This window comes from Streptomyces sp. NPDC055632, assembly GCF_053618675.1.
Genome location: NZ_JBSHHY010000004.1, coordinates 303,332 through 358,019 on the forward strand (window position 1 = coordinate 303,332; position 54,688 = coordinate 358,019).

At 74.6% G+C, this 54,688-nt stretch carries 52 protein-coding genes and 1 pseudogene (1 of these 53 only partly in view); 25 read left to right on the forward strand and 28 right to left on the reverse strand.

Translation table 11 applies throughout. The annotated features are described in order from the left end of the window. Positions 1-220 precede the first annotated feature (220 nt). From ACWGSR_RS08845 to ACWGSR_RS08855, 3 genes are all read right to left on the reverse strand, one after another. The gene (locus tag ACWGSR_RS08845) at positions 221-595 is read right to left on the reverse strand and encodes a hypothetical protein (protein ID WP_376231122.1); all 375 of its coding nucleotides are present in this window, start codon (positions 593-595) and stop codon (positions 221-223) included. A gap of 129 nt (positions 596-724) precedes the next feature. Beyond that, the gene (locus ACWGSR_RS08850; RefSeq protein WP_366377935.1) at positions 725-1,060 is read right to left on the reverse strand and encodes an ArsR/SmtB family transcription factor; all 336 of its coding nucleotides are present in this window, start codon (positions 1,058-1,060) and stop codon (positions 725-727) included. 239 nt (positions 1,061-1,299) lie between these two features. Continuing rightward, the gene (locus tag ACWGSR_RS08855) at positions 1,300-1,845 is read right to left on the reverse strand and encodes an EF-hand domain-containing protein (RefSeq protein ID WP_453564778.1); all 546 of its coding nucleotides are present in this window, start codon (positions 1,843-1,845) and stop codon (positions 1,300-1,302) included. A 312-nt stretch (positions 1,846-2,157) separates the two neighbouring features. On the opposite strand from ACWGSR_RS08855, the gene ACWGSR_RS08860 reads away from it, so the two are divergent. The 4 genes from ACWGSR_RS08860 (at position 2,158) to ACWGSR_RS08875 (ending at position 7,113) form a co-directional block, all read left to right on the forward strand. Continuing rightward, the gene (locus ACWGSR_RS08860) at positions 2,158-3,660 is read left to right on the forward strand and encodes a hypothetical protein (protein WP_453564781.1); all 1,503 of its coding nucleotides are present in this window, start codon (positions 2,158-2,160) and stop codon (positions 3,658-3,660) included. 246 nt (positions 3,661-3,906) lie between these two features. Next, positions 3,907-5,181 (forward strand): AAA family ATPase, encoded by a 1,275-nt coding sequence (locus ACWGSR_RS08865; protein ID WP_453564784.1) that lies wholly within the window; start codon positions 3,907-3,909, stop codon positions 5,179-5,181. Between the two features lie 212 nt (positions 5,182-5,393). Beyond that, positions 5,394-6,596, forward strand: a complete 1,203-nt coding sequence (locus tag ACWGSR_RS08870) for a vWA domain-containing protein (RefSeq protein ID WP_376231306.1) — start codon at positions 5,394-5,396, stop codon at positions 6,594-6,596. 145 nt (positions 6,597-6,741) lie between these two features. After that, the gene (locus ACWGSR_RS08875; RefSeq protein ID WP_376231118.1) at positions 6,742-7,113 is read left to right on the forward strand and encodes a ClpX C4-type zinc finger protein; all 372 of its coding nucleotides are present in this window, start codon (positions 6,742-6,744) and stop codon (positions 7,111-7,113) included. Positions 7,114-7,149: 36 nt separating this feature from the next. On the opposite strand, the gene ACWGSR_RS08880 is transcribed toward ACWGSR_RS08875, so the two are convergent. From ACWGSR_RS08880 to ACWGSR_RS08910, 7 genes are all read right to left on the reverse strand, one after another. Next, complete coding sequence (locus ACWGSR_RS08880) at positions 7,150-7,758, reverse strand: hypothetical protein (protein WP_453564787.1); 609 nt, start codon at positions 7,756-7,758, stop codon at positions 7,150-7,152. 75 nt (positions 7,759-7,833) lie between these two features. Beyond that, the gene (locus ACWGSR_RS08885; protein WP_453564790.1) at positions 7,834-8,595 is read right to left on the reverse strand and encodes a bestrophin-like domain; all 762 of its coding nucleotides are present in this window, start codon (positions 8,593-8,595) and stop codon (positions 7,834-7,836) included. 67 nt (positions 8,596-8,662) lie between these two features. After that, positions 8,663-9,076 carry a hypothetical protein gene (locus ACWGSR_RS08890; protein WP_453564792.1) on the reverse strand — a complete coding sequence of 138 codons (414 nt, stop codon included), beginning with the start codon at positions 9,074-9,076 and terminating at the stop codon, positions 8,663-8,665. Positions 9,077-9,645: 569 nt separating this feature from the next. After that, the gene (locus tag ACWGSR_RS08895) at positions 9,646-10,458 is read right to left on the reverse strand and encodes a universal stress protein (protein WP_453564795.1); all 813 of its coding nucleotides are present in this window, start codon (positions 10,456-10,458) and stop codon (positions 9,646-9,648) included. 102 nt (positions 10,459-10,560) lie between these two features. Next, positions 10,561-12,222: a ribosomal protection-like ABC-F family protein gene (gene abc-f / locus ACWGSR_RS08900; RefSeq protein ID WP_453564797.1), complete on the reverse strand. Its 1,662-nt coding sequence runs from the start codon at positions 12,220-12,222 to the stop codon at positions 10,561-10,563. 159 nt (positions 12,223-12,381) lie between these two features. After that, complete coding sequence (locus ACWGSR_RS08905) at positions 12,382-13,578, reverse strand: serine hydrolase domain-containing protein (protein WP_453564800.1); 1,197 nt, start codon at positions 13,576-13,578, stop codon at positions 12,382-12,384. Between the two features lie 233 nt (positions 13,579-13,811). Continuing rightward, a complete protein-coding gene (locus tag ACWGSR_RS08910) occupies positions 13,812-14,243 on the reverse strand; it encodes a subtilase-type protease inhibitor (RefSeq protein WP_453564803.1) in 432 nt (143 codons plus the stop codon). Between the two features lie 391 nt (positions 14,244-14,634). Here ACWGSR_RS08910 and ACWGSR_RS08915 point away from each other — a divergent pair. From ACWGSR_RS08915 to ACWGSR_RS08940, 6 genes and pseudogenes are all read left to right on the forward strand, one after another. Further along, positions 14,635-14,707: pseudogene (locus tag ACWGSR_RS08915) on the forward strand. A 75-nt stretch (positions 14,708-14,782) separates the two neighbouring features. After that, positions 14,783-15,919 (forward strand): gala protein, encoded by a 1,137-nt coding sequence (locus ACWGSR_RS08920; protein WP_453564805.1) that lies wholly within the window; start codon positions 14,783-14,785, stop codon positions 15,917-15,919. Beyond that, complete coding sequence (locus tag ACWGSR_RS08925) at positions 15,916-17,592, forward strand: ankyrin repeat domain-containing protein (protein WP_453564807.1); 1,677 nt, start codon at positions 15,916-15,918, stop codon at positions 17,590-17,592. The genes ACWGSR_RS08920 and ACWGSR_RS08925 overlap by 4 nt, the downstream gene beginning before the upstream one ends. Further along, positions 17,589-18,788: an AAA family ATPase gene (locus ACWGSR_RS08930; protein ID WP_376231108.1), complete on the forward strand. Its 1,200-nt coding sequence runs from the start codon at positions 17,589-17,591 to the stop codon at positions 18,786-18,788. The genes ACWGSR_RS08925 and ACWGSR_RS08930 overlap by 4 nt, the downstream gene beginning before the upstream one ends. A 12-nt stretch (positions 18,789-18,800) precedes the next feature. Then, on the forward strand, positions 18,801-19,985 hold the full coding sequence (locus ACWGSR_RS08935) for a vWA domain-containing protein (protein ID WP_376231107.1): 1,185 nt from the start codon (positions 18,801-18,803) through the stop codon (positions 19,983-19,985). Between the two features lie 148 nt (positions 19,986-20,133). Then, positions 20,134-21,342, forward strand: a complete 1,209-nt coding sequence (locus tag ACWGSR_RS08940; protein ID WP_453564915.1) for a glycosyltransferase — start codon at positions 20,134-20,136, stop codon at positions 21,340-21,342. A gap of 172 nt (positions 21,343-21,514) precedes the next feature. On the opposite strand, the gene ACWGSR_RS08945 is transcribed toward ACWGSR_RS08940, so the two are convergent. The 4 genes from ACWGSR_RS08945 to ACWGSR_RS08960 form a co-directional block, all read right to left on the reverse strand. Beyond that, a complete protein-coding gene (locus ACWGSR_RS08945; protein ID WP_453564810.1) occupies positions 21,515-23,374 on the reverse strand; it encodes a glycosyl hydrolase family 18 protein in 1,860 nt (619 codons plus the stop codon). Positions 23,375-23,571: 197 nt separating this feature from the next. Next, the gene (locus ACWGSR_RS08950) at positions 23,572-24,402 is read right to left on the reverse strand and encodes a response regulator transcription factor (RefSeq protein ID WP_453564812.1); all 831 of its coding nucleotides are present in this window, start codon (positions 24,400-24,402) and stop codon (positions 23,572-23,574) included. A gap of 468 nt (positions 24,403-24,870) precedes the next feature. Further along, positions 24,871-25,323 (reverse strand): SRPBCC family protein, encoded by a 453-nt coding sequence (locus ACWGSR_RS08955; protein WP_383324640.1) that lies wholly within the window; start codon positions 25,321-25,323, stop codon positions 24,871-24,873. 96 nt (positions 25,324-25,419) lie between these two features. After that, positions 25,420-26,007, reverse strand: coding sequence for a lytic transglycosylase domain-containing protein (locus ACWGSR_RS08960; RefSeq protein ID WP_453564815.1), 588 nt, complete (start codon positions 26,005-26,007; stop codon positions 25,420-25,422). Between the two features lie 218 nt (positions 26,008-26,225). Between ACWGSR_RS08960 and ACWGSR_RS08965 the strand changes: the two genes are divergently transcribed. Beyond that, positions 26,226-26,753, forward strand: a complete 528-nt coding sequence (locus tag ACWGSR_RS08965) for a TspO/MBR family protein (RefSeq protein ID WP_453564817.1) — start codon at positions 26,226-26,228, stop codon at positions 26,751-26,753. Between the two features lie 36 nt (positions 26,754-26,789). Here ACWGSR_RS08965 and ACWGSR_RS08970 read toward each other — a convergent pair whose 3' ends face one another. Next, positions 26,790-27,623: a class I SAM-dependent methyltransferase gene (locus ACWGSR_RS08970; protein ID WP_453564820.1), complete on the reverse strand. Its 834-nt coding sequence runs from the start codon at positions 27,621-27,623 to the stop codon at positions 26,790-26,792. Between the two features lie 255 nt (positions 27,624-27,878). Between ACWGSR_RS08970 and ACWGSR_RS08975 the strand changes: the two genes are divergently transcribed. Beyond that, positions 27,879-28,103 (forward strand): EF-hand domain-containing protein, encoded by a 225-nt coding sequence (locus ACWGSR_RS08975; protein ID WP_376231101.1) that lies wholly within the window; start codon positions 27,879-27,881, stop codon positions 28,101-28,103. A gap of 60 nt (positions 28,104-28,163) precedes the next feature. On the opposite strand, the gene ACWGSR_RS08980 is transcribed toward ACWGSR_RS08975, so the two are convergent. Together ACWGSR_RS08980 and ACWGSR_RS08985 are read right to left on the reverse strand one after the other, a co-directional pair. Next, positions 28,164-28,472 carry a hypothetical protein gene (locus ACWGSR_RS08980; RefSeq protein WP_376231100.1) on the reverse strand — a complete coding sequence of 103 codons (309 nt, stop codon included), beginning with the start codon at positions 28,470-28,472 and terminating at the stop codon, positions 28,164-28,166. Positions 28,473-28,597: 125 nt separating this feature from the next. After that, positions 28,598-28,891 (reverse strand): hypothetical protein, encoded by a 294-nt coding sequence (locus tag ACWGSR_RS08985; RefSeq protein WP_453564824.1) that lies wholly within the window; start codon positions 28,889-28,891, stop codon positions 28,598-28,600. 208 nt (positions 28,892-29,099) lie between these two features. Between ACWGSR_RS08985 and ACWGSR_RS08990 the strand changes: the two genes are divergently transcribed. The 3 genes from ACWGSR_RS08990 (at position 29,100) to ACWGSR_RS09000 (ending at position 32,011) form a co-directional block, all read left to right on the forward strand. Beyond that, positions 29,100-29,411, forward strand: a complete 312-nt coding sequence (locus ACWGSR_RS08990; protein ID WP_376231098.1) for a hypothetical protein — start codon at positions 29,100-29,102, stop codon at positions 29,409-29,411. A gap of 111 nt (positions 29,412-29,522) precedes the next feature. Continuing rightward, the gene (locus ACWGSR_RS08995) at positions 29,523-30,563 is read left to right on the forward strand and encodes a vWA domain-containing protein (RefSeq protein ID WP_453564827.1); all 1,041 of its coding nucleotides are present in this window, start codon (positions 29,523-29,525) and stop codon (positions 30,561-30,563) included. Positions 30,564-30,823: 260 nt separating this feature from the next. Then, positions 30,824-32,011, forward strand: a complete 1,188-nt coding sequence (locus tag ACWGSR_RS09000; RefSeq protein ID WP_376231096.1) for a phospholipase D-like domain-containing protein — start codon at positions 30,824-30,826, stop codon at positions 32,009-32,011. Positions 32,012-32,132: 121 nt separating this feature from the next. Here the strand turns inward: ACWGSR_RS09000 and ACWGSR_RS09005 are convergent, their stop codons facing one another. From ACWGSR_RS09005 to ACWGSR_RS09015, 3 genes are all read right to left on the reverse strand, one after another. Then, a complete protein-coding gene (locus ACWGSR_RS09005) occupies positions 32,133-32,690 on the reverse strand; it encodes an ATP-binding protein (protein WP_453564829.1) in 558 nt (185 codons plus the stop codon). A 208-nt stretch (positions 32,691-32,898) separates the two neighbouring features. Next, positions 32,899-33,894 carry a polyphosphate kinase 2 gene (gene ppk2 / locus ACWGSR_RS09010; protein WP_453564832.1) on the reverse strand — a complete coding sequence of 332 codons (996 nt, stop codon included), beginning with the start codon at positions 33,892-33,894 and terminating at the stop codon, positions 32,899-32,901. Between the two features lie 141 nt (positions 33,895-34,035). Beyond that, positions 34,036-34,890, reverse strand: a complete 855-nt coding sequence (locus ACWGSR_RS09015) for a DMT family transporter (protein WP_376231093.1) — start codon at positions 34,888-34,890, stop codon at positions 34,036-34,038. A 166-nt stretch (positions 34,891-35,056) separates the two neighbouring features. Here ACWGSR_RS09015 and ACWGSR_RS09020 point away from each other — a divergent pair, with 166 nt between their 5' ends. The 5 genes from ACWGSR_RS09020 (at position 35,057) to ACWGSR_RS09040 (ending at position 40,973) form a co-directional block, all read left to right on the forward strand. Further along, positions 35,057-36,280, forward strand: coding sequence for an AI-2E family transporter (locus ACWGSR_RS09020; protein WP_453564834.1), 1,224 nt, complete (start codon positions 35,057-35,059; stop codon positions 36,278-36,280). Between the two features lie 198 nt (positions 36,281-36,478). Further along, positions 36,479-37,231 (forward strand): D-Ala-D-Ala carboxypeptidase family metallohydrolase, encoded by a 753-nt coding sequence (locus ACWGSR_RS09025; RefSeq protein ID WP_376231091.1) that lies wholly within the window; start codon positions 36,479-36,481, stop codon positions 37,229-37,231. Positions 37,232-37,347: 116 nt separating this feature from the next. Next, positions 37,348-39,180, forward strand: coding sequence for a phosphatase PAP2 family protein (locus ACWGSR_RS09030; RefSeq protein ID WP_453564838.1), 1,833 nt, complete (start codon positions 37,348-37,350; stop codon positions 39,178-39,180). After that, positions 39,146-40,123, forward strand: a complete 978-nt coding sequence (locus ACWGSR_RS09035; protein WP_376231089.1) for a YihY/virulence factor BrkB family protein — start codon at positions 39,146-39,148, stop codon at positions 40,121-40,123. Before ACWGSR_RS09030 ends, ACWGSR_RS09035 begins: the two co-directional genes overlap by 35 nt. A 43-nt stretch (positions 40,124-40,166) precedes the next feature. Further along, positions 40,167-40,973: a phosphatase PAP2 family protein gene (locus ACWGSR_RS09040; RefSeq protein WP_453564840.1), complete on the forward strand. Its 807-nt coding sequence runs from the start codon at positions 40,167-40,169 to the stop codon at positions 40,971-40,973. Between the two features lie 11 nt (positions 40,974-40,984). Here ACWGSR_RS09040 and ACWGSR_RS09045 read toward each other — a convergent pair whose 3' ends face one another. Next, the gene (locus ACWGSR_RS09045) at positions 40,985-41,386 is read right to left on the reverse strand and encodes a hypothetical protein (protein WP_376231087.1); all 402 of its coding nucleotides are present in this window, start codon (positions 41,384-41,386) and stop codon (positions 40,985-40,987) included. A gap of 99 nt (positions 41,387-41,485) precedes the next feature. On the opposite strand from ACWGSR_RS09045, the gene ACWGSR_RS09050 reads away from it, so the two are divergent. After that, on the forward strand, positions 41,486-42,472 hold the full coding sequence (locus ACWGSR_RS09050) for a GlxA family transcriptional regulator (protein WP_453564842.1): 987 nt from the start codon (positions 41,486-41,488) through the stop codon (positions 42,470-42,472). Between the two features lie 347 nt (positions 42,473-42,819). Here the strand turns inward: ACWGSR_RS09050 and ACWGSR_RS09055 are convergent, their stop codons facing one another. From ACWGSR_RS09055 to ACWGSR_RS09065, 3 genes are all read right to left on the reverse strand, one after another. Then, a complete protein-coding gene (locus ACWGSR_RS09055) occupies positions 42,820-43,008 on the reverse strand; it encodes a hypothetical protein (protein WP_453564844.1) in 189 nt (62 codons plus the stop codon). Positions 43,009-43,078: 70 nt separating this feature from the next. Beyond that, on the reverse strand, positions 43,079-43,846 hold the full coding sequence (locus ACWGSR_RS09060; protein ID WP_453564846.1) for an SDR family NAD(P)-dependent oxidoreductase: 768 nt from the start codon (positions 43,844-43,846) through the stop codon (positions 43,079-43,081). A gap of 92 nt (positions 43,847-43,938) precedes the next feature. Then, a complete protein-coding gene (locus ACWGSR_RS09065) occupies positions 43,939-44,862 on the reverse strand; it encodes an NADP-dependent oxidoreductase (protein WP_453564848.1) in 924 nt (307 codons plus the stop codon). 125 nt (positions 44,863-44,987) lie between these two features. Between ACWGSR_RS09065 and ACWGSR_RS09070 the strand changes: the two genes are divergently transcribed. The 3 genes from ACWGSR_RS09070 to ACWGSR_RS09080 all read left to right on the forward strand — a co-directional run bounded on the left by ACWGSR_RS09070 (position 44,988) and on the right by ACWGSR_RS09080 (position 47,425). Beyond that, complete coding sequence (locus ACWGSR_RS09070) at positions 44,988-46,037, forward strand: GlxA family transcriptional regulator (protein ID WP_453564851.1); 1,050 nt, start codon at positions 44,988-44,990, stop codon at positions 46,035-46,037. Positions 46,038-46,113: 76 nt separating this feature from the next. Next, entirely contained in the window at positions 46,114-46,671 is a 558-nt protein-coding gene (locus ACWGSR_RS09075; RefSeq protein ID WP_376242821.1) for a hypothetical protein, read from the forward strand. Positions 46,672-46,687: 16 nt separating this feature from the next. Beyond that, positions 46,688-47,425, forward strand: coding sequence for a hypothetical protein (locus ACWGSR_RS09080; protein WP_453564854.1), 738 nt, complete (start codon positions 46,688-46,690; stop codon positions 47,423-47,425). 43 nt (positions 47,426-47,468) lie between these two features. Here the strand turns inward: ACWGSR_RS09080 and ACWGSR_RS09085 are convergent, their stop codons facing one another. The 3 genes from ACWGSR_RS09085 to ACWGSR_RS09095 are packed head-to-tail and all read right to left on the reverse strand — an operon-like array spanning position 47,469 to position 49,335. Further along, entirely contained in the window at positions 47,469-48,641 is a 1,173-nt protein-coding gene (locus ACWGSR_RS09085) for an ABC transporter permease (RefSeq protein WP_453564857.1), read from the reverse strand. A gap of 10 nt (positions 48,642-48,651) precedes the next feature. Continuing rightward, positions 48,652-49,065 (reverse strand): SRPBCC family protein, encoded by a 414-nt coding sequence (locus ACWGSR_RS09090; protein ID WP_453564858.1) that lies wholly within the window; start codon positions 49,063-49,065, stop codon positions 48,652-48,654. Between the two features lie 15 nt (positions 49,066-49,080). Continuing rightward, complete coding sequence (locus ACWGSR_RS09095; RefSeq protein ID WP_376242829.1) at positions 49,081-49,335, reverse strand: HU family DNA-binding protein; 255 nt, start codon at positions 49,333-49,335, stop codon at positions 49,081-49,083. A 137-nt stretch (positions 49,336-49,472) separates the two neighbouring features. Between ACWGSR_RS09095 and ACWGSR_RS09100 the strand changes: the two genes are divergently transcribed. After that, the gene (locus ACWGSR_RS09100) at positions 49,473-50,015 is read left to right on the forward strand and encodes a 2'-5' RNA ligase family protein (protein ID WP_453564860.1); all 543 of its coding nucleotides are present in this window, start codon (positions 49,473-49,475) and stop codon (positions 50,013-50,015) included. Here ACWGSR_RS09100 and ACWGSR_RS09105 read toward each other — a convergent pair. After that, a protein-coding gene (locus tag ACWGSR_RS09105) for an amino acid adenylation domain-containing protein (RefSeq protein ID WP_453564862.1) crosses the window boundary here: on the reverse strand, positions 50,012-54,688 show its 3' portion. It continues 2,871 nt past the right edge of the window; the window shows 4,677 of its 7,548 coding nt (coding positions 2,872-7,548); its start codon lies off the right edge, out of view; the stop codon is at positions 50,012-50,014. The genes ACWGSR_RS09100 and ACWGSR_RS09105 overlap by 4 nt on opposite strands.

Sequence of the window (54,688 nt, forward strand, 5' to 3'; positions counted from 1 at the left end):
ACCACCCCCCCCGCCATCGGCTTCTCACTACCCGGCGCCCACCGCGCTCATAACCTGACTCTGCGTCGGCTGCGACTGAAGCGTATAAGAGAGTTGGACGCGCCCTTCCCACCGGCCGCCGTGGGCGGGCCCGTGCGAGCCGGGCCTTCAGACTTCAGGAAATCCCTTCGTAGAGAATTTCAAATTTTTGCAAGTCTTGGGCATGCGAAGGACGGAGGGGTCAGACCTCCATCTCCTCTTCGACTCGGCGCAGTTGATGCCGGGCCATGGCGAGGTTGGCCTTGTGCTTGTCGAGGACGAGGTAGAGGAAGAGGCTGGTCTTGCCCCGCCCCTTCCCGAGGGTGATGAGGTGGTACTGGTTGCCCAGGGTGATGAGGATGTCGTCGATCTGCTCCTGGAGGCCGAGGAGTTCCATGGTGTGGACCTTGGCCCGGATCACGTCGGTGTTCCCCGCGACCGCGACGTGGACGTCGAAGTCGCGTCCGCCGCCGAGGGATCCCAGGGTCATGCCGCTGGTGTAGTCGCCCACCGCGGCGGCGAGACTGCCTTCCACCCGGGTCATGATCTCCTTGAGAGAGACTTCCACGTTCGCCATGGGCTGCCGCCTTCCGTAGTGGATATGCCGGGCGTCTTTGCGCGCCCGGTCGATGCGACGCTACCCATCCCGCCCGTTCCCCGGGGGCGTTTCGCCCGAACACGTGGGCAGGGCGACTCCGTCGGGCGGTCAGCGGCGGGCCGAGGCGTCCAGGTCCGCGAGGAGCGCGGCCTGACCCTGGAGCACTCCGGTGAGGATGCCGCGGGCGACCCGGAGGAGCTCCGCGACCTCGTCGTTGACCAGGCGGTAGTACACGCTGACGCCCTCGCGGCGCGTCAGGACGAGGTTCGACCTGCGCAGCACGGCCAGTTGCTGGGACAGCGCCGCCGGCTCCACGCCCACTTCGAGGAGCAGTTCGGAGACGGCGTGCTCCCGGACGCTGAGCAGCTCCAGGACCCGGATGCGGACCGGGTGGCCGAGGGTCTTGAAGAACTCGGCCTTCAGCTGGTAGAGCGGCGTGCTCACCTCGGTGGCCGGTTCGCCGCCCGCCGCCCTGGGTGCGCGTGTTGGCACAGTGGGCCCCTCCCTGGCTACGGGCGGCCGTCGTCGATCCGCCGATGCTGTCGCCCCCACGATCCCAGACTCCCGCACCGCGGCACACCGTCTTCGCACATCGGAGCCGCCCCGTCTCCTCGGAGCCGGCGTCGTGTCCTTCGGCGTTCCGTGCCGGGCGCGGCCGTCGAGCGGGGTGCCGGGCGGACCCGTCAGGTGCGGGTCGGCACGGGGCCGCACAGTTGGTTGCCCGGTTCGGCCGGGTCGTCGCTGATCCAGAACTGGACCCACAGCTCGGTGAACTCGGGGCGGCTGAGGTAGCCGTCCCCGTCCTGGTCGAGGAGGTCGAAGACGTCGGCGACGTCGACGCTCCCGCCGTGCCAGGTGTCGACCAGCCGCCGGTGCTCGGCGGGAGAGATCCGGCCGTCGCCGTTCTCGTCGACGGCGTCGAAGACGGTCTCGGCGGTCGCGGCGACGACCTCGCGCATCGTGGGCAGCAGGTCCACCATGGCGAGGAGTTCGTCCAGGTCGATCCTGCCGTCCCCGTCCGTGTCCACGTGGGCCGCGAGGTGGTCCCACCAGCCCAGCATGAGCGCGTCCACGCGTGCGGCCAGTTCGGAATCCGGTCGCACACGGGGCAGGGCCCTCCAGCGTTCCGCGAGGGCCCGGAAGTCGCCCTGGTCGAGGTAGCCGTTGTCGTCGGCGTCGAACGCGCGGAACATGCCGACGAGCTTGTCGCGCTGGAACTCACTTGCCACGGTGGGCCTTTCTGTCGCTGTCCCCGGCGATCCTGCCCGTGGAGGGCCGCGCCCCAACGGCGCCCGGTGGCGCGAGGGGGCGTGCCCGCGGCCCCGCTCGTACGCCCGGTGCCCCGCGCGCCCCGTTTGACCGCCCGGGATCACCCGCGGGAGTGGGAGCCGTCCGCCGGATGTCGTCCGACCTCCGGAAAGCCGCCTTTCGTCCTCCGAAAAAACCGGCTGTGGAATCGAACGGCAGCGGGTTACGATGCGGGGGATGAAGAACTTCTCCTCGTACCGATTGGGGGACTCGTTCACGCAAGGTGAGTGCTGATGGCACACCACCTCGCGAACGAGATTCCGACCCGCCTCCTGATGTGGCAGCGCGTGCGCCGGTACGCCGTGCCACCGTCCATGATCGAGACCACGACCGCACGCCGTGCGGTCGGTGACTGGGCGGGGGCCTGTGCCGCCGCCCGGATCGACGTCGACTTCGATCTGCGCGCCGTGGCGAACCGCCACGGCACTGTTCACACCGCCCGGCTCCGTGCCGATCTGCGGCGCCTGGCACCGGACCTGCTCCGCTGGCACATGCCCCGCATCGCCCCCGACGGACGGCTCCGGCCCGGTCTCACCACGGTTCTGGCCCGTTACGGGGACCCGGGTGCCGTGCCGCTGAGCCTGGTGGTCCGCACCCCGCCGGCCTGGGCGGACGCCGGGCAGCGGATGTCGCTCGCCGTGTGGGAGGGGTCCGGGAACGACGTTCCCGGCCGCACTCCGTACGTCCACCCGCACCCGCATCCCGACCGGCGCTTCCGGCTCGACCTGCACCGGCACCTCTGGGACGCGGAGAGGTCCGGCGACCTGGCGCGGCGGTCCGGCGCGGCCGGACCGCCGTCCACGGCGCCGCCGCCCGCGTGGCTCGACGCCTCCTTCGCCCGGGACGGCTCCTGGGCGGTCGCCCGGTGGGCGGCCGAAGCGGAGTCGCTGTCGCGAGCCGAGGGGCTCGGCCCGCGCGGGGCCTTCACCGTACGGTCCGGTGCGGGGCGGCGGGCAGTGTTCCGGCTCGTCGCTCCCGACGACGGCCACGTCCCGGTCCTCGCACCGCTGAGGGAGCCGTTGCCGCCGCAGGAGGTGGCGGCGCTTCCCGTACTGCCGGAAGCGGCGGCCCGGACCCTTCCCGACCTGGAGCTGCTGCGCGGGGGGCTGATCACGTCCGAGCGACTGCACCCCCTGGTCGCCGGGGCCCTGGCGGCGTGCGTCCCCGCCGTCCCTCCGGTGGCGTCCGGTCTCTTCCACGAGCCCGACGATCCGCACCGGGTGGAGTGCCGGGGCGAGGTCCACCGGATCGCGCTGAGGAACGGGGTGCTGGCCGCGATCGACCACGATCCGGTGACTCTGCGCCGGGAGGAGCTGCTTGTGGCCCTCGGCGGCCCGGCGCTGCCCTGTCTGCGGGCGATCGACGGGGTGCACCGCAGCCCGGAGGCCCTGCCCGCGGTCCGGGAACGGCTCGGGCACGGCGACGTCTCCGGGGCGCTGGCCGTCGTGACGGGGCTCCTCGGTCCCGACGCGGTCCTGCGTGACGGCCCGCTCCGGGAGGAGCTGGTGTCCGCCGCGGCCCGGCGCGTCGACCACGGCCTCTTCCGCGCGGGCCTCGTGCCCGAACACCCCGCCGCCGGTGTGCGCGCCGACGCGGCGGGCGGCGGGAACGCGAACGCCTCGGGCGCGGGGTCCGCGGACGTGGGCCGGCGTCCCCGGCTCGACCGCCGTACGCCCTCCGCGATGCGCCTCAAACGGAACGGCCTGTCCCGGCCCCGGACCGGGCTGCTCCGGTGACCGGCTCGCCCGCCCTCCGAACCCTCTGATCTGCTCCGATCCCCCTTCGAGGTCCTTCCGGGCTCTTACAAGTTTCTCCGGGCTCCTAGGAGTTCCTCCGGACCCTTCCGTCCTCTTGAGTTCTTCCGGCTTCCGGGCTCCTCCGCTCTCCGGACTCCTCCGCCCGTACCGCGCTTCGAGCGCTTCCACGTCCCCCACCGTCCGGGACGGGTCGTCCCGTTCCCTCGATCCCCTCAGGTGATGCCCATGACGTTCAGTACCCTCGCCCCCGCCCCCGCCCCCTCTCCGGCGGTCGGCACCCGCCTCGCCCTGGCCGACGACCTCCTCGGACTCCTGCGGACGACGACGACCGAGCCCCGTTCCGACGAGCAGCTCGAAGCGCTCACCCTGGCCGTCGCCGCCGACCTGCCCGTACTGCTCTGGGGCGAACCCGGCATCGGCAAGACCGCGGCCCTGACCCAGCTCGCCGACTCCCTCGGCCTGCCGCTGACCACCGTCATCGCCAGCGTCCACGAGCCGTCCGACTTCTCCGGGCTGCCGATCGTGGGCGACGACCCGGAGGTACGGGGAGTGCCGATGGCACCACCGCAGTGGGCCGTGGAACTCGTGCGCGCCGGGCGGGGACTGCTCTTCCTCGACGAGCTCTCCACCGCCACCCCCGCCGTGCAGGCCGCGCTGCTCCGGGTCGTCCTGGAGCGGCGGGTCGGCACGCTGCGGCTGCCGCCGGACGTGCGGATCGTGGCCGCCGCCAACCCCCGGGCGTCGGCGGCGGACGGATGGGAGCTGAGCCCGCCGCTGGCCAACCGGTTCGTGCACCTGTACTGGGTGCACGACCAGGAGGTGGTGGTGCGCGGTCTCGGCGGGGTCTGGCCGCGGGCGGAGCTGCCCCGGCTGGCTCCGGAGAGGCTGCCGGAGGCGGTGGCCTTCGCCCGTCGCGCGGTCTGCGGCTTCCTGAAGGCCCGGCCGACGCTGATCCACCGGCTGCCGGGCACCGAGACGCAGCGCGGGGGCGCCTGGCCCTCGCCCCGGAGCTGGGAGGCCGCGCTGACCCTCCTCGCCTTCGGAACGGCGGCCTCCGTGTCGCGGGAGGTGCTGGCGCTGTTGGTGCGGGGAGCGGTGGGGGACGGCCCGGGGCTCGAACTCATGGCCCATCTGGACCGGATGGACCTGCCGGACCCCGAGTCGCTGCTGGCCGATCCGGCCTCCGCCGAACTGCCGGGACGCGGCGACCTGCGCCAGGCGGCGCTCGAGGCGGTGGTGGCCGCCGTCGGCGCGCGCCCGGAGCGGGAGCGGTGGGAGGCCGGCTGGGCCGTGCTGGTCCGGGCCCTGGAGACCGGCGCGCCGGACCTGCTCGTCGCCCCGGCGACGATGCTGGCCGCGCTGCGTCGCGACGACTGGGAGATCCCCGCGTCGGTGGAACGGCTGGCCAGAGTGGTCGGACTCGCCCGGCGCGCGGACCGGTCCGTGGGACGGGCCACCGCCGCGGCCGGCGCCGGGCGTACGGCGGGGGCGCGCCGGTGACGGGGACCGCGCGGCCCCGGGCGCCGCACCGGAAGCTCCCGCCCCCGCTCCCCCGCCCGATGGCCCCTCTCCCGCCGCCGCGCCCGGTGCGGGCCACCGTGGCGATACGGCCGGGCGATTACGGCGGGCAGGGCGGTCACGGCGAGTCGGCCGGGCCCGGCGGCTCGTCCCGTTCCGGCGGGCCGGCCGGTGCGACCGGACCCGCCCTGGACATGGACAAGTTGCTGGCCGCCCGGCTGCACGCCGTCAAGGTGCGGCCCTATCTGGCGGGCGCGCTCTTCGCGTTGCACGTGGTGGAGGACCGTTCGGTGCCGACGATGGCGGTGGACGCGTACTGGCGCTGCTACGTCTCCCCGCGCTTCGTGGCGTCCACTCCGGTGGAGGAGCTGGCGGGCGTCTGGGTGCACGAGGTCTCCCACCTGCTCCGGGACCACCACGGCCGGGGCGAGCGGTACGCGAAGGAGCACGGCGAGTACGGACCGGGAGAGCGGCTGCGGCGCAACATCGCCGCCGACTTCGAGATCAACGACGACATCTACGGCGACGGTCTGCTCCGGCCGGCCGGAGCGGTGCTGCCGTCGCTGCTGCGGCTGCCCGAGGACCTGCTGATGGAGGAGTACCTGCGGACGGCCTCGCTGTCCGGGCTCGCCGGTCTGGCCTGGCTGGACTGCGGCAGCGGCGCCGACGGCCACGGGCGGCCGTGGGAGCTGGGGCCCGACGGGGCCCACGGGCTGAGCAGGCAGCAGCGGGACGCGGTGCGCTTCCGGGTCGCGGAGGGCATCAAGGGCCGGCCGGGCGACGCGCCGGAGGGATGGCGCCGGTGGGCGGAGGAGGCGTTCCACACGCCGCAGCCGTGGCGGCGCCTGCTCGGGGCCGCGATCCGTTCGGCGGCGGGGGCGCCCGGGACGGGTGAGAACCACAGCTACCGGCGTCCGTCCCGGCGTTCGGCCGGCGTCCCGGACGTGGTGCTGCCGAGCCTGCACCGCATGCCGCCCAAGGTCTGCGTGGTCATCGACACCTCGGGGTCGGTGAGCGACGCCGAACTGGGCAGCGCGCTCCTGGAAGTGGCGGCGATCTCGCGGGCGGTGGGCGGGCGGCGCGACCTGGTCTCGGTGATCTCCTGCGACGCGGCGGCCGGTGTCGCCGTGCCGCTCTGCCGTGCGGAGAACATCGAGCTGATCGGTGGCGGCGGCACGGATCTGCGCTCCGGTTTCGCCCGGGCGCTCCGTGCCCGGCCCCGCCCGGACGTCATCGTCGCCCTGACGGACGGCCAGACGCCGTGGCCCTCCGCGCAGCCGCCCTGCCGCACCGTCGTCGGCCTCTTCCCTCGGCCCACCGGCGCCGTGAACGAGGAGGACCCCGACTACGTCCCCGACACGCCCCCCGCCTGGGCACGCGTCGTCACCATCGGCTGACACCGGGCCACTTGGCACCTGGCATCCGGTACCCGGCACCCGGAGGGCCCCGCACCCACTCCGCTTGTCAGGCCGTCCCTGACGTCCTTAAGCTGACCGTCAGGGACGGCCTGACAAGCAGGTCGTCGGTGGAGGAGGTTGCGCCGTGCTCGCCGAAACGACGGACCGGGACGGCCGGGCGTGCTCGTTCTGCGCCAAGCCCGAGGCGGAGGTGACCAAGCTGGTCGCCGGGCCCGGGGTGAACATCTGCACCGAGTGCGTGGACCTGGCCGCCTCGATCGTGGCCGAGTACCGGCCGGGCCCGACCGAGCTGCGGATGCCGATGTGGGGCGAACTGACCGACGCCGAGATGCTGGAACGGCTGCCGCGGGTCGCGGCCGTCGCCGACCAGATCGAGGCCGATCTGCGCATGTGGGTCACGGAACTCCGGCGGCGCGGCGTGACCTGGGCCAGGATCGGCCAGGCGCTGGGCGTCACCCGCCAGTCGGCCTGGGAACGGTTCTCCGGGGAGGAGTGACCCGGGAACGCCATCCGCCCGCCGCGGGTTCCACGGTCAGTTTTCCCGGCCCGCCGGCCGTACAAGGCCGCGGAACGGCCGGAACCGGAGACCGTCGGCCGGTTCGTCCTCGAACCCGGTGAGCACGAGGAGCTGTCGTCCGTCCTCGGCGACGTAGAAGCGCTCCGTCACCGCGTTCGAGGCGACGGGGTCGCGCCCGGCCCGTGCGTCGGCGAGCGAGCGGGCCGCCCCGGCGTCCTCGGTGTCGTACCACGTCGCGGTGAAGCACCGGGCGGTCCCGTCGTTCCGGCGGGTGAGGCGGTGGGGGACGTAACGGCCCGGCGGACCGGCCGAGTAGAGCGCCTGGACGGCGCTGCCGAGGGTCTGCTGGTTGCGGGGGTCGGCGGCGAAGGCCCGGTGGGCTCCGGAACTCGTCCACTGGGCGAAGTTGAGAACGGTCCGGCCGTCGGACCCCGCCAGGCAGTGTCGCGCTAGGTACGCGGTCGGCAGCCGGGTCTCCTCCCAGGCGTCCATGACGCCGGACATGACCTTCCGCTGTTGTTCGGGCCCTTCGGTGTGCCACAGGGACGCCAGGACGAGGCCCGCGTCCGGACGGGTGGGATCGGGCCGTGCGATCGGCCGGAGGCCGGTGACGATGTCGGTCATGCCACCAGCCTCCGACCTCGACCGCGGTTGAGGTCAAGTCCCTTGACTTTTCGGGGCTTTTGCCCCGGGCAGGGGTCAGGCGGTCGGGGTGATCAGGTCGCTCAGCGGCTGGGCGGAGTCGGTGCCGGAGTGGCCGAAGGGAGCGTCGAAGCTCCAGACGAGGAAGAGCAGGAAGACCACCAGGGAGCTGAAGGTGGTGGCCAGCAGCAGTTCGCGGGCGGAGCGGCGGATCTGCAGGGTGTAGAGCAGGCCGAGGGTGACCACGGCACCGGCGACGAGACCGAACCAGACCGCGCCGGGCAGGGTGGTGCCGGCGCTGTCCAGGCGCTGGTGGCGGGCGCTGTCCGCGGCGGCGACCTGGTCGAGCAGCGGCTGGTAGGCCTGGGCCTGCAGCTCGTCGGCCGGGGTGTGGTGGGCGATGTCGCCGCGGATGCGGCCGAGCAGGCCTGCGCCGGTGGCGTCGACGGGCACGCCGTCCTTCATGGCGGGCCATTCGTTGGTGACGGCGTGCTGGGCGTAGGCGTCGATGTGCTCCTTGACCTGGACGCGGAAGGCCGCCGGGTAGACGTCGAGCCGCTGGTCGATCTCGTACAGGGCCTGGGCCTCGCGCTGGACGGTGTCCTCGGCCGCGCCACGGGCCTCCCACACGCCGGCGATCGCCAGGCCGAGCACGATGGCGTAGACGACACCGACCATCATGACCATGTACTCCAGGACGTCCGGGGTCTCGGAGGTGTCCTCGTCCACGTCCACCCGGCGGTGCCGCATGACGGTCGTCGCGATGACGAGCAAGCAGACCAGGACTGAGGCGAGGGTGTAGACGAGCCATTCCGGCACAGCGCAACTCCAGGACGGATGAAGGGAGAAGGAGGGAAGGGGAAGAGGAAAGGAAGGGTGCGGGGCGTCAGGCGCGGCCGCGGCGGCGGGAACCGGGGCGCAGGGCGGCCGCGGCCAGAACGCCCGGGAGGGTGACGACGACCGTGGTCATGGTCGTGGACATCCCGGCCGGGGCCGGACGGGTGGGGCCGCCGGTGTAGTGCAGGCGCGGTACCCAGCGGAAGGCCTGCCGGACCTTCGCCGGAACCGGAACCGAAGCCGAGTCCGGAGTCGAGGCCGCGGTCGGGGCCGGGGTGGTGTCGGGCGCCGGGCCGGCCGGGGGCGCGAACTCCTCGACGTACTCGACGGACTCGATGGGCTCGATGGGCTCGACGTACTCGACGGACTCGATGGGCTCGGCGGACTCGGCGGGCCTCGGCGCGGCGGCCCGGGGTGCCGCGTGGCGGGCGGCCGACGGGGCCGGCCGGGGCGGGGACGTCACGATCGGCTCGACCGCCGGCGCGGGCGAGGACGGTGCCGAGGGCCGCGGCGCGGGTGAAGGTGCGGGCGATGGCGGTACCGAGGGCCGCGGTGCGGGCGGAGGTGCGGGCGTCTGCGGCGCCGAGGGGTGGCACGCGGGCGGGAGGGCGGACGCCGGCCGGGGCGGTTCCGGGTGGCCGTGGCCCATGTCGACCCGTACGTCAGGAGCGCACACCACCAGGTGGTCGGTGGTCGGGGTGTGCTCCATGACGACCGTGGCACCTCCGTGCTGAGGCAGCGGGCACAGGGCCGCCGCGGCTCCCAGACCGACACTGATCCAGCTGCCCACCGGCAGTCCTTTCCCCGCTACGACCCGTTCCCGTACGCCACCGGCCGTCCGAAAGGGGCGGAGGCGTCGTCGCCGTGAGGTGGCGACACAGCGGGTAACGATCATGGACGGGGCAGGTCACGGGCCGTGTTTCATGAAGAGGACCGAAGGCGGGGTCTTTCACCGGAGTGGAGGAATCATCCAGGTGTTCGGCCCTCGTCCTGTCGCCCGAGAGGGTGACTCGCCGTCGTGCCGCGGGCGGTTCACGCCGCCCGGCGGACGGTGACGACGGGGCAGTGCGCGTACGTCATCGCGGCCTGGCTCACCGAGCCCAGGAGCAGGCCGGCGATGCCGCTGCGGCCGCGGGCGCCGACGACCAGCAGGTGGGCCGTCCTGCTCGCCTCGATCAGGACCTCGTGCGGCTTGCCGTCCACCAGGTCGCGTCGGACGGTGACGTCCGGATGGGTGTCCGCGCGGCCGGCGAGCGCGCGGGCCAGCGAGCGCGCCGCGGACTCGGGGGTCGTGCCGGGCGGGGCCTTGTCCGGCTGCCAGGCGTGCACCGCCACGAGCCCGGTCCGGCGCCGCGCCGCCTCGGCGAAGGCGACGTCGACGGCCTCCTCGCTGTCCGGAGAGCCGTCGACCCCCAGAAGGACCGGCCCCGTGCCGTCGGACGCCCCGTGCTCCTCGCGGACGGTCATCACGGGGCAGTGGCTGCGGGCGGCCAGGGACACCGGGGTGGAGCCGAGGAGCACGCCCGTGATGCCGCCCAGTCCCCTGGAGCCGACGACCATCAGGTCGGCGGCCTGCGACTCGGCCTCCAGCACGTGGATCACGTCGCCCGTCACCACGGCCTTGGTCACCGCGAGGCCGGGCGCCGCGCCGAGGGCGTGGACCGCCGCTTCCTGGACCAGGGTCGCGGAAGCGGGGTCCGGCACCACGTACCTGGGCTTGATCGGGACCTCGACGTGGACCACGCGCAGCTTCGCACCGCGCAGCGCCGCCTCCTCGGCGGCCGCCTCCACGGCGGTGAGGCTCATCGCCGAGCCGTCCACCCCGACCACGACCAGATTGCTCATAGCTGGCTGCTCCACTTCAAGCTGCGGGTTCCCAGCCTCGCCCCGTCGGGATGCCGCTGCAATTCCTGCGCCCCCGCGCAGGAGGGGCCGGGCCCGTCCGGGTCAGCTCCTGCGCCCCGCGCGCAGCTCCAGCCGCTCCCCTCCGAAGCGTGCGCGGAAGCCGCCGTCGTGCGAGACCGCGACCACCGCCCCCGGGTACGCCGCGAGCGCGTCCTGAAGGTCCTCGACCAGGTCGAGGGCGAGGTGGTTGGTCGGCTCGTCGAGGACGAGGAGGTCGGCGGGCCGGGTCACCAGGGTCGCGATCCGCAGCCTCCGCCGCTGTCCCACGGACAGGGCGGCGACCGGGACGTGCAGGTCCTCCTCGCGGAACAGGCCCAGGGACAGGAGCCGTTCGGCGTGCTCGTCCGGCGCTCCGGGCCGTCCGGCGGCGAACGCGGCGAGCAGCGGGAGGTGTGTGGAACGCGCGGGCAGTTCCTGCGCGAGGTAGCCGATCCGGGCGGGGCGGCGTGCCGTGCCCGCGTCCGGCTCCAGGTCGCCCGCCAGGACGCGCAGCAGCGTCGTCTTGCCCGCGCCGTTCTCGCCCGTGACCAGCAGCCGCTGCCCGGGCGCGATCGCCAGGAGTCCGTCCAGGCGCAGCCGCTCCCCGACCCGTACGCCGTCGAGCTCGGCGAGGGGGCCCGGGGCCGGGCCGTCCGCCGTCGGGAGCACCGTCGAGAGCGCCGTCGTGAAGCGGAGCGGCGCCGGGGGCTTCGGCACCGGGTGGCGGCGCAGCCGGGCCAGGTGCTCCCGGGCGGAGCGCACCTGCCCGCCGAGCTTGGCCTCGCTGGACCGGCGGTGCTTGCCGAAACCCTGTTTCGGGTCGCGGCCGGCGGTGGAGAGCCGCCTCGCCGCGGCATCGAGCAGTTCCTCCGTGCGGGCCACCTCCTCGACCCACTCCGCGTACCGCTGCTCCGCGCCGCGCCGGGCGGCGGCCTTCGCGGAGCGGTAGCTGGCCCAGCCGTCGCCGTACCGGCGCACGGTGCGCTCGTCCCGGTCGACCTCCAGGATCGTGGTGGCGACGCGCTCCAGGAAGCCTCGGTCGTGGGTGACCGCGACGACGGTGCCGCGGTGGGCGCGCAGTCGTTCCGCCAGCCAGTGCGCGGCCGCCGCGTCGAGGTGGTTGGTCGGTTCGTCCAGGAGCAGCAGTTCGGGGGCCGCGGCCAGGACGCAGGCGAGCGCGAGCCGTGCCTGCTCGCCGCCGGACAGGGAGCCGAGCGGGCGGTCGCGGGTGATCCGGGCGAGGCCGAGGGCGTGTGCCGCGGCGTCCACCCGGGCGTCCGCCTCGTATCCGCCGCGCTCCTCGTAGGCGATGAGCAGCTCGCCGTAGGCGGCGAGCTGCTCGTCCGACGCGTCCGCGAGGGTCTCCTCCGCGGCGCGGAGCCTCCGTTCCATGGCGCGCAGTTCGGTCAGGGCGAGGTCGACGGCGTCCTGCACGGTGCGGGTCGGGTCGAGGTCGAGGGTCTGGGCGAGGTGGCCGACGCCGCCGGGGAAGTGGACGGTGACCTCCCCGGCGTCCGGCGTCTCGGCTCCGGCGAGCAGCCGCAGCAGGGTGGACTTCCCGGAGCCGTTCTCTCCGACGACGGCGGCCTTCTCGCCCGGTCGGACGGTGAGGGAGACCTGGTCGAGGACGGTCCGGGTGCCGTAGGACTTGGTGGCGTTCTTGACGGACAGCTGCGCCACGGCGGGAGCGGTGGCGGACAGGACGGTGGGGGCGCGGTGGCGCATGTGGCTTTCCTCGGGCGTACGGAGGGTCTGCGGGCGGCGGAGACGGCGGCGTCGGCCGTGCCCGGACTCAGACGAAGAAGAAAGCCATGCCCCCACCGTAACAAGGCGTGTCGTACCGCCTCCAGCCGTTTGTTGCGCGCCCCGGACGGGAGGCGGGGCTCAGCGCCGCAGCAGGGCGCAGACGAAGTTCTCCTGGACGGTGCGGACCTTGGCCAGCAGGTCCGGCTTGAGGCTCTTGCTGGTCTGGGTGTTGATGGAGAAGGTCAGGGACCGCCTGCCGTCCGCCGTCGCGACGGCGAGCTGGGTGTAGCCGGGGAAGTTGCCGGTGTGGCCGTAGACGGTGCCGCACCGGGTCTCGTACCGGAAGATCGCCAGTCCGCCCGCGTTGGTGCCGGGTCCGGCGGGCTCCGAGGCGGCGCCGGGGATGAAGCGGCGCTGCTGGTTCCGTACCTCCTCGGAGAGGTAGCCGCGGCCGCCCGCCCAGGCCCGGACGAAGGCGTTCAGGTCCTTGGGCGTGGCCACGATGCCGCCGGAGGCCCACACGCCGGAGGCGCCGAGGGCCTCGCTGATGTCCTCGGGCGGGGCGGGCGGCGTGACGTCGTAGCCGTGCAGGTACGGCCTCGGCATCCGGTAGCCCTGCGGGAGGAGGGTCTGCCGCAGGTCGAGGGGCCGGTACACGAGCTGTTCGAGCAGTTGCTCGTACGGCCGGCCGGTCACCGCCTCCGCCATCAGCGCGACGGCGATGTTGTCGGAGTTCGAGTACGCGTACCGCGACCCCGGCGGGAAGAGCAGACTCCGGTCGGCGACGAAGTCGAGCAGCCGGCGCGAGTCGAAGCGGTGCCTCGGGTCCGCGATCAGGATCTCCAGGAACGCCGGGGCGGTCGAGAAGTCGGGCAGCCCGCTGGTGTGGCTGAGGAGCTGCCGGAGGGTCACCTTGTGCCAGGCCTTCGGCAGGGCGGGGAGGCGACGGCCGATCGTGTCGTCCAGGCCGAGGCGGTGCCGGTCGACCAGGCGCAGGGCGACCGCCCCGCTGTAGGCCTTGGAGACGCTCGCGAGGCGCATGTACTCGTCCGCCCGGGGCGGCCTGCCGGTCCTCGTGTCGGCCACGCCGGCCCGGTGGACCGTCGTCCGGTCGCCCGTCTGCATCAGGGCGATCACGCCGGGCGGCCCGCCGGCCGTCCGGACGAGGTCGTCGAGCTGTCGCTGCAGGGCCTTGTCCGGGGACGGGGGCGGGGGCGTGCCGGTCGCCTGCGCGGCCTGGCCGGCGCCGGCCAGCGCCAGGGCGCCGACGAGGGCGGCGACGGGCAGGCGCAGCCGTGCGCGCGGGCGGGAACGGGCTCCGGGGCGTGCCGACACGGGGGCTCCTTCTCGGTGGGGCGCCGGGCGGACGGGCGTCCGGCGCATGGGATCCGGCCCCAGCATCGGACGCCCCGTCATCCCGCGCCTTCCCGCTGCTCCATCCGGCCGAGGTCCCGGCTCCGGCTCCGGTCCCGTCCCGTATCGCCTCACGAACCGTCCCGCCCCACGAACCGTCCCCGTCACGGGCCCCCCGTCACGCCCCGCCTCCCCCGCCGTCGGCCGACGCGTGCTCAGAACGCGAAGGTCTCCCCGCCGTTCAGGGTGACGCCCATGACGCAGGCGTTGGAGAAGGTGTGCTGCCAGGACGTACGGGTCCCCTCCCAGACGCCGTCCACGGTGACGGTGACGGGGTCGAAGTGCTGCGGGCACGCCCGGTCGGGGTTCGGGGAGGCCAGCAGGCCGTCGAACCCGCCGCCCGCGAACCGGGTCCTGAGTTCGGCGCAGGCGGCCTCCGGGTCGGGGTGCGTGCCGCCGGGGCCGGGCATGCAGCTGAGCGTGACGGCGCGGAGGACGGTGACCGGGCCGGAGCCGGCGCCCTTGCCGACCGAGAGGACGACGGCGGAGGGCGCGTACAGGCTGGTGGAGCCGGCTTCCGCGGCACCGGCGGTGCCGGCGAGACAGAGGAGGGCGGCCGCGAAAATTGCGGCGGAACGACGAAGCACGGGAAGATTCTCTTTCTCATCGAAGGAAGTGAGCGGTGTTTCTCCTGCGATTCCCGCTCATCTTGCGCTTCGGAGTGTGTCTGACACGCAGAGCTACCGCACCTTCACGACCGTTATTCGGACATGCGGGCTCGGTTATCGGTGATCGAGAGGGCGTCGCGGCAGTTCAGGCGCGGTGCGGGGAGTCGTCGGCACGGCCCCGTACGCGCTCCGCGCCGGACGGTTCCCCCTCGTCGGCGGTCGCCGACCTGCTCGCATACGCGTCCGGTTTACCGAACGGCCATTCAGTACGGCCGATTACCGACGCTCCGGACGGCGACCCCGGAGGCGGAAGCGGCTGTCAAACTGGTGATCGATTACCGGTCGCCGGGCGCGTATGATCACCGGCAGCAAGGCCGTAGCGCAGAGGTCGTCGCGCCCACGCATCGAGCTGGAGGACGTCGGTTCGAATCCGACCGGTCTTGCGTCTGCTTCCGCAGTTCTCGTCTTCAGGCCGTGACGGACGCCGGGCACCGGCGCAGGAAACCGGTGGAGTGGTGATGACCCAGCCGACACCCGTGCGGTGCCCCGCGATCGAGCACCCCGACCTGCCTCCCGCCGATCCGGCCCGTCTCGATCCGCTGCTCGCCCGGCTCGCGTCGGACCGGCCCGTCGAGACCGACGAGGCCTTCCCGCTGGGCACCCTGCGCGCCGACGGCCGCGTCGACCTCTGCAAGCAGGGACTCGGCCCGGCCGGCGCGGCCCGGCTCCTTCCGGCCGCCACCGCCTCCGCGCACGCCGCCCACCTGCTGCTCGGCACCAACGCCATCGGCGACACGGGGGCCGCCTCCCTGGCCGGGGCCCTCGCCGGCGGGCACGGGCTGCGCACTCTCTACCTCGGCTGCAACCGGATCGGCCCCGAGGGGGTCGGCGCACTCGCCGCCGCCCTGGCGGACGACACCACCGTCCGCGCCCTCTGGCTCAAGCGCAACCCGCTCTTCGAGGACGGCGCCCGGACCCTGGCCGCGCTCCTCCGCCGCAACACCGCCCTGCGCACCCTCGACCTGGTCAACACCGGGATCGGCACCGGCGGCGTACGCCTGCTGCTCGACGCGCTCCTGGAGCGCGAACGACCCCTGGAGCGGCTCTTCCTCGGTGGCAACGGCCTCGGCCCCGACGCCGCCCCGCTCCTCGCCGCCCTGATCCGGGAGGCGGGGGTGCGCGAGCTGTACGTCTCCGCCAACCACCTCGGGGACGAGGGCGCCGCGGCCCTCGCCTCCGCCGCGGGCGCCTCCGCGCACCCGGTCCGCCTTGGCCTCGGCGGCAACGGCGTCGGCGCCGCCGGAGTACGCGCCCTGGCCGCCTCCCTGGGCGGCGTCGAAGCGCTCGACCTCGGGCGGACCATGTCGGAGCGCAGCCTCGGCGCCCCCGGCAACGAGCCGGGCGACGAAGGGGCGTACGCCCTGGCCGCCGCCCTCCCCGGCAGCCCGCTGCGCCGCTTGGAACTGCGCCACACCGGCCTCACCGGACGCGGCGCGAAGAGCCTGCTCGCGGCGGTGCCCGCGGACGGTCCTCTGGAGTACGTCGGCCTGGGCCCCGGCCTGCCCCGCCGCGTGAAGCGCTCCTTCTCCGCGCGGCTCCGCCCGTCCCGGCCCGCCCACCCGGACCTGCGCGCCATCGGCAGCGTGTACCGGTGAGCGCGGAGGACGCCGGACCGCACGGCGGTTTCGGGCCGGAGGACGGTCCGGTGTGGCAGCGGATCCGGCGCCACGCCGTGCCCGGCTGGATGATCGAGCGGGCCACCGGGCACCGGCTGGCCGGTGACTGGCGGGCGGCCTGCGCGGCCGCCGCCGTGGACGTCCGCTTCGAGCTGCCCGAGGTGGCGGCCCGCCACGGCGCCGACGTGGCCGCCGCCGTGGCCGAGGACCTGCGGCACCTGGCCCCGGACCTGCTGCGCTGGCACCTGCCGCGGCTCCTGGGCGGCCGCACCACCCTCGCCACCGGCCTGAGGATCCTGCTCGCCTCCTACGGCGGCCCCGGAGGGCCGGTCCTCTCGGTCACCACGCCCGCCACGACCGAGGGCCCGCAGCGGCTGCGCCTGCACTGCGCGCCGCTCGTCCCCGAGAAGCGGAACCGGTACGCGGGGCTCGCCCTCGTCCGGGAGGACTGGACCGTGATGCGGCCGTTCTGGGACGCCCGGCACGCGTCCGAGCTGGGCGAGCGGTTCGCCGTCCCGGACGGCCTCGCCGAGCGGATCGCCCGGCTGCGCGCCGAGGGGAGGACGGTCGAGGCCTACGCGGCGGCGGGCGTCGAGTGCGACCTGACCGTCCCCACCACGCGGCCGTACCAGCGCCCGACGGACCCCGAGGCGGTCTTCGCGCGACTGCCCGCCGACCTCACCCGGCTCGTGCCGGAGGTGGCGCGGCTCGCGGCGGCCGGCGCGGGAGGCCCCTACCGCATCGAGAGCGGCTGGTGGTCCCCCGTCGTCCTCGAACGCACCGTGACCGGTGGGCTGCGGGCCCGGACCGTCGAGCGGCGTGTGGCGTCGACCGTCCCGGTCCTGGCCCGGTACGCCTGGCAGCGGCTCCCCGACCTCGAACTGGTGCGGACCGGCCGGATCTCCCCGCCCGCCCTGCACCCGCTGGTCTCCGCCGCGCTGTTCCCCGGCGCCGGACCGGCGGTGGGTCCGCCCGGCCCCGACGCGGGCGGGCCGGTACGGGTGCGCTGCCGCGGCGAGTGGCACGAGGTTCGCTCGCGGGGCGGTGCGCTCGACGTGCCCCACACCCCCGAGGAGCAGCGGCGGGAGCGTGCCCTGCGGGCGTTCGGCGGCGCGGTGTCGGGGTGCTTCGCCGCGCAGCGGTCCTGGACCACGGGCGAGGGACGGCTGCCGCGCGCCCTCGGGGAGCAGCGGCGCGAGCTCTTCCTGCGGGCCCAGCACGGCGACACGCCGGGCGTGGTGGCGCTCCTCGACGCGGGGATGGACCCCCGGGTCCGGGACGCCCGCGGCCGCGGGCTGCTGCACTCGCTCCACCTGCTCGACCACGACGCGCTGCTGCCCCGGCTGCTGGCGGCCGGACTCGACCTGGAGGCGCGGGACAAGGAGGGGCGCACCCCGCTGCTGTCCGCCGTGCACTGGGGCAGTTCGGCGGAGCTGGTCGGGGCCCTGCTCGCGGCCGGCTCCCGGATCGACGTCGTCGACGGGACGGACCTGTCGCTGTCCCAGGAGATCCGCCGCTACAAGCGCGCCGACCTGGCCTTCCTGCGGGACCGCGTCGACGAGGAGTTCCCCGAGCTCGGCTCCAGGGGGTTCGAACGGCACCTGGAGTACCGCGCGACGCACGAGCACGACGAGGACGAGGACGACGCATGAGTACGCTCCGGTCACGGCCCGACCGGGCCCTGGCGGCCGCCGACGCCCTGGGAGCCCTCCTTGGCGCCACCCGCACCGAGCCGGCCACCGATCCCCAGGTGGAGGCGCTGGCGGTGGCGGTGACGGCCAATCAGCCGGTCCTGCTGTGGGGCGAGCCGGGCATCGGCAAGTCCGCCGGCATGGAGCGGCTCGCCGCCGCGCTCGGCGTGCGGCTCGAAACCGTCATCGCCAGCGTCCACGAGCCCTCCGACTTCGCCGGGCTGCCCGTCGTGGGCGAGGACCCGGCCGCCACCGGCGTCCCCATGGCCCCGCCGGACTGGGCGGTGCGCCTCGCCCGGACCGGTCACGGACTGCTGTTCTTCGACGAGTTGTCCTCCGCCCCGCCGGCCGTGCAGGCGGCCCTGCTGCGGGTGGTCCTGGAGCGCCGGGTCGGCAGCCTCGAACTCCCGGCGGCCGTACGGATCGTCGCCGCGGCCAATCCGCCCGCCAGCGCCGCGGACGGCTGGCACCTGAGCCCGCCGCTCGCCAACCGCTTCGTGCACCTGGAATGGAGGCACGACCCGCGCACCGTCGCCCGCGGCATGGCCGGCACCTGGCCGGAGGTGGCGATCCCGGCCGTCGATCCCGCCAGGGTCCCCGGAGCGGTCGCCCGGGCCCGCGGCGCCGTCTCCGGTTTCCTCACCGCCCGTCCGGGCCTGGTCCACCACATGCCGGCCGAGGCCGCCGGACGGGGCCGCGGCTGGCCCTCCCCGCGCACCTGGGAGATGGCCCTGCGGCTGCTGGCCACGGCGTACGCGGCCTCGACGGGCCGGGAGGCGCTGGCCGCCGCGCTCACCGGCGCCGTGGGCGAGGCGGCGGGGATCGAACTGCTCTCGTACCTCGAACACCTCGACCTGCCCGACCCGGACCGGGTCCTGGCCGACCCGGACGCCTTCGCCCTGCCCGAGCGCGGCGACCGGCAGCTGGCCTTCCTCATCGCCGTGGTGGCGGCCGTGCAGGGCGACCTCACCCGGTCCCGGTGGGAGGCGGCCTGGGCGGTCCTCGCCAAGGCCGTGGACGCGGGCGTGCCCGACGTCGCCGCCCGCGCCGCCGCCGACCTCGCCGCGATGCGCGACCTCGACTGGCCGGTGCCCGCCGGCATCGACGCCTTCGTCGAACTGCTCCGGCTGTCCGGCTCGCTGCCGGGCGGCGAGTGAGCGGGGACCGCCGTGCGCCCGGCCCTGGACCGCGCGAAACTGCTGGCGGCCCGTTACCGGGCCGCCGAGGCCCGTCCGTACCTCGCCTCCGCGCTGTACGCCCTGACGGTGGTCCCCTCGGCCGGGGTGCGCACCATGGGCGTCGATCGGCACTGGCGCTGCTACGTCTCCCCCGCCTTCGTCGAGGCGACCCCGGTGGTCGAGCTGGCCGGGGTGTGGGTCCACGAGGTGGCCCACCTGCTGCGCGACCACCACGGCCGGGCCGGGCGCCTGCCCGCCGCCGACCAGCGCGATCCGGTCCGGCTCAACATCGCGCAGGACTGCGAGATCAACGACGACCTGCTCGCCGACGGCCTCGTCCTGCCCGAGGGCCGGATGGAGCCCCGGCTCTACGGGCTGCCCGAGGGCGGACTCTTCGAGAGCTATCTGCCGGCGATCCCTCCGACGCCCCACGGGCCGGACTGCGGTTCCGGCGCGCACGGCGTCCCCGCGCCCTGGGAGCAGGGCGGGGACGGAGGTCCCGCCCGGGTCGGTCCGGTGGAGGCGGAGGCGCTGCGCCGGCAGACCGCCGAGGCCGTACGGGCCCACCGGCGCGCCCGGGGCCGGGTCCCCGGGGGCTGGGCCCGGTGGGCCGAGGAGCTGCTGGAGCCCACCGTCGACTGGCGCCGGGTCCTGGCGGGGACGGTCCGCGAGGCCGCCGCCTGGGCGGTCGGCGCGGTGGACTACACGTACCGCCGTCCCTCGCGCCGCACGCCCGCGCTCGGCGGCCGGGTGGTGCTGCCCAGTCTGCGCAGGCCGCTGCCGCGGGTGGCCGTCGTCATCGACACCTCGGGGTCGATGGGTCCTGACGACCTCGCGGCCGCGCTCGCCGAGGTCACCGGTGTCCTGCGGGAGGTGGGCGTCGGCGGCGACCGGGTCGCCGTCCTCGTGTGCGACGCCGACGTGCACGCCGTGACCCGGGTGCGCAGTGCCGGCGAGGTGTCCCTGACCGGCGGCGGGGGCACGGACATGCGGGTCGGCATCGGTGCGGCGCTGGCCCTGCCCGACCGGCCGAACATCGTGGTCGTGCTCACCGACGGGTACACGCCGTGGCCGGACGAGACACCGTCCTGCCGGCTGATCGCCGCACTGGTCGGGGACGCCCCGCCCGCGCCCCCGCCCTGGGTGGAGACCGTGCGCGTCACTCCCGCCACCTGAGCGGGCGGGGGACGGCCGGCGGCCGCGGGTCGTGATGTCCGTCCTGCCCGTGCGTCCCGAGGAGGCCCCGGGCGCGGTGGCGCCGTGGGCAGGTCTTCTGCCGCGCTTCTCCCCGGTGGGCCACACTGGCGGGGTGCGTATCGTGATGATGACGGCGGGATCGCGGGGCGATGTCGCGCCGTACACGGGTCTGGGGGCCGGTCTCGTACGGGCGGGGCACGAGGTGACGCTGGCCGCGCACGCGGTGTTCGAGCCGCTGGTGGCCGGTTCGGGGGTGCGGTTCCGTCCGCTGCCGGTGGACCCCAGGGCCGAGCTGCACTCCGCGCGGGGGCGGCGGCTGCACGACGCGAGGACCGGCGCGGGGAAGCTCGTACGGCTGGTCTCCCTGGCCCGCAGGGCGGCCGACGAGATGACGGCCGCCCTGGTGGAGGCGGCGCGGGAGGGTGACGTCCTGCTGGTCGGCGGGGCGCTGGGGCCGCTCGGGTACGCGATCGCCGAGCGCCTGTCGGTGCCCGCCGTGGGGCTGCACCTCCAACCGCTGCACCCCACCGCGGAGTTTCCCGCCCCGGTGCTCGGGACGCGGTCGCTGGGCGCGGTGGGGAACAGGCTGAGCGGGCGGGCCGTCATGACGTCGATGGAACTGGTGCTCGCCGGTTCCGTCCGGTCGCTGCGGCGGCACGGGCTCGGGCCGGCGGGCCGGCCCGGGGACCGTCGGGCGCGGACCGTGCTGCACGGCTACAGCGAGCTCGTCGTCCCCCGCCCCCGGGACTGGCCGGCGGGGCTGGAGACGGCCGGGTACTGGTGGCCGCACGTGACCGGGCGGCTCTCCCCGGAGGTCGAGGACTTCCTCGCCGCCGGACCGCCTCCGGTCTTCGTCGGTCTGGGCAGCGCCACCGTCCCCGATCCCGGGCGGGTGAGCCGTGCGGTCGTCACCGCGCTGCGCGCGGCGGGGGTGCGCGGCATCGTCCAGCGGGGCTGGGCGGGGCTTGACGCCGGGGGCGACGACGTCCTGGCCGTCGACGAGGTGCCGCACTCGCTGCTGTTCCCCCGGACCGCCGCCGTCGTCCATCACGCGGGGGCCGGTACGACCGGTGCCGTCCTGCGGGCCGGGGTGCCCGCCGTGCCGGTGCCGGTGCAGTTCGACGCGGCCTTCTGGGCCTCCCGGCTGACCGCGCTGGGCACCGCCCCGGGGGTGGTGCCGCTGCGTCGTCTCACCTCGGGCTCCCTGACCGCCGCCCTGCGCAGAGTGACGGAGGACGCCTCCTACCGCACGCGGGCGCACGCGCTGGCCGACCGGCTGGCCCGGGAGGACGGCGTCGCGCCGGTGCTCGCCGCGCTCGACCGGCTGGCGCGCTGAGGCGGGGACTCCACGGTCGTTCGCCCCGGGGAACGCGACGAAACCCCGGAAGGCGGCGAGACCCGGGGGCGCGACCAAACCCGGGGGTGCGACGAAAGCGTCCCGCCCGCTCCCTGGTCGGGGCGGGCGGGACGGACGTGCGGGTGCGGGCCGTCGGGTCCCGCTTCCCTTACTACTTCAGGCCGTTGCTGATCGCCTTCACCAGTTCGCCGTCGACGGTGTCGCCGTTGAACTCCCAGAAGAAGGCGCCGCCCAGGCCCTGGCTCTTGGCCCAGGCCATCTTGGTGGTGACGGTGGCCGGGGTGTCGTAGCTCCACCAGTCGCTGCCGCAGTGGGCGTACGCGGTGCCGGCGATCGTGCCGGTGGCCGGGCAGGTGGTCTTCAGGACCTTGTAGTACTGGTTGCCCGGCTCGACGCCGGCCGCCGGGCCGGTCGCGGTGCCGCCCGGGGCGGACTGGGTGACGCCGGTCCAGCCGCGGCCGTAGAAGCCGATGCCGAGCAGCAGCTTGGAGCCGGGGACGCCCTTGGCCTTCAGCTTGGCGATCGCGTCCGCGGAGTTGAAGCCCTGCGCGGGGATGCCGGGGTACGAGGTGAGCGGGGAGTGCGGGGCGGTCGGGCCCTGCGCGGCCCAGGTGCCGAAGTAGTCGTACGTCATCACGTCGTACCAGTCGATGTACTGGGCGGCGCCGCCGTAGTCGGCCGCGTCGAGCTTGCCGCCGTTGGAGCCGTCGGCGGTGATGGCCGCGGTGATCAGGTTGTTGGCGCCGAACTTGGCGCGCATGGCCTGCATCATGTTCTTGATCGAGGCCGGGCCGCTGGTGTCGCAGGTCAGGCCGCAGGCGTTGGGGTACTCCCAGTCCAGGTCGATGCCGTCGAAGACGTCGGCCCAGCGCGGGTCCTCGACCAGGTCGTAGCAGGACTGGGCGAAGGCGGACGGGTTCTGCACGGCCTGGCCGAAGCCGCCGGACCAGGTCCAGCCGCCGAAGGACCACAGGACCTTGATGTGCGGGTACTGGGCCTTGAGCTTGCGGAGCTGGTTGAAGTGGCCGCGCAGCGGCTGGTCCCAGACGTCGGCCTTGCCGTCGACCGACTGGTCGGCGGTGAAGGACTTCTCGTAGTCGGCATAGGCGTCGCCGACCGTGCACTTGCCGTTCTGCACGTTGCCGAAGGCGTAGTTGATGTGGGTGATCTTCGACGCGGAGCCGGAGGTGACCAGGTTCTTCACCGTGTAGGGGCCCCAGTTGGTGAAGTAGCCCAGGTTGATCTTGCCGCCGCCGGGGTTCTCGCCGCCACCGCCGCCGGTGGTGCGGACCGCGGTGGAGGCGGAGGCCGGGCCGGTCTGGTCGGCGGTGTCGCGGGCGACGACCGTGTAGGTGTAGTCGGTGCCGGCGGTCAGGCCCGTGTTGGTGTAGGTGGTGCCGGTGACCGTGGCGACGGTGGCGCCGTCGCGCTTGACGTCGTAGTTCTTGACGCCCTTGTCGTCGGTGGCGGCCGCCCAGGTGAGCTTCACCGAGGTGTTGGTGATGTCGCTCGCGGTGGGCTTGCCGGGCGCGGAGGGGGCGCTGTCGCCGGGCTGGGTGGAGCCGTCGCAGGCGGCGCCGTTGAGCTTGCAGCCGCTGGGGGCGCCGGTGCCGGCGCCGTTGAACCCGAAGGAGATGGACGCGCCGGGGGCGAGGGTGCCGTTCCAGCCGAGGTTCTTGGCGGTCCAGTGGTTCGCCGAGTTGGTGACGGTGGCGTCCCAGGCGGAGGTGACCTTGGTGCCGGTGGGGAAGTCCCATTCGACGGTCCAGGAGGAGAGCGTGGTGGTGCCGGTGTTCTTCACCGTCCACTGGCCCTCGAAGCCCGAGCCCCAGTCGGACTTCTTGGTGTAGGTCGCGGTGGCCGAGGCGGCCGCCTCCGCGGGGGCGGCGAGTCCGACCATGGCGGCCAGGGGGAGGAACAGTGCGGTGACGCCCGCGACGGCTCTGGCCCGTCCGCTCCGGGTGACGCTCCGCGGCAGCCGGGTTCGGCGGCTGGGTGTTTCGGTGCTCAACGATGCTCCTCGGATGGGATCCGGGACACAGGCGGCGATCCGTGACCCGCACGCCCTGCGTCGCCCTGAGTACGTGGTGCCCCGCCCTGCGCTCACCGCAGTGCGTCCCGGCGACACTAAGAAGGTCTGGACCAATCGTCAAGAGGTCTGGACCAGATTCCCCGATCGGTCGGAGGGCGCCAAGTCCCGGACCCGGGTCACGCCTTGGCGCTCGGCGGAATCCCGCTTCCGGGAGGTGCGACGGCACCGTCGGGCACGGTGAGCAGACCGGCGTTCTGGGCACGGAGCACCGCGCTGAGCCGGTCCGCGGCTCCCAGCTTCCGGTAGAGCGCGTGCAGGTGCTTGTGCACGGTGCGCGGCGAGATGCCGAGGCGGCGCGCCATGGCGTCGGCCGGTAGCCCGGTGGCGAGCAGGTGCAGGACGTTCAACTCACGGGGCGTCAGCGGCGCCTCCAGGGACCGGTTGGCCCGCTGCCTCCGGTCGCCGTCCGGCGTCTCCCGCAGCGCGTTCAGGAGGGTCCGGTGGTTCGTCGCCGCCCTGAGCAGCGGCTGCACCCGCGCGGCGTACCGCAGGTCGTACGGGGAGAAGTCCCTCCCCGGGCGGTGCACCACGAACCCGCTGACGTACGGGCCGGCGCCGGGGAACGGTATGCCGAGCATGTGCCGCGTCCCGAAGGCCCGGTGCAGGGCGTCGGCCGTCGCGCTGCCCCGCCAGACCCGTGCTCCGGTGATGCGCGCGGCGCTCTGCGGGGTCATGTCCCCGCCGGGTCCGTAGTGGCCGGCGAAGGGATAGCCCTCCCGGATGTGGCGCCGGACCGACTCGTCGTCGTGGTCCTCAGGGCGCGGCAGGGGCGGCCAGAGCGCGACGCTGCCCCGCTCGCGCGTCCAGGGCTCCTCCTTGACCACGACCAGGGCCGCGTCGAGCGCCGTGAGCAGCTCCTCGGCGAGCAGGTGCCAGACGTGCTCGGGGTCTTCGGCGCTCATCACCTCGACCGCCAGATCCAGCATCCGCGCATGCCGTTCCCGCATGACCGCTTCCCCCGAAACCCCTGGTGGACCGTGCCGTGCCACGGTAACCGACCGCCGTCCATACGCACTTGTGCCCATGGCCCGGCCGTCCGGTCCACGTCATGATCGGACACCGGCGCACTCGCCGCCACCGCCCCGGAGGGGCTCGAAGCGCTTCGGAGCGGCTCGGTGGCGCGACGCGCTGCGTCAGCGTGCTGAACGGGGTGGAGCACGGTGAGCAGGGGTCGACGCCCCGCTCGCGTACCCGCTCCGCCGGACGGTACGCGGGCGGCCGCGCCGGGCACCACCACACCGACCGCCGCCGGTGCCCGGTGGAGGTGCCTCCCACCGGTCGGGGGGGCCGGCCCCCGGGCGGGGCGCCCCCCCGGCCCCCCCCCCCCCCCCCCCCCCGGGGGCCGGGGGGCGGGCCCCCCCCCGGTGGGGGGCCCCGCCCCCGGGGCCGGGACGCCGCGAGACCGCCGGACCCCGTCAGACCTCGCCGCGCCAGCCGCCGAGGCCGGCCCCGGAGCGGGACTCGATGAACTCCTTGAACCGCTTCAGGTCGCCGGCGACCTGACGCCGGACGAAGCCCAGCTTGTCCCCGACGGTCTCGGCCACCCCTTCGGGGTCGTGGTCGAGCTGCAGCATGATCTTGGTGGTGTTGTCGTCGATGTAGTGGAACGTCACGACCCCCGCCTGCCTGACCTCACCGCCGACGGTGGTCCAGGCGACGCGCTCGTCGGGGATCTGCTCGGTGATCTCCGCGTCGAACTCCCGCTCCACCCCGTCGATCCTGGTGACCCAGTGGGTGAGGGTGTCGGTGCGCTGCTCGATCCGCTCGACCCCCTCCATGAACGCGGGGAAGTCCTCGAACAGCGTCCACTGGTTGTACGCGGCGGTCACGGGGACGCCGACCTCGATGGACTCTTCGACCTTCGACAAGATGTCCTCCTCTTCCGCCGGATCCCGACGTGGCCGCCGGGGCGGCGGCGGGTCCGGTACGTGGTGTCCGCTTCCGTCTGCCACCCGTGCGGCGGTTCATGCGTCCGGGGCGGTCCGCGCGTGCGGGCGGGCGCCGTGCTCCGCCAGGATCTCGGCGGCCCTGCTCTCGTGGGCGCGGAAACGGCGCAGGTACGAGCGGGCCATGGGGCCGGGCGGTACGCCCCGGGCGAAGGCCCGCATGTTGCGTCCGCCCGTGTTGTAGCCGAGGGCGAGCAGTTCGTCGCGCGTGTAGCGGCGCACGTGGCGCTCCGGGAGGCTCCGGTCGAGGTCCTTCAGGTGCAGGGCGGCGGCGCGGACGGCGAAGGCCGGGTCGTCGCGCAGGTCCTGCCACCGCTCCGACAGGCCGTGCTCCCGGCGGACCCGCTCGAACGTCGCGCGGTGCATGTTGCCCACCCCGAAGGAGGCCCCGGGCTTCCACCACTGCCACAGCCGCTCCAGCAGCGGGTGGTGCGGCTTGTACGCCTCGTTGTGGAGCACGGTCATCACGAGCAGCGGGGAGACACCGGCCTCCTCCGCGCCGCTCAGTACGGACGAGGTGTAGTCGCCCGGATCGTAACCGCCGGGCCTCAGGGGTGGCGTCCGGACGCCGTCGCGGCCTCCCGGCCGGATCCGTCGTGCCGACATCGGTGCAGGCTTCCCGACCGTACTCATGCGCCCTCTCATCCGTTCCGCTGTTCTCGGCCGCGCCCGGGAGTCGGGCGCGCCGTCACGAGGTCCGCGTGCCCGTGCGGTCCGGCCTCAATCCGGCACGTCGCGGAGAGATCCGGAACTCCTGCGGGAACGGGCCTCAGGGCAGGTTTCCCGGCGATCGGCGTGCGGAGGGAGGGGTCGGGAGCGGATTCGTGGGCACTCGCACCGGTGTGAGGATCATCGGTGAGAGGACCGCGCCCGTCACGGGCGTGCGGAGGACCTACGCGGCAACCGCCGCGGCCGTGGTCGCGACCGCCGTGGCCGGAGCCCGCGCGGTGGACGCGGACAGCCCGTGGTACAGGTCGCTCGACAAGCCGCCCTGGCAGCCGCCCTCCTGGGCCTTCGGGGCCGTCTGGACCCCCTTGTACGTGTCGCTCGCCTGGGCCGGCGGGCGGGGGCTGAGCAGGGCGCGGGGCGCGCGGCGCACCGCGCTGGCCGCCACCCTGGGGGCCGATCTGGTGCTGAACGCCGCCTGGAACCACCTGTTCTTCCGCCGGCGCAGCCCGTGGGCGGGCGTGGCCGGCACCGTGCTGCTGGACGTCTGCAACGTCCGGCTCCTGCGGAGGACGGCCGCCGTGGACCGCCGGGCCGCCGGGGCGCTCGTCCCGTACGCCGCCTGGTGCCTGTTCGCCACCGCCCTGAACCTGTCCCTGGCGCGGCGCAACCCCGCCAGGCGGTAGCCCGGCGGAGCGGGACACCGGAAACCGGGGGCCGTGTCAGCGCGGTGCCTCCGCGGGTCGCCTTCCCCAGGCGGTGAGCATGCCGGCCGAAAGGGCGGCGCACTCGTCGGAGTCCAGGTACCGGACCGCCGCGTCGACGGCCTCGTCGTCGACCAGGCCGGTGGCGGTCATGGCCGCCCTGCTCCGTTCCCAGGTGTCGGCCCAGAAGCGGCTGAGGGGGCTGCCGGGCAGCAGCGGCGGCACGTGGATCTCGGCCGCGACGTCCTCCAGCCCCGCCCTCCGCAACAGGTGCGGGTAGGACGGCACCCAGGAGACGTCGGTGCCGATGGTGGCCCGCAGGCCCCGCCACATCGCCCGCATGGCCGTGGTGTACGGCGTGACGGGCGTCCGGTCGCTCGTCAGGTCCACCGCGTCGCCGAGCACCAGCACTCCCCCGGGTTCGAGCAGCTCGGCCAGCGCCGTGAGCAGGCGGTCGTGGTCGGGCAGGTGCATCAGGACGAAGCGCGCGTGGACGAGCCGGAACCGGCCGGGGGCGAAGTCCGGGGCGGTGACGTCGGCCTCCAGGACGTCGAGTCCGGCCGTGGGGCGTTCGGCGAGGAAGCGCACGTCCCGGTCCACGGCGAGCACGCTCGCCACTCCCGCCTCCTCCAGCAGGCGGCGGGCGATCGTGCCCGTGCCGGCGCCCACGTCGAGGCAGTGCCACCCCGGTCCCGCTCCCAGTGCCCGCAGCCGGCGCACGGTGATGTCGTCGTAGGCGAGCGCGCCGTGGTCGATGCGCGCGTCCTCGCCGGTCCGGTCGGGGCGGAAGACGGCTTCGCCGTAACGGCCGCCGTCGGGTTCCGACCGCTCGGGCCGGTCGGGCCGGTCCATGCCGGGGCCTCCTCACGTGCCGGAAGAACGCCGGCCGGTACGTCACGGGCCGACGCCCCGCCATCCTCCACCGGAGCGGGCGCGCCCGGCCGAGGCGCGCCGTGCCGGACCGTCCCGGTCCACCGGACGGCCCGGCGCGGCGCGGGTCCCCGTCCGGCCCCGCGGCCCGCCGGCGAGGCCGTTTGCGGGCCGGGAGAGCGGGCAAGCGGAGGGTCCGTCCGCGGCGGAGGTCCGGGACGGCGAGGGGGTGTCCACATGGTCGAGGCGAATGCGCCGGAGGAGACCAGGGCGGTGTTCGGCGAGTTCGACACCGACGACGACTGGTTGCTCGACGTCCACGAGTTCGGTGGCGCCGTGGAACGGGTGACGGGGCGGAAGTTCGACCCCGATGCGCTGCGGCGCCTTTTCCGCGGGGCGGACGTCGACGGCGACGGCCTGGTCTCGCTTCCCGAATTCGAGGGGTGCCTGAAGGGACTGTGAAAAAGCCGGGGCGCGGGACGGGTCCACACGTCCCGCGCCCCGGCGTCGAACGGGCGGAGGTCAGAGGTCGCTGTCGATGCCGGTGACCGTCGGTGGCCCCAGAGGGGCGTCGTCCTCCGCGATCCCCGCCTTCCTCAACGCGTCCGAGACGAGTTTCGCGGCGTCCAGTTCGGCCTCGTACCGGTCGGCGGCCTCGACTTCGAGGCGGATCGAGAACATGCCGCCCTCGTTCAGGGTGAGCAGGTTCAGGCCTTCGCTCTCGCTCACGTCGGTGTGCTGCGGGGACAGCTCCCTTTCGAGGGCCGAACGCGCGGAGTCGGTGATGCCCGAGGTGAACGTGCCGGGAACGGTGATGACGAACGTGGTCATGGTGGCTCCTCGCGGGGAAGCGGCTGTGGGTGCCGTACCGCTTTCCCCATTCTCCGTGATGAATCCGTCTCGGACGATTTCCGGCTTCCGGTGGCGTACCGGAGAACCGGTTGCGCGGACCGGCCTCAGGCGTTCGCGTGCCGGGGGGAGGCCGTCCGTCGGGGTGCGGCGTGGTGCGCCGGGCCGCGTCCGGTGGCGGCCCGGAGGCTGCGCAGCCACAGGGAGGCCGTGCACAGCAGTCCGGCGAAGAGCGCAAGAAGGCCCACGGAGACCCACATCTGCCGGGTTCCGGGATGCGTCCACGCCGTCCATGCCACCGCGACGGTCCACAACAGGACGGCCACCGCGTAGAAACCGCGGATCCGGCGCAGCTGACGCGCGGCCCGCAGGGAGGTGAGGTGATCTGTCTTCACTGCCATGCCGGCCCGTGTACCCCGAGCCGTGCGATTCACCGGCGGTCCGCACGGTGATTCCCGGAGCGCGGTCCGGGGAGGGGGGCGGAACCGCCCGATCTCCCGCAGAATGGCCGGGAGGACGCCCGGAGCGCGGCGGATCGGGCCGGGAACCGTCGACGGGCCCTTTCCGGAGCGCGGCCCGGAAGGCCGGGGCCGAAGGGAGCCGGTGCCGATGCCGTCGAAGCCACAGCCGGAGCACACGCCCGACGGGCGTCACATCGTCGTCGGCGGTCGCCGGTGGCGCGCCACCGATCCGGACCTCCCCCCGGAGCCGGCCGCGAGGCTGCGCGCCCATCTGATGGCGGCCCGCCGTGCCGTGGCCGCGGCGCGGCGGAAGGACGACGCGGAGGCCGAACGCGCCGCGCGGGCGCGGGTGCACACGGCGAAGGTCGCCCTCGGGGAGCGCGGGGAGCCGTGGTGGGAGCAGAGCCCGGCGGAGCGGAGGGCCCGCTGGAGCAGGGGGTTGGAGGCCCTCGACGGATGACGCGGGGTCCGTTCCGCGGCGGGAGGGGACGGGTGCGGAGCCGAGGTCGATTGTCAGTGGCGGGTGGGAGGGTTGGAGCATCCAGTCGGGAACGAACGCGGGGGAACCGTCATGTCCGGAAACCAGAACTACATCAATCACGTCGCTCTCGTGCTGGACGCCAGTTCGTCCATGTCGCACCTGAGCCGCAAGGTCGTCGAGGTCGCCGACCGGCAGATCGCCTACCTGGCCCGCCGGTCGAAGGAGCTGGACCAGGAGACCCGGGTCACGGTGTACGTCTTCGCGGACACGGTGGAGTGCGTCATCTACGACAAGGACGTGCTGCGGATGCCGTCGCTGAAGCAGCTGTACCGGGTCGGCGGGATGACGTCCCTGCTGGCCGCCGCGCTGAAGTCGCAGGGGGAACTGGCGCAGACGGCCCAGCTGTACGGCGACCACAGCTTCCTGACGTTCGTGCTGACCGACGGTCAGGAGAACGCGAGCCACCGCTGCCCGGGTGCCCCGTCCGGGGATCCGCGCGAGCTGGTGAAGGCCGTGGCCGGGATGATCGAGACGCAGCAGGACAACTGGACGCTGGCCGTCCTCGTGCCGGACCAGATGGGCAGGCGCGAGGCGATGCAGTGCGGCTTCCCGAAGGAGAACGTCGCCGTCTGGGACGCCACCAGCACGCAGGGCCTGGAGGAGGCCGGGCAGGTCATCCAGGAGGCCACCGAGAAGTTCATGGTGGGCCGCACCAAGGGCATCCGGGGGTCCCGGGCGGTGTTCTCCACCGGCGCGGAGGCGGTCAACAAGGACACCGTCGAGGCGGCCGGCCTCATCCCCGCGGACCCGTCGACGTACCGTCTCGTGCCCGTGGAGCACGACACGGCGATCCGGGACCGGGTCGTCGAGTCCGGTCACGCCTACCGCACCGGCTGCGCCTTCTACCAGCTGAGCAAGTCGGAGAAGGTGCAGGCGCGGAAGCGGATAGCGGTGCTGGAGAAGAAGACGGACCGGGTGTACACGGGGCCCGAGGCCCGGGCGCTGCTCGGCCTGCCGGACGTGGAGGTGCGGATCAAGCCGGACCACAACGACGACTTCACCATCTTCGTGCAGAGCACCAGCGTGAACCGCAAGCTCGTGGCGAACACGCGGCTCCTGGTGATGGTCTGACGTCGGGGGCGGGGAAGCGTCCGCGGCGACGCCGGACCGGTCGGTGAGATCCCGGTCGCACGGCTGTCTACGGTCCCGGCGGCCGGGCATGCGGACAGCATGGAAACGAAAGTCGGTTCGGATGGAAAGGCCGGAGGGCGGGGTGTCACGGGACGGTCGCGGAGCCCGTCCGCCGCTGTAGACGGTACGGCCCGCCCGGCCCCTCCGCCGGGCGCGGCACGGTCACCACTGGCTTCTCGAACCATTCGAAGAGGACTCGCATGACTCTCGTGGAACAGCACCACAGACCCGCCGCGGACCGTGTCCGGCGTCTGCGCCGACGGCTGGAGCGGCTGATCGGCGTCGCCGCCACCGAAGGGAACGAACTCCTGGCGCTGCGCAACGGCGACCAGATCTTTCCCGCCATGCTCGACGCCATCAGGTCGGCCGAGCACACCATCGACATGATGACCTTCGTCTACTGGCGCGGCCAGATCGCCCGGGACTTCGCGGTCGCGCTCGCCGAGCGCGCCGCCGCCGGCGTGCGGGTGCGCCTGCTCCTGGACGGCTTCGGCGCCATGCGGATCGAACAGGACCTCCTCGACCGGATGGGCGAGGCCGGCGTGCGGGTCGCCTGGTTCCGCAAGCCGTTGTGGCTGTCACCGCTCAAACAGAACCACCGCTGCCACCGCAAGGCGCTGATCGTCGACGAGCACACGGCGTTCACGGGGGGTGTGGGCATCGCCGAGGAGTGGTGCGGCGACGCCCGGAACGCCCGCGAGTGGCGCGACACGCACGTCCGGGTGCGCGGCCCGGCGGTGGACGGCATCGCCGCGGCGTTCTCGCAGAACTGGGCCGAGTGCCACGACGAGCTGTACGACGACCGGGACCGGTTCACCGGGCACGAACAGTCCGGGGACTGTGTCGTGCAGGTGATCCGCGGTTCGGCGAGCATCGGCTGGCAGGACATGCAGACCCTGATCAGAGTGATGCTCACGAGCGCCGAGGAGCGCTTCCGGCTGGCCACCGCCTACTTCGCCCCGGACACCTATTTCGTGGACCTGCTGTGCGCGACCGCACGCCGCGGCGTCACCGTGGAGATCCTGCTGCCCGGGCCCCACACCGACCAGCGGGCCTGCCGGCTGGCGGGGCAGTACCACTACGAGCGCCTGCTGGAGGCGGGGGTGACCATCCACCAGTTCCAGCCGACGATGATGCACGCCAAGATCATGACGGTCGACGGCGTGGCCTCGCTGATCGGCTCGACCAACTTCAACCGGCGTTCCATGAGCCACGACGAGGAGGTGATGCTGGCCGTCCTCGACGAGGACTTCACCGCCGGTCTGGACCGGGACTTCGAGGACGACATGCGCCGCAGCGCCCCGGTCGATCCCACCCGCTGGCGGCGGCGTGCCGTCCCCCAGCGGATGCGGGAGGCGGCCGTGCTGCCCATCCGCCGGTTCCTCTGACGCACCGTCCGCACCGTCTTCCCGGCCGGCCCGGCCGGGAGGACGGGATCGCCCGTCCGTGACGCGTCGCGGACGGGGAGCGTCGTTCGCCGGAACCGCCCCGGCGCGGGCGGGACCCGGATCAGCGCCGTGCTTCGTCCAGGCCCGCGGAGCGGGCGTGGGATCCGTCGTGCTCCGCACGGGCCGAAGCCGGGAGGACGGTCCCGCCCCAGTGGTCGGCGTCGCGGTCCGGCGCGAACGGGAAGTGGGCGACGATCCGCTTCCCCTCGCCGTGCGGGGCGACCACGACCCGGTCGCTGACCGTGTGGACCATGCGCAGCCCATGGCCGCCGACCCGGGTCGGATCGGCCTCTTTCGCCGTCGGCGCGTCCCCGGAGGTGTCCCACACCGTGATCGTGAGTTCGTCGCCGGACAAGCGCAGGATCAGACCGCAGGGGCCCGGTGCGTGCAGGGCCGCGTTGGTGACGAGTTCGCTGACGGCGAGTTCCGCGTCCAGGGCGAGGGAGGCGGGTACCGCCGCGCGGCCGGACCGCGCGGCCCGGGCGAGGAGGGCGCGCAGGGCGTGACGGGCTTCGGCCGCGTGGACCGCCCCGTCCTCCCAGGCGGCTTCGTGGCGCAGCACGGTGCGCTCGTCCGTTTCCGGCTCACCTGCCTTCTGCTTCCCGGGCGGGATGACCATATGAGGATCTTTCGTCGCGTCTGTCGCTCTTCGGTACGTGCGTGCTCCCGCGCCTACCCCGGTGCCGACCGCACACACCGTGGTCCGCTCCGAGTGCCGCCGAACAGGGTACGCGGTCGAGTCCGGACCTCGCAGGCGCGCTGCCGCACAGCCGCACGGCTCCGCGGCGTAGGGCCGCGCGGGCTCGCGACCGGGGCCGGTCCCCCGGTCAGGGGGTTGGGGGGTGCTCCCCCGGTCCCTGCCGGGCGGGGGCCAGGGGGGTGGGAGAGAGGACGGTCGTCTCCTCTCCCGGTTCCAGGAGGGTGTCCGCCGCTCCGACGATGAGCGGGTCGGGCGTGCCGACCGCCTCCTCGTCCTTGTTCGCGTAGTCGATGCGGGACAGGAGGCTGCGCATGGCTTCGAGGCGTCCCCGCCGCTTGTCGTTGTTCTTGACCACGGTCCAGGGCGCGTGCTCGGTGTCCGTCGCCCGGAACATGGCGACCTTCGCGGTGGTGTAGTCGTCCCAGCGGTCGAGGGAGGAGAGGTCCGTGGGCGAGAGCTTCCACTGCCGCACCGGGTCGACCTGGCGGATGGCGAAACGGGTGCGCTGCTCGGTCCGGGAGACGGAGAACCAGAACTTCACGAGGTGGGTGCCGTCCTCGACCAGCATGCGTTCGAACAGCGGGCACTGGTGGAGGAACAACTCGTACTCCTCCTCGGTGCAGAAGCCCATCACCCGCTCGACGCCGGCCCGGTTGTACCAGGAGCGGTCGAAGAAGACGATCTCGCCCGGGCCCGGGAGGTGGGCCACGTAGCGCTGGAAGTACCACTGTCCGGCCTCGCGCTCGGTCGGCTTGTCGAGGGCGACGATCCGGGCGCCGCGCGGGTTGAGCCGTTCGGTGAACCGCTGGATGGTGCCGCCCTTCCCCGCGGCGTCCCGCCCCTCGCACAGCACCGTGATCCGGGCGCCGGTCTCCTTGGCCCAGCGCTGCAGCTTGAGCATCTCGATCTGGAGGATCCGCTTCTGCCGCTCGTACGCGGCGCGGCGCACCTTGCGGTCGTACGGGTAGTTCTCCCGCCACGTGCGGATGGGCTCGCCCCCCGCGCCGAGCAGGAGCGGCTGCTCGGGCCGGCTGGTGTCCACGCTGAGCCCTTCGAGCAGGTCCGGTGCGGCCTCCCGGTCCTCCCGGTCGCCCCCGCCGCCCGTACTGTCCACGCCGGTCATCGCGTACTCCGCTCCTTCGACAGATCTGACAAGTCCTTCGGAACCGGTGTGTACCCGGTGGTTCCGATCTCACCGGTTCCACGGCCGCCGGTGTCACCCGGTCGGTCGCCGCGGCCGGTCGCGGTGGTCCCGCGGCCGGGGTCAGGAGGTGCTGACCCCGCTGCGGGCCAGGGCGAACACCCCGACGACGATCAGCGCGACACCGGCCAGCTGGGGCAGCAGCCACCAGCCCGTACGGATGTGCTCCTCGTACAGGAGGACGCCCAGGGCCAGGCTCACCGTGGCGTCGCCGAGGGTGAGGGCGGGCTGGGAGGCCACGAGCGGGCCGCCCTGCATGGCGTGTTCGAGCAGCAGGAGGGCCGCGATCCCCGCCCCGCAGAAGGCGTAGGTCTGCCAGGCCGTCAGGAAGGCGCCGATGCCGCCCTCGTCGAGGATGTGCATCGACGTCTTCATGAGGGCGGCGGTGAGCGCGTAGCAGATCGCGGTGGCGGCGCCGAGGCAGCCCGCCCTGGCCCGGCCGGGCGGCCGGCGCAGCCCGGTGGCGGTGAGTGCCACCACGGCGACGGCGCAGGCCACCAGGACCGGCACCCAGTGCTCCAGCGGGACACGGGTGCGGTTGCCGGTGGGCGAGGCGGCGACGAGGGCCGTCCCGAGTCCGGCCACGACCGCCGCGACGGCCGCCCAGAGGCGGGCGGGCAGCCGTTCGCGCGCCACCAGGGAGGCGATGAGGAGGGCGAGGGGCAGTTCGAGGACGAACAGGGGCTGGACGAGGGCCAGCGGTCCGGTCGCGAGGGCCGCCGCCTGTCCGACGCCGGCGGCGATGACGGCGAGGATGCCCGCCAGCCAGAGCGGGCGGCGCAGCAGGTCGAGGATCAGTCCGGGGCGGAAGGAGTCGGACTGCGGGACGGTGAGCGCGGCGCGCCGCTGGAGCACCGTGGCCAGCGCGTTGCTGAACGCGGCGAAGAGGGAGAAGAGGACCGGCAGGACGACGCCCATGCACCGATCCTGACCGGGCGGCGGCCGTACGGGCGCGGCGACACCGGCCGGGCGCCCGTACGGGGGAACGGACCGGGGGCCCGGTCGGGCCAATGGCGGCTCCTGGTCGGGCGAATGTCGGGCACGCCGGGGTGCCCGGCGCCGCCGCGGTGGTACGTCGTCGGTCATGCAGCCAGGCCCCCCACCGCAGGTCGCCCCGTTCCTCCGTACGGCCGCCGCGTACGCGTGGCGGCTGCTCGTCGTCGGCACCCTCGTCTACGCCCTGTTCGCCCTGCTCGGGCGGTTCCACGAGATCGGGGTGGCGGTGTTCCTGGGTCTGGTCGTCACCGCGCTGCTGCGGCCGGTCGCAAACGTCGTCGCCCGGGGGCTGCCCCGGTCGGCGGCGGTCGCCCTCACCCTGCTGGGCGGCATCGCGCTGGTCCTGGGGGTGCTCGCCCTGGTCGGCGAGGCCGTGGCGGACCAGCGGACGACGCTGGTGCGGGAGTTCCGGGACGGCGTCGGGCGGATCGAGCGCTGGTTGGAGCGGCCGCCGTTCCGGCTGGATCCCGGGGCGCTGTCGGACGTGCAGGAGAGGATCGGGCAGTTCCTCTCCAGCCACCGTTCGACGCTGGTCAGCGACGCGGTGAGCGGGGCGCACCACGTGGTGGCGGTGCTGACCACGCTGGCGCTCGCGCTGTTCTCCTCGGTGTTCTTCCTCCACTCGGGCGACCGCCAGTGGGCGTGGTTCCGGGAGCAGTTGCCGGCGTCCCTGCGGGGGCGGGCGGAGATCGGGGGGCGGGCGGCGTGGCGCACGTTCACCGGCTACACCCACGGGATCGTGCTCGTGGCCGCGACGAACGCGGTGCTCGTGGGGATCGCGCTGTGGCTGCTCGGGGTGCCGCTCGCGGTTCCGCTGGCGCTCCTGGAGTTCGTGGCCGCGTTCGTCCCGCTGATCGGTTCGCCGGTCGCCCTCGCCGTCGCCGCGGTCGTCGCCCTGGCGGCGAAGGGCCCGTTCGTCGCGGCGATCGTGATCGCCCTGATCGTGGTGATCGGCCAGATCGAGGGGCACCTGCTGCATCCGCTGGTGATGAGCTGGGCCGTACGGCTGCACCCGCTGGTGGTGGCGGTCTCGGTCGTCGCGGGCTCGATCGCGGCCGGCATCGTGGGCGCGGTGGTGGCGGTGCCGCTGGTGTCGGTGGTGTGGTCGGTGATCACGGCACTGCGGGAGACAGGCGCGGCGGAACGGCTCACGGGCGAGGACGGCCCGGGACCGGCCCCCGGAACCGGGTCGGGTCCCGGTTCCGGGGGCGGGGACGGTCCGGCTCCAGGGTCCGGACCCTCTTCCGGGAGCGGGGTCGGGTCCGGAGCGGGTGCCGGGAACAAGGCCGGTACCGAATCCGGCGCCGGGTGAAGACGGAAGACCGGCCGCGTGAAGCGGAGGTGTCGTTCCGCTGCCGTCATCGGTCCGACAAATGACGGCGGGCTCGGCGGGTTGACGCGCGTCGACCGGGCCGCCACTCTCTGAGTGCCCGCGCCGTGGATCACACCCTCGGCGCGCCCGCACCCCTGGACCGCGTCCGCATCCGATTCGTGAGGCATTGGAGGCCCGATGGCCGACCGCACCGCACGTTCCCTCCCCCTGCGCCTTCTTCTCTCTATTGTCATGCTCATGGCCGCATCGTCGGCCGGGGTGGTGGCCACCGCGGGCACCGCGCAGGCCGACGGCTGCTACACCTGGTCGCGCACCCTCTCCCAGGGGGCGTCCGGCGCCGACGTCACGGCGCTCCAGATCCGCGTGGCCGGCTACCCCGGCTACGGCGCGGTGCTCGGCATCGACGGCTCCTACGGGCCGGCGACCACCGCCGCCGTCAAGCGTTTCCAGGCCGCCTACGGCCTGGCCGCCGACGGCGTCGCGGGCCCCGCGACGTTCAGCAAGATCTACGCGCTCCAGGACGACGACTGCACCCCCGTCCACTTCTCCTACGCGGAGCTGAACAACTGCAACAGCACCTGGGCCGGGGGCGCGGTGAGCGCGGCCACCGCCAAGTCCAACGCCCTGCGCACCATGTGGAAGCTGGAGGCCCTGCGGCACGCCCTCGGCGACCAGTCCCTCCGCGTCACCAGCGGCTTCCGGAGCCAGGCCTGCAACAGCGCCGTCGGCGGGGCCTCCTCCAGCCGCCATCTGTACGGTGACGCGGCCGACCTCGGCGCCGGACCCCACTCGCTGTGCCGGCTCGCCCAGCAGGCCCGCAACCACGGATTCAACGGCATCCTCGGGCCGGGCTACCCGGGCCACGGCGACCACGCCCACGTCGACCACCGGCCCAGCCGCTTCTGGTCCGCCTCCGGTTGCGGCATCTGATCCGCGAACGGCCCGCGTTCCCCCGGGAGCGCGGGCCACGGCGTCCGTGAACGCCCCGCCGGGAGCGGCCGGGACGGCCCGCGCATGTCCCGCCCCCGGCGGGTAACACGGCGGCAATGACGAACGCACACGACGTGGGGGGCAGACCGGGCCGCGCGCTCCTGCTGCTGCCCGTGCAGGCGGCCCTGGTCGCCGTCCTGGGACTGCTGGTCACCGGGCCCCTGGCCGAACACCTGCCGCTGTCCGCGGAGGACGGCGTCAACCGCGCCCTGGCCGTCCACCGCACCCCTTCCGCGACCTGGCTCACCGACTGGCTGTCCCTGGTGGCCGACACGCAGACCGTGATCGGTCTGACGCTGCTCTGCGTACTGGGCCTGCTCCTCCTGCCCCGGGTGCCCCGGTGGTGGGAGGCGGGGTTCCTGGCCGTGTCCGTGGCCGCGCAGTCCGCGGTCTTCCTGCTCGTCACCCTCGTCGTGGACCGCGACCGTCCCGACGTGCCCCATCTGGACGGGGCGCCGCCGACGTCCAGCTTCCCCTCGGGTCACGTCGGAGCCTCCGTGGCGCTCTACGGGGGCCTCGCCGTGCTCGCGGCCCGGCACCTGCGGGGCCTGTGGCGGAACCTCGTGGTGGGGCTCCTCCTGCTGGTCCCGCTGGCCGTGGCGTTCTCCCGGCTGTACCGGGGCATGCACCACCCCTCCGACGTGGTGGCGGGGGTCCTGAACGGCGCCTGCACGCTGCTGCTCGTGGGGTCCGCGCTGCTGTCGAACGCCCGGAAGGACGAGACGGCCCCGGAGCCGGCCGTCCGCGGCGCGCGGCGGGCCGTCGTCGTGCGCCACCCGCACGCGTGCGGCGACGAGACCACCGCCCGGGTACGGGCCGTACTGCACCGACACGGATACACGGAGCAGCGGTGGACCGATACGACGCCCGAGGACCCCTCGGGCGCTTTGGCCGCCCATGTGGCCGGGAGGAACGCGGGGCCGGCCGGATCGGCCGGTCTGACCGGTCCGGTCGCTCTGGCCGATCCGGTCGATCCGACAGGCCCCGTCGATCCCGTCCATCCCGTCCATCCGGTCGATCTCGTCGTCGTCTGCGGCGGGGACGGGACCGTGCGCGCCTGCGCCGACGTGGTGGCCGGGACCGGGATCCCGCTCGCGATCGTGCCCTGCGGCACCGGGAACCTCCTCGCCCGCAACCTGGACCTGCCGACCGAACCGGTGGCCGCCCTGCGGGAGTCCCTGTCCGGGCGGGCGGTCGGACTCGACGTGGGCCGGATACGGGGCGACGGGCTGGCCCCGACGCGGTTCGCGGTCATGGCGGGCGCCGGGTTCGACGCCGCCATGGTCCGGGACGCCTCGCCGCGGCTCAAGGAGCGCCTGGGCTGGGCCGCGTACGTGCTCTCCGCCGCGCGGCACCTGCGGGACCCCCGGATGCGGCTGTCGATCCGGCTCGACGGGGGCGCCCCGCTGGAACGGCGGGCCCGCATGGTCGTCATCGGCAACGTCGGCGCCCTCCAGGGCGGGCTGCCGCTGCTGCCGGAGGCCCGGCCCGACAGCGGCCGCCTGGAGGTCGTCCTGCTCGACCCGCGCGGGGTGACCGGCTGGCTCGCCGCCGCCGGGTACCTCGTCTCCCGCGTGCCGGGCGGACGGGCCCCGCACGCCTCCGGCGCGCGGGAGCGGACCGCCGCGCACGGCGCGCTGGAGTACTTCGGCGCGGAACGCGTCGACCTCCGCTTCGCCCGTCCCCAGCCGCGCGAGCTCGACGGCGACGTCCTCCCGGCGGGCACCCGGCTGACGGCGGAGGTCGAGCCGGGGGCGCTGCGGGTGTACCTGCCCGCGCCGGTCCGGATCGGCACGCCGGCCGGGAGCGGGAAGGACGAGCAGGGCGTAGAGGACGGGACGGAGGTGGAGGAGCATGGGCACCGCGACGCGCGTACCGCAGCTCGGTGAGGTCAGGGCCGTGGAGGCCGAGCTGCGCCTCCAGGGCGAGACCCTCTCCGGGGAGGACGCCTGGGCCACGCTCCGCCGCTACGGGGGCTGGGCGCTCGTACGGGACTCCTTCGTGCGGTTCCGCTACGCCGACGGGTTCAGCCACTCCCGGGCCCTCGCCCTGCAGACCGTCCTGGCGATCCTCCCCTTCGCCATCGCGGTCATAGGACTGTCGGGCGCGCTGCACACCGAGGAGGTCGGGCGGATCGCCGAGCTGCTGATACGCCGGATCAGCGGCCCCAGCCAGGACGTCGTGGACGACGCCCTGCAGGCGAGCCGGCGGCACGCCGGGAACGGCGGCGCGCTGGCCCTCTGGTTCGGCCTGCTGTTCTCGATCTCCAACGTCACCACCGGCATGTGCCAGGTGGAGCGCGGCGCCAACCGCATCTACGGCGTCGAGCGCGACCGGCCGTTCCTCCACAAGTACGTCCGCGGGCTCGTGATGTCGGTGCTGGCCGGACTGCCCCTCGGCCTCAGCTTCTGCGTCACCGTCCTGGGCTCCGACCTGAGCCACGCCCTGATCGAGGTGTACGACCTGGCCCCGGGCACCCGCCTCGCGTGGGACCTGCTGCGCTGGCCGATCGGGATCCTGCTGGCCGTCCTTGCGACCAGCGTCGTCTTCCGCCGCTCGCCCCGGCGCCCCCAGCCGGGCCACACCTGGCTGGCCTTCGGCGCCACCGTCCACCTGCTGCTGTGGCTGGGCGCGACCTGGGGCCTGAGCCTGTACGTCGGCTCCGGCGGCTCCTTCACCACCGTGTACGGCCCGCTGAGCGCGTTCGTCGCGCTGCTCCTGTGGTCGTACCTCACCTCGCTGTCCCTCTTCCTGGGCCTGTCCTTCGCGGCCCAGCTGGAGGCCGTACGGGCGGGGGTCGACGCTCCGGTCAGCGAGGACCCCGGGGTCTGAACGGCTCCCCCGCCCGCGTACCACGAAAGGAACCGTACCGACCATGACAGAGCGTTCCCCCCGGCCCTGGAGGCGTCGCCTCGGGCGGTTCGTGACGAAACACGGCGGGCCCGACGCGCGGTTCGGCGCGCGGCTGGTGGCGGGCACGGCCCTCACCGCCCTGGCGGCCGTCCCGTTCTCCCTCGCGCTGGTCCTGGTGGAGTCGCACTGGACTCCGCTGCACCGGCTCGACCAGGGCGTGGCCGAGCGGCTGCACCGCTCCGCGCTCGACCATCCCGGCTGGGTCCAGGTGCTCGACTTCCTCACGCACGTCGCGTGGGGGCCAGCGACCATGCGGATCCTGGTGGCCGGGGTAGTGGTGTGGCTCCTGTGGCGGCGGGCCCACCGGCTGGCCGCCTGGGCGGCCGTCACGGCGATCGGCGGCGGCCTCGTGGGCCTGCTGGTGAAGAACGTGGTCGAGCGCGCCCGGCCGCACCTGCCGGATCCCGTCTCCCACGCGCCCGGGTTCTCCTTCCCCTCCGGGCACTCCATGACGGCCGTGACCTCCTGCGCCGTCCTGCTGCTCGTCCTCCTGCCGCTGGTCCCGCGCGCGTGGCGGCCGGTGCCGTGGGTCCTGGCCGCGGTGGCGGTGCTCGGCGTGGGCTACACCCGCGTCGCCCTCGGCGTGCACTGGGTGAGCGACGTGGTCGGGGGCTGGCTGCTCGGCGTCGCGGTGGTCACGGCGACCACGCTCGCCTTCGAGGCGTGGCGGGGCGACGTCGGCCGCCCCCGCACCACGCCGGCCGAGGGCCTGGAGCCCGAGATCACGACGGAGAACCCGGAACCGGCGGGCCGACCCGGGTCCCGGTAGGACCGGGCCGTTCAGGCCAGCAGGAGGATCGCGAGGGCGCCCGAGGCGTCGACGACGCCGCACCACTCCGACCAGGCCCGGGGGACGACGCGGCCCGAGCGGTGGTGGACGAGGTCCCACAGGCCGTGGGCGAACCAGCCGGCGGCCAGGACGTACAGCGCGGGCCGGCCGTCCAGGGAGAGGACGAGCACGGCCGCGGCGCAGAAGGCGGCGAGGCCGGCGAGCTGGACGGCGAGCGTCCGCCGGTCGCGGAGCTCGCCCCGGGCCGCCCCGAAGCCCAGGTAGCAGAGGGGCATGACCACGAGCAGCGCGGCGAGGAAGCCGGTCGGCGGGGCGCCGTCGACGAAGGTGACGAGGGTCAGGGCGAGGGCGAGCAGGGTCGGCCAGCGGTGTGCGAGGAAGCGGATCGTCATGGCGTCCACTGTCCGGCGCGGACGCCGGAACGGGGCGGTTTCCGGTTCCGTACGTCCGTCTCCTTGGGGTGGACGTCCGTGCGGGATAGGGTCGTTCGCATGGGGGGACGCGCCGAGCGCCTGGTGGTCGTCGTCGGTTTCGAGGCGGCCGAACTGCTCGACATCGCCTGTGTGACGACGGGGCTCGCCATGGCCAACGGGCTCGGCGGCGCCGACGGCGTGCCGTACCGGGTGCGGGTGGTCGGGCCCGGCGGGGGTGCCATCCGCTGCGGCACCGGGCTCGTGCTGGGCAGTGACGAGTCGCTGGAGCGCACGCGGGGTCCGCTGGACACGCTCGTCGTCTCGGGCGGTCTGGGGGTCGAGCGGTTCGCCGCGGACGCCCGTCTCGTCGGGCACGTCGGACGCCTCGCCCGGGAGAGCCGCCGGGTGGCCTCCGTCTGCACGGGCGCGGGCGTCCTGGCCGCGGCGGGCCTCCTCGACGGCCGACGGGCCACCACCCACTGGCAGTTCGCTCCCCTGCTGGCCGCGCGGCACCCGGGCGTCTCGGTCGACCCGGCGCCGCTGTGGATCCGCGACGGGAACGTGTACACCTCGGCGGGCGTCACCAGCGCGCTCGACCTGACCCTGGCGTTCGTCGAGGAGGACCACGGCTCCGAGCTGGCGCGCCGGGTGGCCCGACACCTCGTCGTCTACATGCAGCGGCCGGGGAACCAGACCCAGATGAGCCTGTTCACGGCGGCGCCGCCGCCCCGGGACGACACGGTCCGCGCCCTCGTCGCGCACATCGCGGCCCGTCCCGACGCCGATCTGGGCACGCCCGCCCTGGCCGCCCGGGCGGGGCTGACGCCCCGGCACCTCACCCGGCTGTTCACCGAGCACCTGGGGCAGCCACCCGGCCGGTACGTCCGCGCCGTCCGCACCGAGGCGGCCGCACAGCTCCTGGTGTCCACCTCGCTCCCCCTGGCCTCGGTGGCCCTCCGCTGCGGCTTCGGGACGCCGGAGTCCCTCCGCAAGGCCTTCACCGACCACTACGGCGTCCCTCCCTCGCGCTACCGCGACAGCATGCGCTCCACGGGCGGCCGGTAGGTCCGTGGCGGGCCCGTGGTCCGGTCGCCGGGCCGCTCCGGCGGACGACCCGACAGGAGGTGCGCATGGGCGGGCCGTTCGGGGGCAGACGGAGGGGAGAGCGCATGGGACCGCTCTCGTCGGCGGGTCCGCGGCATCCCCCGTTCCGCGGACCCGCCGCTCTGGTCGTACGGCCCGCACCGGGCAGGGTGCGGGCCGTACGCCGTCCCCCCGCGGGGCGTTCTCGCACGCGGTGGACCGCGCACCGTGCCGCCGGACCGTTCAGCCGTCCCCCCGGTCCCGCTTCGGGGACCGACCGGGCCCCGTGGCAGCCCCGGCGCCGGCGCTCGTGGCCGACGCGCAGGAGATCACGTTCCCCGGACGTCCGCCAGGCGCCACAGAGGAGGTACGCGGCGCGGCGACGCCTCCGCCCTCAGGTTCCGGTAGAGGTCGTCGGCCTCCAGCGGCGTGAGCACGAGCCCGCCCAGGAGCATCCGGGCGGCACCGAGCGACACCGGGTGCGCCCCGGTGTCGGCCCAGATCCGAGCCGGTCCCACGCCGCCGGTCCCGTGCCCTCGCACCACGCCCCGTCCGGCGGGGCGGTGTCCCGGCGGGAGCACCGGGTGGTCAACTCCGCAGGTGGGAGGCTCCGTTGAGGTCGAGGATCGAGCCGGACGCCCATTCCGCGCCGGGAGAGGCGAGCCACAGGACCGCCCCGGCGATCTCGGCGGGGGTCGCCACCCGGCCGAAGGGGCTCTGGGCGCGGATCGCGGCGCCCTCGGGTCCCTCCAGGCGCGGCGAGACCCGCTCGGTGGCGAAGAAGCCGGGCGCGACCGAGGCGACGGCGATCCCGTGCGGGGCGAGGGAGACCGCGAGCGACTGGCCGAGCGCGTGGACGGCCGCCTTGGTCGCGCCGTAGGCCGGGTGGTCGGGTTCGCCGCGGAAGGCGCCCCGGGAGCCGATGTTGACGATCCGTCCGCCCGAGCCCTGGTCGATCATGCGCCGGGCCGCGAGGTGGCTCAGGTTCGCGGTCGCGAGCAGGTTCACGGAGACGTGCCGCCGCCAGATCTCCGCCCACTCCTCGTACGGGGTCTCGGCGAGGGGGTGGCGGAGGTTCACCGCCGCGTTGTTGACCAGCACGTCGATCCCGCCGAGCGCCCCGGCCGCCGCGTCGACGACGGCCGCGGCCGTCCCCGGATCCGCGAGGTCGCCCCCGACGAGGGCGTGCCCCGTCCCTTCGAGGGAGTCCAGGGTCGCCCGGGCCTCCTCGGCGCGCGAGGCGAAGTGGACGGCGACCCGGTCGCCGTTGGCCGCGAACGCCCGGGCGACCTCCCTGCCGAGGCCCCGGGAGGCGCCGCTGACGAGGACGCGGCGGCCTGTTGCGGGCAGGTTCATGGGGATGCCTTCCGGTCGGGGACGTGCCGTCCGGCATTCTGCACGCCGTCCTCACCCGCCCCCGACCGTCCCCCGCCCCGACCGTCGGACGGTCAGGAGACCGTCAGGACGATCTTCCCCGTGGTGCGGCCCTCTTCGCCGATCGCGTGGGCCTTCGCCGCCTCGGCGAGCGGAAGCACGGTGTCGGCCACCGGCCTCAGCTCCCCGCGCTCCACCAGGGCCGCGAGCTCGCGCAGGCCGAGGTGGTCGGGTTCGACCAGGACCCAGGCCGCCCGCACGCCCTCCGGGGCGGCGGGGACGTCGTCCGGGCCCGGCAGGGTGATCAGCCTGCCCCCGGGGCGGAGCACCTTCAGGGAGCGCTCGGCCGTCTCCCCGCCGATGCCGTCGAGGACGACGTCCACGTCCCGGAGGACGTCCTCGAAGCGGACCTCGCAATAGTCGACCACCTCGTCCGCGCCCAGCTCCCGCACCAGGGCGTGCTTGGCCGCGCTCGCCGTGCCGATGACGTACGCCCCGCGGGCCTTGGCGATCTGCACGGCGAGGTGTCCCACCCCGCCGGCCGCCGCGTGCACGAGGACGCGCTCCCCCGGGCGGACGTCCGCCGCGTCCACGAGGGCCTGCCAGGCGGTGAGCCCGGCCAGCGGCAGCGCCGCAGCCTCCACGTGGGTCAGGGAGGCGGGCTTGGGGGCGAGGTGCCGGGCCGGGGCCACCACGTACTCGGCGTAGGCGCCCGCCTGGCGGGGGAAGAGCGGCATGCCGAAGACCTCGTCCCCGGGGCGGAGGTGCCCCACGCCGGGTCCGACGGCCTCCACCGTGCCCGACACGTCCCAGCCGACGGCCGGGACTGCGCCCCAGCCGATCAGGGCCCCGCTCGCGCGGGTCTTCCAGTCCACGGGGTTCACCCCGGCCGCGTGGACCCGCACCAGGACCTCGTTCAGGCCGGGCTCGGGACGCTCCACGTCCCGCTCGACCAGGTTCTCGGGACCGCCCCAACGCTCCACGACCACCGCACGCATGCCGTCCGCCTCTTTCCGTCTCGATCGGTGCGCCCCGGAACCCTTCCGCGGCGACGGGTCCACGATCCGGTGCGGCGCCCGCCCGTGGTGTTGGCCGTCCGGCCACCATGTGACAGGATTCGGCCATGGGAACGACACACGGCCGGACGGTGCGGAACGAGCGGGACGGGGTCCGGGCGGCGCCGCACCGGATCGCCGTGCTCGCGCTCCCCGGCGTGCCCCCGTTCGAGCTCGGCATCCCCTCCCGGGTCTTCGGCAGCGCCATGGACTCCGAGGGCCGCTCCCTATACGAGGTCACGGTCTGCACCGTCGACGGCGCCCCCGTGCCCAGCGACGCCGGTTTCACCGTGCAGCCCGCGGCCGGCGCGGAGGCCCTCGCGAGCGCCGACACCGTGATCGTCCCGCCCACGCACGCCATGCCCGAGCTGGTCCTCGGCGGCCCGCTGCCGCCCGGGGTCGCCGCGGCCGTCGCCGCCATCCGGCCCGGCACCCGTCTGGTGTCCATCTGCACCGGGTCGTACGTGCTCGCCGCCGCCGGGCTCCTCGACGGCCGGCCGGCCACCACCCACTGGCACCTGGCGCCGGAGTTCCGCCGGGCCTATCCGAAGGTCAGGCTGGACGAGGACGTGCTCTTCGTGGACGACGGCGACGTCCTGACCTCCGCGGGGGCGGCGGCGGGCGTCGACCTGTGTCTGCACATGATCCGCCGCGACCACGGCGCCGCGACCGCCAACCGCACCGCCCGCATCTGCGTCGTGCCTCCCTGGCGGGACGGCGGACAGGCCCAGTTCATCGCCCGGCCCGTCCCGGAGCCCACCCTGGCCGACACGACCGCCACCCGCGCCTGGGCCCTGGAGCACCTCGCGGAACCGCTCACCCTCGCCCGGCTCGCCGAGCACGCCCGGATGAGCCTGCGGACCTTCACCCGCCGGTTCCGCGACGAGGTCGGCCTGACCCCCGTCCAGTGGCTCACGGCCCAGCGCCTCGAACTCGCCAAGCAGCTCCTGGAGACGACCGACCTCCCGATCGACCTCGTCGCCCACCGCGCCGGCCTGGGCTCGGGCAACTCCCTGCGCGCGCACATGCGGACGGCGTTCGGCGTCTCCCCCGCCGCCTACCGCCGCGCCTTCGGCGCCGGCGCGGACGCGGTCCCGGTCGGCCGAAGCGGGATGTGACGTCGCGTCCGTTTGGAGCACGGGGCTCAGGGCAGCCGAGGTGCTACGGACAAGACACAGCGAGAGGTGCGAGTCGATGTCGACCGGAATCGTCCTGGCCATCGTCGTTGCCGCCGTCGTGGTGGTCGCGCTCGTCACCGTCGCCGCGGTGAACCACCGGCGACGGGCGCGTCTGCGCGACCGGTTCGGACCCGAGTACGACCGGGCCGTCGAGGAGACGGGCAGCAGGCGGGCCGCCGAACAGGACCTCGACGCCCGGGAGCGGCGCTATCGAGAACTGGACATCAAGCCGCTGCCGAGCGGCACGAGGGAGCAGTACGCACAGCGGTGGAAGGAGCTCCAGGAGGAGTTCGTCGACGCGCCCGAGGGCGCGGTGCACGAGGCCGACCGGCTGGTGACCGCCCTGATGCACGAGCGCGGCTACCCCACCGAGGAGTACGAACAGCGGATGCGCGACCTGTCCGTGCGGCACGGCCGCACGCTGGAGCACTACCGGGCCGCCCAGGAGGTGCACGCCCTGAGCTCCTCGCGGTCGGCCACCACCGAACAGCTGCGGGAGGCGATGGTGCACTACCGGGCCCTCTTCGACGACCTGCTCACCGACGACGAGCCGGCCGGCTCCCGCCGGTCCTGACACGGAGGTGGAACACATGCGCGATCACGACACGGCCGAACGCGGGACGTCGGCCGAACCCCACGGAACGACGGACCGTCACGAAACGACGGACCGGCCCGGACACAAGGACCAGTACGAGGCGGCCGACCGGGCCGGAGTGACGGAGCACCCCGGAGCGACGGACCGGTCCGGCGTGACGGAGAGGCCCGGAACGACGGAGCGCCCCGGAGCGCCGGACCGGTCCGGCGTGACCGACCGGTCCGAGAAGACGGGCCCGTTCGAGAAGACGGAGCGGCGAGAGAACGAGGACCGGGATCCGGCGGCCGAGCGGTCGCCCGTCCCCGCGGAGCGGGGCACGGCGTCGGCGCGGGAGCCCGGCCTCCCCGGACAGGACGCCCGTCGCCCCGTTCAGGCCCCGAGGCCCGAGGAGCCGGGCGTCCGTCCCGGCCCGCTGTCGAGCGCCGTCGGGCACGGGGACGACGAGCACGTCCCGGACCTGCTGAACGCGGCGGACGGCGACGCGTACCGCGAACGCTGGCGCGAGGTCCAGGGCCGGTTCGTCGACGACCCGCGCGAGGCGGTCCACTCGGCCGACGAGCTCGTCGCCGACGTGATGAAGACGCTGGCCGCCGCCTTCGCCGAGCACAAGCAGACCCTCGAAGGACAGTGGAGCGAGGGACGGGAGGCCGACACGGAGGCCCTTCGCGTGGCACTGCGCGAGTACCGCTCCTTCTTCAACCGGCTCCTGACCACCTCGGCCCCGCAGCGGTAGGGGAGCCGGCGCCGCCGAGAGCGGGGCGGGGCGGAACGGGGCGTCACAGCGCCGCGTGCGCCCCGCCCCGCTCCCGGCCGCCCGGATGGCGGTGCCGCCAGACCCAGAAGACCGCGGAGGACACCAGCGCCCACCCCGCGAGCACCACGAAGGGGAAGAGGTGCTGGTGTCCTCCGAAGTACACCGCCGTGTGCTGCGCGTTCACCGAGGCGCCCGGCGGCAGCCACTGGCCGATGTGCCCGAGCGGCGACGGCAGCAGCGGCCAGGACACCGCTCCGCCCGACGAGGGGTTGCCGAGGAGCACCATCAGCCCCCAGGTCGGCAGCATGGCCCAGCGCCCGATCAGGGTGTTGAACATGGAGAAGACCATGCCGGAGGCGAACATGGTCAGCGCGAGGATCAGCCACGACTCGACGAACGGCAGGTCGAGGGCGCCGAGCAGCCAGTCCACGGTCGCGGCGATGGCGAACCCGCCCAGCAGGGCGTAGAGCGCGGTGAAGGCGATCCGTTCGGCCGGGTTCAGCGGCTTCGCGTGCACGCTGAGCTGAATGGCTCCCACGAACCCGATGATCACCGCGGCGAGCGAGACGTAGAACAGCGCGAGGCCGCGCGGGTCGCCCTTCTGGAGCGGTTTGACGTCCGCCACCGTGACCGGCACTCCCGTCGCCCGGCCCACCTCCACTGCCGATTCCACGAGGAGCTGGGCCACCGAGGCCCCCGAGGCGCCGGCGACGTCGAAGGACACGCGGCCGTCCCGCAGGGTCATGACGGCGAAGACCTCCTGCTCGTTCACCGCGTCCAGCGCCCCGGCGCGCGTCCGGTAGGGCCGCAGTTCGAGCGAGGAGTCGAGAGCCCGCTCCATCCCCTCGGTGAACGTCCTGCCGGCGGGCGAGTCCGCCGCCCCGATGACGGCCGTCGGGATGTGACGGGGAGTCGGGTTCGCCATCGTGTACGTGTACGAGCCGGCGAACAGGGCGGCCGCAGCGGCCAGGATCAGGACCAGCACGGTCGCCGGGAGGAAGGGCGAACGGGCGAACGCCGTCCAGCGCTCGGACCGGCTCGGCGGCCGTCCGTGGGCGCCGTGCGGCGGCGCGGCCCGCGCCTCCTCCCCTTCCGTACCGCCGTCCGGGAGGCCGTCGCGGGGAGAACCGCCCGGGGAGCCGTCGCGGGAAGGGTCGTCGCGGGGAGGAGGGCCGTCGTCGTGCGTGTCGGACATGATCTCCACACTAATCCGACCGAACGGGATCTCCGCCCCTTCCACGGACCAAACGCCCCAAAGCCCATCGGGCCGGGCCCGCGTACGCCGCGAGGGCGAGGGCCGGCCCCTCGATCCGCAGGGTCGTGGCCGATCCGGCCGGCCGGGCGAGGACCGCGTGGTGCAGTCGCAGGCGCACCGGTCCGAGCGCGACCCGCCACGTCCACCGCCGCCGTTCCTCGTCGACGCTCTCCACGACGAACCTCACGGAGACGCCGAGGAACGAGAGGACCTCACCGCGCATGCCGGGCGCGATCCGGGCGCCGTCCGCGCGGACCGCCCTGATCTGCGGCGACCACGTCGGCCAGAGGGCGGGCACGGCGTAGCGGGCCCAGACGTCCTCGACGGGTGCCGGGCCCGCGGCCCGCAGCGTCACGGCCGCCACCGGTCCGTCCGGTCCTCAGCCGACTCGGCCGTGGACGAACTCGTCGAGGGCCTTGCCCGGTCGCAGGCCCGCCGTGCCGCCCTCGTCGTGGAAGCTGCCGAAGCCGAGGAGGGTGACGGTCTCGCCCGCCTTGAGCGCCTCCGCGATCGCACCCGCCTCCTCGACCGTGCCGAACAGGGCGTCGACGACCCGGCCGATCTGTTCGGACGAAGGGGTGTCCCCGTCCGCCACCTTGTGCGTGACCGCCTCGATCAGTCCGGACCTGTCCATGCGACGCATCCACTCCTCGGTAGGAAGACCGGCGGGACGGCAACCGTTCCGTGCACCGGTCACCGCCGCCAGGGAGCACCATCGTCACACCGTCGCGGCGGCCCCGCACCCGGCGCGCACGGTCGTAGGGTGCCCGTGTGCACAGTGTGGAACTGCTGCCCGACGCGTCGACCGAGCGGGCCGTCCGGGAGGCGTGGCGGCGGCTGGCGGACGCCGGTCTGCCGAGCCTGGCCGGGCACCGCCATCCGACGAACCGGCCCCACCTCACCCTCGCCTCGGCCGACGCCCTGCCCGCGGAGGTGCGCGCCCGGCTGCTCCGGGTGCTCGCGGAGGCGCTGCCGGTGCCCCTGCGCCTCGACGGGTTCGCGCGGTTCTCCGGCCGGTTCCGCGTCCTGGCGTGGGCCGTGCGGCCCGACGACGCCCTGCTCCGGCTGCACGGGGCGGTGTGGCGGATCCTGGGCGAGGCGCCGGAGAGCGGCAGGCCGCATCCCCTCCTCGATCCGGCCCGCTGGGTCCCCCACGTCACGCTCGGCCGCGCGCGCGACGCCTCCTGGGACGTGCCGGCCGACGAGGTGTTCTCCTCGTCGGCCGGCGCGCCGGCGGGTGTCGTGACCGGGGCGTGGACGGCCGCCCGCAGCTACGACTCGGTCACCCGTACGGTGGAGGGCCTGGCCCCCTAGGGCGTGTCCGGGGCCGGCAGGAAGCCCGTCCCCCGGAAGTAGGCCAGGTAGCGCACGAGGACCTCCTCCGTCAGGGCCGGTGGGTGTACGCCGAGTTCCGCCGCCGCGGCGGCCGTGCGGCGGGAGTCGAAACGGCGTCCGTCCACGTCCACCCCTCCCCCGGCGCCCCCGCCCTCGCCCAGGAACAACTGGGCGGCGTTGTCGGGGCGGGCCGCGACGAGCGCCCGCCACTCCTCGGCGGGCACCCTGCGCAGCTCGTGGCCGAGCGTCTCGGCGACGGCGAACACCCGCTCCAGGTCCGGTGCGTCCGGATGGGTGAACTGGAAGGTCTCCGTGCCGTCGCGTCCGGCCGTGACGAGCGCCACCACCGCCGCGCTGACGTAGTCCACGGGCACCCAGCCCGTCGATCCGTGCGGCAGGTCGGGGACCGCCTTCGCCTGGAGGCAGCCCTTGATGAGCTGCCACAGCAGGTCGCGGTCCTGGCAGGCGCCGGTGGTGGTGTCGCCGCTGATGCGGCCGGGCCGGTGGACGGTGACCGGGAGGCCGCGTTCGCGCGCCAGGCCGACCAGTCCCTCCGCGACCCACTTGCTCTGCGCGTAGCCGTCGGGCAGGTCGTCGGCCGGGCCGGGCGGCGTCGTCTCCGTGACCGTCACGGGGCCGGCCGACGGGGCGTGGACGCTCGTCGTGGACACGTAGTGCATGCCGGGCGAGTCGGACTCGGCGAGCATCCGCAGCAGTTCCCCGGTCCCGGCGACGTTCGCGGCGCGCAGGTCGCCGTAGCCGGCCGCGAAGTTGACCCGGGCGCCGTTGTGCAGCACGGGGCCGAGCCCGCGTACGAGCGCGGTGCGGGCCTCCGGAGCGAGGCCGAGGCCCGGGGCGGCGAGGTCGCCGGGCACGGCGCGGATCAGGCCCTGGTAGCGGTCGCGCCACAGGCCGTACCGCCGCAGGTTCTCCCGCAGCCGGTGTACGCCGTCCCGTTCGTCCGACGCCCGGACCAGGCAGTCGACCGGTTCGCCGGTCGTCTCGATCAGGTCGCGCAGCAGGAACGCGCCGAGGAAGCCGGAGGCGCCTGTCAGGAAGGGCCGGGGCGAGGGGCGGGAGGGGCGCCGTCGCGCCGGGTCCGCCGGTGCGGGCGTCCGTCCGGCGCCGGTGACGTCCCCGGGGAGGCGGACCTCCGCCGCCCAGTCCACCGGTCGGGGCCCGTCCGGCGGGGCGGTGCCGTCCTCCGGGTCCGCCAGGAGGCGGGCGACGCCCTCGACCGTCGGGGCGGCGAACAGGGCGCGCAGCGACAGGCGCCGGCCGCACTCCTCCTCGATCCGCCGGGCCAGGGTCACGGCGAGCAGGGAGTGCCCGCCGTGGGCGAAGAAGTCGTCCGTGACGCCGATCCGGGGCACTCCGAGCGTGCTCGCGAACACCTCGCACAGGGCCCGTTCGCGGTCCGTGCGCGGCTCGCGTCCGCCGGTGCGCGGCTCCTCGGGCGCCGGCAGGGCCTTGCGGTCCGTCTTGCCGTTGGGCGTGAGGGGGAGCGCGTCGAGGCGTACGTGGGCGGAGGGGACCATGTGGTCCGGCAGGACGTCCGCCAGGCGGGCCCGCACCTCGGCCGCGTCGGGTCCTGCCGTCCCCTCGGCGGGCACGGTGTAGGCGACCAGGCGGCGGTCGCCGGGGCGGTCCTCCCGCACGACGGCGCAGGCGGCGGCGACGCCGGGCAGCGCGGTGAGCGCCGCCTCCACTTCGCCGAGCTCGATGCGGAAGCCGCGCAGCTTGACCTGGTCGTCGACGCGGCCGGCGTATTCGAGCTGTCCGCGGTGGTTCCACCGGGCCAGGTCGCCGGTGCGGTACATCCGGCCTCCCGCCCGGTCGAACGGGTCGGCCACGAACCGGGCGGCGGTGAGCCCCGGCCGGTCGTGGTACCCGCGGGCCAGGCCCTCGCCGGAGACGTACAACTCCCCCACCACGCCGGGCGGTACGGGGGCGAGGCGGTCGTCGAGGACCCGGACCCGGGTGCCGTCGACGGGCGCTCCGATCGGCACCGTGCGGTCCGGGGCGAGCGGGCCGTCCGTCTGCTGGAAGCCGCTCATGGTGGCGCAGACGGTGGTCTCCGTGGGGCCGTACGCGTTGACGAGGTGCCGTCCGCGCGCCCAGGTCCGGGCGAGGGCGGGTGGGCAGGCCTCGCCGGCGAGGACGATCGTGGTCCCGGCGGGGAGCGAGTCCGGCGGCATCACCGCGAGGGCGGCCGGCGGGAGCGTCAGATGGGTGATGCCGTGGTCGCGGACCCGGGCGGCGAGGGCCGGTCCGGGCAGCAGGGCGTCGCGCTCGTCGATCTCCAGGCAGGCCCCGGAGAGCAGGGCCATGCACAGCTCCCAGAAGGCGGCGTCGAAGCTCACCGACGCGAGGTGCAGGACCCGGCTGCCCGGGGTGAGCCGCAGCCGTTCCCGCTGGGTCGCGGCCATCGCCCCGACGCCCCGGTGGGTGACGACCACGCCCTTGGGGCGGCCGGTGGAGCCGGAGGTGTAGATGACGTACGCCGGGTGGGCCGCGTGCGGGACGGACAGGGGGACGGACGGGTCCGGGGCCGGTTCGCCGTCTCCCGGGTACAGGTGCGGGACCGTCGTGCGCGGGAGGCCCGGGTGGAGTTCGGGGGTGGTGAGCAGCAGGCGGGGGGCCGCGTCGTCGAGCATGTGCGCGAGGCGGGCGGCCGGGTAGCCGGTGTCGAGGGGCAGATAGGCCGCGCCGGCCTTGAGCACGCCGAGCAGGGCGACCACCAGGTCGTTGCCCCGGGGCAGTGCCACGGCGACCCGGTCCTCCGGGCCGATGCCCCGCGCGGCGAGCCGCCGGGCGAGGGCGTCGGCGCGCGCGTCGAGTTCGCGGTAGGTCAGGGTGGTGTGCGCGTCGCGGACGGCCGGGGCGTCCGGGGTCCGCCGTACCCACCGGGCGAGGAGGTCGGGGAAGGTCTCCTCCGGCAGGTCCCGGCGCGGACCGGTCCCCCACCGGACGAGGCGCGCGTGTTCGGCGTCGCCGAGGACGTCGTAGGCCTGCAGGGGCAGTCCGGGGTCCTCGGTGACGGCGCCGAGCAGGCGGACGAGCCGGTCGGCCAGGCCGCGCACCGTGTCCGCGTCGAAGAGTTCGGTGGCGTAGTCGACGGAGGCCCGCATGCCGCCGGGCGCGTCCTCGCCGCCGGGCGTCTCCACGAAGGTGAACGCCAGGTCGAACTTGCTGGCGCCGAGGTCGACCGGCATGGCGTGGACGGTGAGGCCGGGGAGGTCGACGGGGGCGGCGGGGGTGTGGTTCTGGAGCACCAGCATCGTCTGGAACAGCGGGTGGTGGGGTGCGCGCGCCGGGTTGAGGAGTTCCACGAGGCGTTCGAAGGGGACGTCCTGGTGGGCGTGGGCGGACAGGTCGAACTCCTTGACGCGGTCGAGGAGTTCGCGGAAGGTCGGGTCGCCGCTCAGGTCGGTGCGCAGCACGAGCGTGTTCACGAAGAAGCCGACGAGGTCGGCGGTGGCCTCGTCGGTGCGTCCGGCGACGGCCGTGCCCAGGGGGACGTCCTCGCCGGCGCCGTGCCGGGAGAGCAGGAGCGCCAGGGCCGCCCGGAGCACCATGAAGACGCTGCACCCGTTCGCGCGGGCGAGCGCGGCGATCCGCCGGGCCGTGGCGTCGTCGACGGCGAAGTGGTGGGTGGCGCCCCGGTGCCGGGGCGCGGGGGGACGCGGGCGGTCCCGGGGCAGTTCGACGCATTCGGGCAGTCCGGCCAGGGCGTCCCGCCAGAAGGCGAGCTGGCGCGAGAGCGGGCTGTCGGGGTCCGTGTCGTCGCCGAGGAGTTCCCGCTGCCACAGGGTGTAGTCGGCGTAGTCGACGGGCGGCGGGGTCCACTCCGGGGCCGTTCCGCCGAGGCGGGCGCGGTAGGCGGTGCCGAGGTCGCGGAGGAGGGGGGCCAGGGACGAGCCGTCCGCGGCGATGTGGTGGACGACGAGGACGAGGACGTGGGAGTCGTCCGCGAGCCGCAGCAGGGTGGCCCGCAGGGGCAGTTCGCGTTCGACGTCGATCGGTTCGGCCACGGCCGCGGCGATCCGGTCGGCGCGCTTGTCCTCGTCGACGGAGTCGAGGAGGAGCACCGGCCGGGCGTCCTCGGGCGCGAGGACGTGCTGCACCGGGTCGCCCGCCCGCTCGGGGAAGACGGTGCGCAGGGGGGTGTGGCGGGCGACGACGTCGTGGAGGGCCCGGCGCAGGGCGTCCACGTCGAGCGCGCCCTCCAGGCGTGCCGCGAAGGGGATGTTGTACGTGGCCGAGGGGCCGTCGAGCCGGTGGAGGAACCACAGCCGCCGCTGGGCGTACGACAGGGGGAGCGCGTCGGGCCGGTGCCGCGGGACCAGGGGCGGGCGGGCCGGGCGGGCGGCGTCCTCCAGGGCGGCGGCGAGCGAGGCGACGGTGGGGTGTTCGAAGAGCGTGCGGATCCCGGTCTCGGCGTCGAGCGCCGTGCGGATCCGGCCCACGAGCAGGGTGGCGAGCAGCGAGTGGCCGCCGAGCGCGAAGAAGTTGTCGTCGGCGGCGACCCCCGGCAGACCGAGGACGTCGGCGAACAGTCCCGCGAGGATCTCCTCGCGGGCGCCGCGCGGGGCCCGCCCGGTCGTGTCCGGCGCGGTGGCGGGCGCCGGGAGGGCCGCCCGGTCGAGCTT

What these genes read in the sequence shown, in the direction of transcription:
- ACWGSR_RS09085 (WP_453564857.1), bottom strand. Translation starts at nt 48,641, where the DNA reads ATGTCCGACACGCACGACGACGGCCCTCCTCCCCGCGACGACCCTTCC.
- ACWGSR_RS09005 (WP_453564829.1), bottom strand. Translation starts at nt 32,690, where the DNA reads ATGGTCATCCCGCCCGGGAAGCAGAAGGCAGGTGAGCCGGAAACGGAC.
- ACWGSR_RS08930 (WP_376231108.1), top strand. Translation starts at nt 17,589, where the DNA reads ATGAGTACGCTCCGGTCACGGCCCGACCGGGCCCTGGCGGCCGCCGAC.
- ppk2 (WP_453564832.1), bottom strand. Translation starts at nt 33,894, where the DNA reads ATGACCGGCGTGGACAGTACGGGCGGCGGGGGCGACCGGGAGGACCGG.
- ACWGSR_RS08940 (WP_453564915.1), top strand. Translation starts at nt 20,134, where the DNA reads ATGACGGCGGGATCGCGGGGCGATGTCGCGCCGTACACGGGTCTGGGG.
- ACWGSR_RS08975 (WP_376231101.1), top strand. Translation starts at nt 27,879, where the DNA reads ATGGTCGAGGCGAATGCGCCGGAGGAGACCAGGGCGGTGTTCGGCGAG.
- ACWGSR_RS09050 (WP_453564842.1), top strand. Translation starts at nt 41,486, where the DNA reads ATGGGGGGACGCGCCGAGCGCCTGGTGGTCGTCGTCGGTTTCGAGGCG.
- ACWGSR_RS09060 (WP_453564846.1), bottom strand. Translation starts at nt 43,846, where the DNA reads ATGAACCTGCCCGCAACAGGCCGCCGCGTCCTCGTCAGCGGCGCCTCC.
- ACWGSR_RS09040 (WP_453564840.1), top strand. Translation starts at nt 40,167, where the DNA reads ATGACAGAGCGTTCCCCCCGGCCCTGGAGGCGTCGCCTCGGGCGGTTC.
- ACWGSR_RS09015 (WP_376231093.1), bottom strand. Translation starts at nt 34,890, where the DNA reads ATGGGCGTCGTCCTGCCGGTCCTCTTCTCCCTCTTCGCCGCGTTCAGC.
- ACWGSR_RS09030 (WP_453564838.1), top strand. Translation starts at nt 37,348, where the DNA reads ATGACGAACGCACACGACGTGGGGGGCAGACCGGGCCGCGCGCTCCTG.
- ACWGSR_RS08845 (WP_376231122.1), bottom strand. Translation starts at nt 595, where the DNA reads ATGGCGAACGTGGAAGTCTCTCTCAAGGAGATCATGACCCGGGTGGAA.
- ACWGSR_RS09000 (WP_376231096.1), top strand. Translation starts at nt 30,824, where the DNA reads ATGACTCTCGTGGAACAGCACCACAGACCCGCCGCGGACCGTGTCCGG.
- ACWGSR_RS08990 (WP_376231098.1), top strand. Translation starts at nt 29,100, where the DNA reads ATGCCGTCGAAGCCACAGCCGGAGCACACGCCCGACGGGCGTCACATC.
- ACWGSR_RS08995 (WP_453564827.1), top strand. Translation starts at nt 29,523, where the DNA reads ATGTCCGGAAACCAGAACTACATCAATCACGTCGCTCTCGTGCTGGAC.
- ACWGSR_RS09020 (WP_453564834.1), top strand. Translation starts at nt 35,057, where the DNA reads ATGCAGCCAGGCCCCCCACCGCAGGTCGCCCCGTTCCTCCGTACGGCC.
- ACWGSR_RS09035 (WP_376231089.1), top strand. Translation starts at nt 39,146, where the DNA reads ATGGGCACCGCGACGCGCGTACCGCAGCTCGGTGAGGTCAGGGCCGTG.
- ACWGSR_RS09025 (WP_376231091.1), top strand. Translation starts at nt 36,479, where the DNA reads ATGGCCGACCGCACCGCACGTTCCCTCCCCCTGCGCCTTCTTCTCTCT.
- ACWGSR_RS09070 (WP_453564851.1), top strand. Translation starts at nt 44,988, where the DNA reads ATGGGAACGACACACGGCCGGACGGTGCGGAACGAGCGGGACGGGGTC.
- ACWGSR_RS09095 (WP_376242829.1), bottom strand. Translation starts at nt 49,335, where the DNA reads ATGGACAGGTCCGGACTGATCGAGGCGGTCACGCACAAGGTGGCGGAC.
- ACWGSR_RS08880 (WP_453564787.1), bottom strand. Translation starts at nt 7,758, where the DNA reads ATGACCGACATCGTCACCGGCCTCCGGCCGATCGCACGGCCCGATCCC.
- ACWGSR_RS08960 (WP_453564815.1), bottom strand. Translation starts at nt 26,007, where the DNA reads ATGTCGGCACGACGGATCCGGCCGGGAGGCCGCGACGGCGTCCGGACG.
- ACWGSR_RS09075 (WP_376242821.1), top strand. Translation starts at nt 46,114, where the DNA reads ATGTCGACCGGAATCGTCCTGGCCATCGTCGTTGCCGCCGTCGTGGTG.
- ACWGSR_RS09065 (WP_453564848.1), bottom strand. Translation starts at nt 44,862, where the DNA reads ATGCGTGCGGTGGTCGTGGAGCGTTGGGGCGGTCCCGAGAACCTGGTC.
- ACWGSR_RS08865 (WP_453564784.1), top strand. Translation starts at nt 3,907, where the DNA reads ATGACGTTCAGTACCCTCGCCCCCGCCCCCGCCCCCTCTCCGGCGGTC.
- ACWGSR_RS08860 (WP_453564781.1), top strand. Translation starts at nt 2,158, where the DNA reads ATGGCACACCACCTCGCGAACGAGATTCCGACCCGCCTCCTGATGTGG.
- ACWGSR_RS08980 (WP_376231100.1), bottom strand. Translation starts at nt 28,472, where the DNA reads ATGACCACGTTCGTCATCACCGTTCCCGGCACGTTCACCTCGGGCATC.
- ACWGSR_RS09080 (WP_453564854.1), top strand. Translation starts at nt 46,688, where the DNA reads ATGCGCGATCACGACACGGCCGAACGCGGGACGTCGGCCGAACCCCAC.
- ACWGSR_RS08920 (WP_453564805.1), top strand. Translation starts at nt 14,783, where the DNA reads ATGACCCAGCCGACACCCGTGCGGTGCCCCGCGATCGAGCACCCCGAC.
- ACWGSR_RS08895 (WP_453564795.1), bottom strand. Translation starts at nt 10,458, where the DNA reads ATGAGCAATCTGGTCGTGGTCGGGGTGGACGGCTCGGCGATGAGCCTC.
- ACWGSR_RS08970 (WP_453564820.1), bottom strand. Translation starts at nt 27,623, where the DNA reads ATGGACCGGCCCGACCGGCCCGAGCGGTCGGAACCCGACGGCGGCCGT.
- ACWGSR_RS08985 (WP_453564824.1), bottom strand. Translation starts at nt 28,891, where the DNA reads ATGGCAGTGAAGACAGATCACCTCACCTCCCTGCGGGCCGCGCGTCAG.
- ACWGSR_RS09045 (WP_376231087.1), bottom strand. Translation starts at nt 41,386, where the DNA reads ATGACGATCCGCTTCCTCGCACACCGCTGGCCGACCCTGCTCGCCCTC.
- abc-f (WP_453564797.1), bottom strand. Translation starts at nt 12,222, where the DNA reads ATGCGCCACCGCGCCCCCACCGTCCTGTCCGCCACCGCTCCCGCCGTG.
- ACWGSR_RS08950 (WP_453564812.1), bottom strand. Translation starts at nt 24,402, where the DNA reads ATGCGGGAACGGCATGCGCGGATGCTGGATCTGGCGGTCGAGGTGATG.
- ACWGSR_RS08870 (WP_376231306.1), top strand. Translation starts at nt 5,394, where the DNA reads ATGGACAAGTTGCTGGCCGCCCGGCTGCACGCCGTCAAGGTGCGGCCC.